Below are 55,805 nucleotides of genomic sequence, written 5' to 3'. Positions count from 1 at the left end.
GCCCCGTCCGCGAACCCGCCATGGCCGGCGCCGTCCACGCCGCCGACAACACACCCCAGCACCTCCACCTCGGCAGCGACCTGGGCGACCTCGGCCGCACCCCCGACAACCTCCCCGGCAACACCGCCGACAACCTCCCCGGCGGACGCGCCGACCACCTGCCAGGCGGCCACGCCGACAACCTGCCGACCAACAGCCTCGACAACGCGACGCCGGTCACCCGCACGGGGGACAACCTGCCGGGCGACCACCTGCCCGGTGGCCGTGCGGACGACTTCGGCCCGGGCGGCGGGGGCCGCGATCTCCCCGGCGGCCCCGGCGCGCTGCCCGACCGCACTCCGGACTTCCCCCATGGCGGTGGTCTGGACGATTTGGGCGGATTCGGCGACGAAACGCTCGACACGACGGGTGATCTCGGCGACGACGCAGCCACCCCTGGTCAGGCGGACGAAGGTGCCGGCAACGGCTCTCGTGACGGCGATCAGGAGCTGAGTGTCGAGGACCGCAAACGGATCCAGGAAGAGCACGTCTGGAAGGCGAACAACGATCCGGAGTGGTTCGCAAAGCACTACGACGAGATCGGACGACGCAGAAGCTCCGCACGGATCGTGGACGGGGCTGCCCTTCCCCAACTCGCCAAGAATGCCGACGGCAACTGGATCGCTAAGCACAACTTGCCGAACGGCCCGTCCGCCATCAAATTCAATCCCACCCATCTTGGCCCCGACACGGCCCCCGAGCTCAGTCGGCCGCATCTCGACGAGGCCGCCCGGAACCGCAGGCTCTCGGTGGACCTGCTCAATGCCGAGAAGGCATTCGACGACAGCCCGTCGGCTGCCAATGCCGAAGCTCTCGCGAACGCCAAGGCTGCCTATGATCAGCGCCTCCCGGGTATCCCGAACAACAGCAAGCTGTCCGAGGCACTCGGAGAAGCCGCCGCCCGGCACCATGTCATCCCGAGGGAGTTCCCGGGTGCAGAACGCGTAGAGCTCCCGAAAACGCCCAATGGTGCCAACATGTTCGACGACGTGTACAGACTCAACGACGACGGCCACTACGTCATCGTCGAGGAAAAGGCTCCGGCGGGCGACCTCGACTGGCGACACGGCAAGGCCGACCCCGATCCCGCGAACCCGACCGCGCATAACGGCGGAGCCGAAGGTATGAGGGTCAAACAAGGAACCAAACCGTACATCCGCACCATCCTGGCGGAGATGACGAATCGAGGCGGAAGGGACGCTGAGATCGCTGCTGACCTCCGCGCCGCGCTCCGTGACGGCAAGGTGCAGTACGTTCTGGTGAAGGCGGTTGACAACACTGGTCCCTCCTACGCCGGTGCCGTCATGGAGCATCTGAAGATCTAGTCCAAGGAGAGCAAGTGGTCACCCGCGTTCCCCGTCATGAGTTCCCCGCAGACAATGCGGCCGGGCTCATGGCGCCGATCATCAAGGGCACGAAGGACGTGCTCGATCACATCGAGACGTCGGAGGACGACCGGGCCGACGCGCTGACGAGCGCGCTCGCCCTGGCGAAATGGCACTGCCTGACGGACCCGACCGCGGACGAGTTCCCCACATGGGAAGCCTGGGTCACGGCCATGCAGGTCGGCTGCGGTCTGTTCGTCTCCGGAACCGCCTCGCAAGGGCCCGTCCCCTGCCGCATCGGCAGCAGGGGCGAAGTGAAGAACCTCCCGGCGACCGGGCCCCAGGACTACCTGCACGCGGGAAACTGGCTCACCTCCTTCTACCTGGCGGTGGTCTGCCGCGAGAACGAGCGGGTCAACCAGTTGGCCCAAGTACCTGTCCCCTTCCTTCGGGAGTCCGGCGCTGAATTCGACGAGTACATCTACGCCTGGGTGGAGACCCTGCAGAACATGTGGTTCGGTCGGCCCGCGGCATGGGACACACTGATCACCGCCGTCGACGGCACCGCTCCCGAGGCTGCGCACATCGCCGGCCCGGAACTGATGCTGAAAGTTCTGTATCCACCACTCGAACTGTTCCAGCGCTACCTGCGCCGAGAGACGGAGCAATTCAACGCGGCGCTCGTCGACGCCCTCACCTGGCACAAGGAGTACTGGACCGCCGACGAGGCCCGCTCTCGCAGTGGCGACGGTCTCGTGGCACTCGGTCCGCTCGCCCTCGCATGCATGGCCGTCGACGCCGACATGCCCGTCGAGATCGAGTCCGAGTACATTCCGCGAGCCCTCCTCAGGCGGTCCTGGGTCGGCGAGTACGACACCTGACCGACGAGGCCCGAGTTCACGCTCTGGCATTGCTTATGACCGCCTGCAAATTCCGAAGTGGGGGAGAGTGCCGGTGGTCATCACCGTTCCCCGCCACGACTACCGCACGGACGACGTGCCGGAGACTCTCGACGCCCTCGGAGCGACCGCCGGCTGGATCCTCGACGAGTTCGCCGACTCACCCGTCCTGCGTCCCCAGGCGCTGAGCACGGCCTTGTCCCTGGCCCAGCAGCACTGCGCCGTCGACCCGAGGGCCACGAAGTTCGAGACCTGGGAGGCGTGGGTCACGGCCATGCAGACCGGGTCGGCGCTCTTCGCGGCGGCGACCGCGCCCGAAGGCACCACGGTCACCTGCCGGATCAAGGAGCGGGAGCGCACCCTGCCCGCGACGGGTCCCGAGTCCCACCTGAACGCCGGGACCTGGGTCACCTCCTTCTACCTGGCCATGGTCTGCCGCGACAACGACCGCCTGCGCCGGCTGGCCGAGGTCCCGGTCTCGCTGCTGCGGGAGTCCGGCGCGGTGTTCGACGAGTACATCTACCCCTGGGTGGAGGCTCTGCAGAGCTTCTGGCTCGGCCGCCAGGACGTGGGTGAGAAGCTCGTCGCCGCCGTCGACGGAACCGCTCCGGAGGCGCTGCGGTACGCGGACGCGGACCTGATGTCACGGGTCCTCTATCCGCCGCTGATGCTGCTCTACCGGGTCATCCGCCGCGACCCCGCGGAGTTCAACAAGACGCTGGCCGGTGCGCTCAACGCGCACAAGGCGTACTGGAGCGCGGACGCCGAGCGTGCGACCAGCGCCGACGGGCTCGTCGCCCTCGGTCCGCTGGCGATGGCCTGCCTCGCCCACGACCAGGGTCTGACCGTGGAGGTCCAGTCCGAATACCTGCCCGAGGCACTGGTGAAGTACAGCTGGATCGGCGAGATCGAGTACTGACCTCGCCGGTCCGTCGCCTAGAACAGGCTCAGCAGTGCCTCCGCCGGGTCCATCACGCCGTTCTCGCCGTCCGGCAGCGGTAGTTCGAACCACACCGTCTTGCCGCGGTGGGTCCGGCGTGAGCCCCACGCCGCCGACAGCAGGCCGACGAGTTGCAGGCCGCGGCCGCCCTCGTCGGTGTCGCGGGCGCGGCGGCGGCGGGGCTGGACCAGGCCCGAGTCCCAGACCTCGCACACCAGGGTCCGGTCCAGCAGCAGGCGCAGCCTGATCTCACCCTCGCCGTAGCGCAGCGCGTTCGTCACCAGTTCGCTGACGAGCAGCTCCGTCGTGTCGACCAGCGGTTCCATGTCCCAGCTCAGCAACTGCCCGCGCGCGTACTCACGGGCCCGGCCCACGCTGCGCGGCTCGCGCGGCAGCGTCCAGTCGCCGACCGACTCGGCGGGCAGGCCCTGGACGCGGGCCATGAGCAGGGCCAGGTCGTCCTCGCCGTGGTGGGTGTCGAGGGTGTTGAGGACCTGGTCGCAGACGTCCTCCAGCGGGCGTGTGGGGTCGGTGAGCGCCCCCACGAACGCCTGGAGCCCCTCGTCCAGCGGATGGTCCCGGGACTCGACCAGTCCATCCGTGTAGAGCGCGAGCAGCGCGCCCTCGGGGAGTTCGACCTCGACCTCCTCGAAGGGTTCCCCGCCGACGCCCAGCGGCAGCCCGGGAGGGACGTCGAGCATCAGCGCCGACTCCCCGGGTTCGACCAGGACCGGCGGCAGATGGCCCGCGTTGGCGAAGGTGCACCGGCGGGTGACGGAGTCGTAGACCGCGTACACGCAGGTCGCCAGGTACACCTCGGAGAGGTCCGCCTCGCGGGGGCGCCGGGCGGCCCGGGTGGCCTGCTGGATGCCGCCGGGGGTGCCGAGGCCGCGGGCGATCTCGTCCAACTGGGAGAGCACCTCGGCCGGTTCGAGGTCGAGCTGGGCCAGGGTGCGCACGGCCGTGCGCAGTTCGCCCATGGCGACCGCGGCGCGCAGGCCCCGGCCCATGACATCGCCGACCACCAGCGCCGTGCGGTGCCCGGGCAGTTCGATGACGTCGAACCAGTCGCCGCCCACCTCGCTGGGGCGGCCCGTGGAGGCGTTCCCCGGCAGGTAGCGGCAGGCGATGTCGAGGCCGGAGGCGACCGGATCGCCGGGCGGCAGCAGGGACCGTTGCAGTATCAACGCCCGTTCGTGCTCGCGACGGTAGAGCCGGGCGTTGTCGATGCAGACGGCGGCCCGCGCGGCGAGTTCCACCGCGAGGTCGCGGTCCCGTTCGCCGAACGGCTCGCTGCCCTTGGTGCGCGAGAACTGCGCGAGTCCTACGACGGTGTCGTGGGCGACCATCGGCACGGCCAGCGTGGACTGGACGAGGCCGCCCTCCTCCGCGGGGACGGTCTGCGGGCGGGCCGTGCGCAGGGCGTCGGCGCAGGGCGAGTTGAACGGGTAGTGGTGGACGGCGCCGACGGGGACGGGGCTGCCCGTGCTCTCGAAGGGTGCGTCGGAGACCGCGCTGGCGAAGGCGACGCGGCGCAGTTCGGCGCTGCCGTCGGCGAGGCTCTGCGGAGTCTGGTCGCCGACCAGCAGCCCTTGGTAGAGGTCGACGGTGGCCAGGTCGCAGAAGCCGGGGACGACGACGTCGAGGAGTTCGCGGGCGGTGGTCTCCAGGTCGAGCGAGTTGCCGATGCGGGCGCCGGCCTCGTTGAGGAGGGCGAGATTGCGCCGGGCGGCGGCGGCCTCGCGGGCGGCGGCGCGGCGGGAGGTGATGTCGGTTCCCAGCCAGGCGATGCCGATGGGGCTGCCCGTTCCGCTGTGCACCCGGTAGAGGTTGACCGACCAGTGGCGGCGCTCTTCGGAGCCGGGGCGGAAGCCCGTGACGTGCATGTCCGTGATGCTGTCGCCGGTTTCGAGGACCCGGCGCAGGGTCGCGGCGACCCGCTCGGCCTCGCCGCGCGGCAGGTAGTCGTGGACCCCTCGGCCGCGGTGGGTGTCGGGGGTGCCGCCGAACACGGAGGCGAACCGCTGGTTGGCGCGCCGCACCTTCAGGTCGGCGTCGATCAGCAGGAAGCCGAACGGGGATTGGCCGAAAATCGCCTGCGAGGCGGCGAGGTCGGTCTCGATACGGCGCAGCACACGGACGTCGACGACGATGCAGACGGCGGCCTTCTCGCCGCCCTCGGTGCGGGTCGGCATCACATAGACCTCGGCGAGGCCGGTGCCGCCTCGTCCGCCGTCGGCCGTGTCCGGCAGCCGGAAGGGCACGACGCCGGTCCACTCGCGCCCGTCGAGGATCTCGGCCATCTTGCGCTGTCCGCGCTCGCGCAGGTCGGGGTCGATGAACGCCGCGATGGGATCCATGCCGACGGCCCGCCCGGCCGGGATGCCGAAGAGGCTCTCGGCCCGCAGGCTCCACTGGTCGACCAGTCCGTCGGGGCCGATGGAGAAGGAGGCGACCTTGATGTAGTCGTAGATCGAGCCGGGCGGACTGCTCTGCCACAGGGCGTCCGTGAGCGGCATCTCGACGGAGGCGCCCATGGCCTCCGTCCTCGCGCCGTCCGACGGGTCCTCGGACTCCGTGGCCTTCGCTGGTATCTCGCTCACGCGAACCGTCCCCTCCAGCTCACCGCGCCCGGTACCGGTCACCGGGGGCGGCTGCCCGCAGTATCCAGCACTACGGCGCCGCACAACACGGTGTTCACGATCACAGCACGGTCCAGGCGGTTTTCGGACCGTGCCGCGACAACACTCCCAGTCTTCTAACCAGGGGACACACCCTCGAATCACACCCGGGGGCAACGGCTTCCGGCCGGATTCCGTTCGTGGACACGAGTACGACCCGTGTAAGCGTCCCGGGGCCGTCCCTCAGCCCGGGACGGCGAGCTCGAACCACACCGTCTTGCCCGACCCCCCGGGCCTGGTACCCCAGCGGCGCGAGGACGACGCCACCAGCTGGAGCCCGCGCCCGCTCTCGTCCTCCAGGCGGGGCGCGCGTTCACGAGGCGGTTCGGGCAGTGGGTCGGAGACCTCGACGAGCAGGACGTCGGGCAGGTCGGCGGGACGCACCAGACGTACCCCGATGGGGCCCGTCGCGTGGCGCAGCGCGTTCGTCACCAGCTCGCTGACCAGCAGGGCCGTGATGTCGCTCACACTGTCGAGCGCCCAGCCGTGCAGCTGGCGGCGGACGACCGAACGCGCGGTGCGCACGGCTGTGGGGTCGGCGGGGAAGCTCCACTCGGCGCAGTCGCCATCGGTGTCGATCACGCCGATCACTTCCCAGGACAGTGAGCCCACCCATGTCCGGTTTCATGGGGTTAATGGGCACATACCCGATATCCCAAGGGCAGTACCCACAGGAACGGCGCAGTGTGGCACCAACGGCGTACGGGTCGGGGGCGAGCGTCAACGCCCGGCCCACGGCGGCGAATCACCCCGCCCGCGCTTCCGCACGCCCGCAGATCACGCCGGTCACGCCCCCGCGTCGGCGGCGTCCAGCTCCGCCGCCACCTCCCGGACGGCCGGCACGTCCTGCTCCAGCCAGTCGACGCTCCACAGGGTGGCGGGCGAGAGCCAGCGCAGTGCGTCGTGGTCCTGGAGGGCCTTCGGCTCGGCGGAGCCGGCCCGCAGCCGCGCGGTCCACACCTGCAGGACGTACGGCGTCCTCAGCGGCCACTGCCCCGGCACGCGCCGCACGGGCTCCGTCTCGACGCCGAGCTCCTCCCGCAACTCCCTTACCAGCGCGGCCTCGGGCGTCTCACCGGGCTCGACCTTGCCGCCGGGCAGCTCCCAGCGGCCGGCCAGCTCCGGGGGCGCGCTGCGGCGCGCGGCGAGCAGCCGGCCACCGTCCAGCAGGGCCGCGCCGACCACCACGATCCGTTCCGTCATGCGCCGGAGCCTACGGGAGCGCCCGGGCGGCGTCCCTCACGCCTCGGGGTCGCCGCCCTGCGCGATGCGCTCGACCCAATAGAGCTGCTTGTGCCCCCGGCTGTCGAGGCTGTCCGCGATCTTCTGGGCCTCGGACCGCGTCGCGTACCTGCCCACGCGGTAGCGATTGCCGTTGTCGTCCTGCCGTATGACCAGCCACGGAAGAGTCACCGTGCTGTCGTTCATCGCGCCCCTCCGCTTCCCGCCCTCGGCCCGCGCGCCCCGCCCGCTAAGGAAACCGCAATCCGCATATGCCCGAGCCTACGCCTAACCTTCACGCAGCGAATACGGCTTTTCACAAAGAGGTACGCAACAAGCCAGCACCACGGGGGCGCACGAGGCCGAACGCGCCGTCCGCACACCTCGGCGCATCCGGTCAGCGGCATACCGGGCATGCCGGGGGTCACCTGCGAGAACGTCCGGATTCCACCGGCGCGCGAAGGGGCTCCCGGCACGCCTGTGCCGGGAGCAACTGCCGCACGGTCGTGCGCTACCTCACCGGAAGGTGATAGGCGACCCGGTAGCGGTCGGCGGGGATCACGACGTCCGACGTCTCTACCGGCCGACCGGAGGCGTAGAACGTGCGCTGCACGACGAGGACGACATGTCCGGGGACCCCACCGAGGGTGAGCAGCTCCTCGGCCAGTCCGGGGCGGGCGCCGACCTCCTCGGTGACGTTGTCCACGACCACGTCGATGGCCGCCATGCGCTCGACGACCCCCATCCCTCCGAGGGGGCCCTCCTCGGGCAGCATCACCGGCGTACGCCCGGTCACGGCGAGCGGCTCCCAGGAGGTGGACAGCATCATCGGCTCGCCGCTGTCCCGGAAGAGGTACTTGGTGCACATCACGCGGTCGCCCGGCCGGATGCCGAGCCGCTCGGCGATGGCGGCGCTCGCCTCGGTCTGCGCGCTGCGGGACTCCCAGGTGCCGCGCGCGGCGGCGTCGGCCTGCTCCTGCCGGAAGGGCGTGGCGCCACCCGCCGGGCGGTACCCCGAGCGGGCGATGCTGCGGGGCACCGGCCGCTCCCGCACATAGGTCCCGGAACCGGAGCGACCCTCGACCAGGCCCTCCGCCATCAGCACCTTGCGGGCCTCCAGCGCGACCGTGTCCGAGACGCCGTACTCCTCGCGGATTCTCGCCTGTGAGGGCAGGCGGGTATGCGGTGGCAGCTGACCGTCGACGATCTTCTGTCGGAGATCACCCGCGACGCGCAGGTACGCCGGCTGCTCACCGAATGTCACTGGCCGCTCCCATCAGGTTGTACAGACAGCAACAGCGTGGCAACCGTGGGTTGTGCCAGGCAAGCGAAGGCCAGAGAATCACTCGATGTGATGACTTCTGGTGTCGACAGTCTTTACGCAGGCAGTTTCTCCCCCTTATGGAGCCGATCACACCCCTGGCGACGGGAATGGATCACGGATCGCCGGTGCGCTCAGACCTCCTTGTCCGGAGCCGCCTCCTCGGACGCGGCGGCAGGCGGAGTGGTGTCCAGGCCCAGAGCCTCGCGCGCGGTGACGGTGGCCTCGCCGTCGTAGAAGCCGTACCCCTCGTCGTAGTGCACGTAGAAGGTGTCCGCGTCCCCGGCGGCCGCGGCCTTCGCCCAGTCCTCCCGGGCCGACGCCAGTTCCTTCACCAGGGCGGCCATGGGCTCTTCGGCGCCGACGGGCCAGGTGCGCGCCTCCAGCGCGGCGCTCTGCTCGGCGAGCACGTCGCGCATGTCCCGCGCCCACTCCTGGTTCACCGCCAGGTCCTCGTCGGGGAACGCCTCGGGCTCCTCGCCCACGACGGCGTCGATCGCCAGCACCGTCTCCAGGTACGCGAGCTGGTCCGGGCCGAGGGTGGTGCCGTCGTTGCGCAGGGAGCCGGTCAGGGTGCCCTGCTCGTCGGTGTTGCCGAACAGACAGGTGATCTCGCGGTCGCCGAAGGCCCAGCTCTCCCGTGTCGGCGTCAGGTAGTACACGTCGACGTCGTCGGGCACGGCCCAGCTGTCCATGGCGTACGCGGGCTCCAGGGCGTAGCACCTGTCGTCGGCGACCTCCGTGACGTGGTCGTCGCCGGGGAAGGTGCCGCCGGGCAGGGTGACGGTGGCGAACACCTCGCCGTCGTGCTCCCCGGAGCAGGGCACCACCTCGACGTCGTACGTCTCCCCCTCCAGCGATCCGGTGGGCGCGTCGAAGCACTCGCCCTTGTCCGGCGAGACGATCGCGCTCTCCCGGGCGCCCTCCTTGAAGCCCTCCCAGAAGTCGGACGCGGCGCCCGTCGAGAAGGTCAGGGTCAGCAGGGCCAGGCCGACGGCCGACACCGTGGCCCCGGCGATCGCCATGCCCTTGCCGCGCTCGCCCCTGCGCTTGATCTGGCGGAGCGCGACCAGCCCGAGCACCAGCCCGACGGCCGGTAGGAAGCAGAGGATGCCCAGCACGAGGGAGGCGATCGCGGCCCCGTTGACCGGGGGCAGTGCGGGCGGCGGGTACGGCCCCCACGCCCCGTACGGCGGCTGCTGACCGTACGGCCACGGAGCGCCGTAGGGCCCCTGGACGCCGTACGGGCCCTGGTTCTGCGGGGCCGGGTACCGACCGTACGGACCGTGGGGATCCTGCGGCTGCTGGGGCCCGGGGGGCGGGGGTATGGCCACGGTACGGTGCTCCTGGTTCGGGCTGCTGAGCGGTGCGGCACTGCCGTACGGATCGCTGGGGCGACAGGTGCGACTGGCGCATGGTAAGCGGGGGAAGAGCGGGGGCGGAATGCGGATCACACGTGCCACGGCGCGGGCGGTGAACGGGCTGACGGCCCGCTGGGCCAGGGACGTCACGGACGGTACGGCCTTCTCGGCGGCCGGGGTGTGGCCGCTGATCGCCTTGCTCGCGGACGGCGCCGGGGGCGCGGCGAGGTCGGAGCTGGCGGACGCGGTGGGCATGCCCGCGGACCAGGCGGCGGGCGCCGCAAGGGAGTTGCTCGCCGCCCTCGCCTCGATGCGCGGCGTGGAGGCGGCCCTCGGCCTGTGGACGAGCCGCACGCTGGAGCTGAAGGAGGCCTGGGAGGCCGGGCTGCCCGTAGAGGCGCACGGGGTGCTCACCGGGGACGTGGCCGCCGACCGGGCGGCGCTGGACGCCTGGGCGGCGAAGCGCACCGGCGGACTCGTCGACCGAATGCCGGTGGCGCCGACGGACGGGACCCTGATGGTGTTGGCGAGCGCGCTCGGGCTGCGGGCGAACTGGCTGCGCCCCTTCCGGGACGGGCCGATGGCACCCGAAGGAGGACCTTGGCGGGACCGCGTGCTGCTGGGTCTGCGCCGCGAGAGCGTGCTGCTGGACCGGGTCGGCGTGGCGGACACCCCGCACGGCCAGGTCACCGAGCTGAAGGTGCTGGGCGACACCGGCGTCGACGTCCATCTGCTGCTCGGCGAGGAGGGGATGACGCCGGGCCAGGTGCTGGGAGCCGGGGTGGGCATCCTCGCCCGCCGGCACCCGGTCGGGCCGGGATCGCTGCTGCCGTACGGCGACGTGGGACCCGGACTGCGCGTCGAGAAGAAGCGGTGCGCCCGGCCCGAGCCGCCGACGCTCCGCGCGGAGACGGTGGCGTTCCGGACGGCCGACCGCCACGATCTGCTCGGCCTGCACGAGGTGTTCGGGCTGACCGCGGCGCGGGACACGCGTCCCGGCCACTTCCCCGGCGTCAGCGACTCCCCGCTGGCCGTCGGGTCCGCCGGGCAGACCGTCGTCGCCAGGTTCGGGGCGCTGGGGTTCCGGGCGGCCGCGGTGACGGCGATCAGCTGGGTGGCAGGGGGAGCCCCCGAGCTGCGGCACGTCACGACCACCGTCACGGCCCGCTTCGACCGCCCCTTCGGCTTCCTCGCCCTGCACCGGCACTCCCGGCTGGTGCTGACCGCGGGGTGGGTGACCGACCCGGAGCCGTACCCGGAGGAACCGGAGGAGGAGCCCGGCGGGGCGGAGTAGTCCGGGGACTTCTGACCGACGCGCCTCGTCCTCGCGGCAGGCGGGCGCTGCGCCCGGAACCGCGAGGACGAGAACGGTCGGAGGAGACGGGTCAGAAGTGGTCGGTCAGACGTGCTCGGTCAGACGTGATCGGTCAGACGTGCTCGGTCAGACGTGGAGGGTCAGGAGTGGTCGGTCAGACGTGGTCGGTCAGGAGTGAACCGGCGTCAGAACTGCAGCGCCCAGGCGTCGATCCGCCCGGTGTCGTACCGCGCGTTGTCGCTGACCCTGAGCTTCCACGTGCCGTTGGCGGCCTCGGAGGAGGCGTTGACGGTGTACGTGGCGTCGATGTTGTCCGCACTGCCGCCGGTGCCGTAGCCCTTGAGCGTGTACGCCGTGCCGTCGGGTGCGATCAGCTGCACCTGGAGGTCACCGATGTAGGTGTGGACGATGTGGACCTCGACGGACAGCGCGGCGGGCGCGTTGCCGGACACGCCGGTGACGGTCACCGGGGACTCGGCCGTCGCGTTGTCGGCGATGGCGAAGTCTGCGGTGTTCTCGAAGCGCGGGCCGGGCGGCGTCGGGTTGCCGCCGCCGACATACAGCAGGCGGTTGGGCGAGCCGGTACCGGGGCTGGTGACGACGTTGGGCGTGGCCGCGGACGTCAGCGCGTTGGACACCTGGGCGGGCGAGGCCGAGGGGTTGTCGGCCAGGTAGAGCGCCACGGCTCCGGCGACGTGCGGGGTCGCCATCGACGTACCGGAGATGGTGTTGGTGGCCGAGTCGCCGGTGTTCCAGGCGGACGTGATGGACGAGCCCGGGGCGAACAGGTCCAGGACGGTGCCGTAGTTGGAGTAGCTCGCCTTGGCGTCGGTGTTGGTGGTGGCGCCGACGGTGATCGCCTCGGTCACGCGCGCGGGTGACCTGGTCGAGGCGTTGGTGGTCTCGTTGCCGGCCGCGACGGCGAAGGTGACACCGGAGGCGATGGCGTTGCGTACGGCGGTGTCGAGGGCCGTGTCGGCGCCGCCGCCGAGGGACATGTTGGCGACGGCCGGCTTGACCGCGTTCTGAGCGACCCAGTCGATACCCGCGACGACCTGGGCGGTCGTGCCGGAACCGGAGTTGTTCAGCACGCGGACGCCGACGATCTTCGCCTTCTTGGCCACACCGTAGGCGTTGCCGGCGACCGTGCCGGCGACGTGGGTGCCGTGGCCGTGCCCGTCCTGGGCGGTGTTGTCGTTGTCGATGGCGTCGTAGCCGTAGGAGGCGCGGCCGCCGAAGTCGCCGTGCGTGATGCGGACGCCGGTGTCGATGACGTACGCCGTGACACCCTCGCCGGCCGAGTCCGGGTAGGTGTACGAGTTGTTCAGCGGGAGGTTGCGCTGGTCGATGCGGTCCAGGCCCCAGGAGGGCGGGCTGGGCTGGGTGCCGTCGATCGTGAAGGTGCGGTTCTGGACGACGGAGGCGACGGCCGGGTCGGCGGCGAGACGTTTCGCCTCGGTCTCGGAGGCCTCGATCGCGTAGCCGTTGAGGGCCTTCTTGTACGTGCGCTCGATGGTGGCGCCGTACTTCGCGGCCAGCGCGCGGCCCTCGGCGGAGCCCGAGCGGGCCCGGTCCGCCTTCAGGGTCACGATGTAGCTGTCGGCGACGGCGTTCGCCGCGCCCTCGTACTGGATGTGGCCTTCGGCCGCGCCGGCGGGCAGCGCGGTGACCAGGCTCGCGCCGAGCACGGCGCTCGTCAGCGCGCCGATCGCGGCCAGTCTTCGCCGGGTGGTGCGGTGGGGAGTACGCATCACTGCCATCTGAGGGGTCCTCCTCAATAGGTGGTGCGTCGGTGTGGGGGCAACGCGTCGGCGGGCAGGAGCATGACAAAATGCGGTGGCGCTCACCTGTGCGTCAGCCGAAAGATTGAGGCTTCCACAGGAATTGCACAAGGGCTGTGCGCGAATGTAACTTGCCTGCCATAAAGCTGACATGACGGACCGTCAAGGCTGTTGGGGAGCCGAATCCCGGCCGGGCGGCGGTCTGGGTGACGGTGACGGTCTTCGGCCTGGCAGGCTGCTCGTATGGCTGATCGAGACGCTGAGTCACCCGAGTTGTGGACCACCGTGGACGCGTTGTGGAGCTGGCTGGAATCGGATCAGCCGGTCACCGGCCGCGAAGGCCTGTTGCTGCGCATGCTGAAGCTCCAGGAGGAGGTCGGTGAGACGGCCCAGGCCGTGATCGGCGCGACCGGCCAGAACCCCCGCAAGGGCGTGAGCCACACCTGGGAGGACGTCCAGTCCGAACTGTGCGACGTGGTGATCACGGCCCTGGTGGCCCTGCGCTCCCTGACACCGGAGGCGGAACGGGTGTTCGCCCGGCATCTGGAGCGGGTGGCGGGGAGGTCGCTCGCGCGCCCACCCGGCGCATGAGCACCGGACCGTCCAAGGAGCCCCACGCAACGCCCTGCCCAGGCATTCCCCCGGTGCCGTGCGCGGGGCCCCGACGGCCGCTCACGCCTGCTTGCTCGCGTGTCAGTCCGTGTCTCCACATGCAGTCGTTGCAGCGGAGTGCCTGCGGGCTCATCCTGACCTGCGGCGGAGCCCCGTAAAGAGCTCTGACGTGGGACTTCTTCGTTTGCGTGCGTGGGCTCCCGATGGCATTTCGCGGGTGTCCTGCGGACCGGCTGCGGACTGCCGAGGGTACCGACGGTGAGAGAAATCCATGGCGAACTGGCCGAACCTGCAACGAGACTGCGCAGGTGAGCGACCGCTACCCCTGTCCCTGCTGCGGGCACCGCGTGCTCGACGCCATGCCCGGCTCGTACGAGATCTGCCCCGTCTGCTTCTGGGAGGACGACGGGGTCCAGTTCCGCTGGCCGAGCGTGCGCGGCGGAGCGAACCAGTTCTCCCTGATCGAGTCCCAACGCAACTACCTGGAATTCGGCGCCTGCGACCAGCACGGCCGGCCGTACGTCCGCCCGCCGGCCGAGGACGAGCCGCTCGACCCCGCCTGGCGCCCCATCGACCTGACGCGCGACTCCTTCGAGGACTGGGCAGCCGAGGACCGCGCCCCATGGCCCGACGACCGCTCGGTGCTCTGCTGGTGGCTCCCCACCTTCTGGCGTCGGGACCATCTGTGACCACCCACGTCCAGAGACTCATCCACCAGCTCGATGACTCGACCGGCCCGTCCTACGACGCCCGCGCGGCACTGATCGGCATCGGCTCCGACGCCATCCCCGCCCTCATCGACGCTCTGCCCTCCCTCGGCGGCTTCGGACAGCTGACCGCCATCGAGGTCTTCGAAGAGGTGGCGGACCCACGCTGCGGCCCGGCTCTGATCGCCCTCTTGGGCAGTGACGACTCCACCGTCCGGGAATGGGCGGCGATGGCACTGGCGAGCCTGGACATCGACGGCTCGGTCGAGCCTCTGCGCCACGCCTACCGCGCCTGCCTGGAACGGGTGACACCACCGGACTGGAGCGAGCCCGTCGGCATCCGTTGGGCCCTGACCGAACTCGGCGCCCGCACCCCCGTCGTCCCGCCGCTCACCGCGCGCCTGCGAGCCACCGCTGCGGACGACGCCCCGGGCTGGCCCTCAATCCACTTCACCGAGGTCATCAACGACCTGGCCGACCACGCCCAGGTGATCCTCTACTCCCCGTTCTGGCGTGTGGACACCGGCCGCACTTACGGCATCTCCGGCACCGGCCTGGACTGGGAACCCGACTGGAGCGCGCCTTGGGAGCACCTGGTCGAGGAGTCCCGCACCTGGTCCCTGCTGGAAGCCTCCGAAGCCCCCACCGGCGACGACATCTTCGTCGACCCCATCTGGATCGACCGTACCGACCTGTACCCGTAGAGGTGACCGATGCCGTTCCAGCACCCCGAGGAGATCGGCTACGGCTACGTGATCGAGCGATACGCGGCAAGGAAGGACTCGGGCCACGCGCGCTACCTCGTCCTGAGAAGTGGTCGATTCCTGCGGCCCGAGTGGCCTCACGGCGAACGTTTCGCCCATCACCTCATCGACGACGCCGCCACGATCACCGATGCCGAGTTGGAAGCCCTCCTCGGCTACGAGTGGCGCTCGCGCCTCACCGCCGCATGGCTGATCGGCGTCGACCGCCGCCAACGGTTCCGCGAACGCATCGGCGACCTGCTCCTGGCCAGCGAGGTCTGCTTCTCCGGCAGCGCCTACTGCTTCGCCCTGGCCCGCTTCGGCACCCACGCCGACGCCGAGATCCTCACCGCCTACCTCGACCATTACCTCCCCCGCACCGACCTCCGCTACGACCAGCCCGCAGCCCTCGGCGCCCTCCTCCGCCTCGACGCCCACCTCGGCACCCACCACGCGGACCGCTTCACCCAGCCTGACGGTCTCTGGGACCAGTGGGTCAATGCCCTGGCCCACCTCCACGGCCACCCCGCATACACCCCCGTCGAGCGGCGCCGCTCGACAGACCTCCAGTGCGAGTTCGCCAACGGCTGGCGACACCTGTAGGTCGCGGCGCAATCACCGGATCCAGGCTCCTAGCTCCCACCAGGCGGGGGCGTGAACAAGCCAAACGCACACCAGAAAGCCTGTTCTGCCCGACGATAAAAATGCGGAAGAGCGCCGACACGCGGAGACAGGGGGAACCATGCGCATCGACGTGCGGGTAGGGGCCGAGGCAGACGAGCTGCGTTCACTGCACCAGTGGCTGGGAGCCGACAGAGAGATCCGCAGGTCGTCCTCCTTGACACTCCATGAGCAGCCTCCCGAGCCAGGGCACATGGGCGGTTTGCTGGACGTCATCCAACTGGTGACTGACAACGGATGGAGCGCTGCCTCCTTCGTCGTGGCACTGGCCGCCTGGAAGCGAACCAGGCCTCAGGACCCGCGGATCGAGATCAGGCGGGGTGACACCGTGATCGTTCTTACCCAGGGCAGCGATGCCGAGGTCGAACGTGTCATTCGTGCCCTTGAGACCTCGACCGAGGATGAGGCACCTGGGACATGAGCGTGTTGCCCGACCCCGGCGCGACCCGAGCTGTGCTGATCGGCACCAGCCACTACGACCACCTGGAGTCGCTGCCGGCTGTGGCCAACAACCTGACCGCTCTGGCCGAGGCGCTGACCGGACCCACCTCTTGGAGCCTGCCGCAGGAGCATTGCACGATCCTCTCCAACCCCACGACCGCAGAGATGACCATGGCCGCAGTGCGAGCCACAGCCGAGCAAGCGCGCGACACCGTGCTGATCTACTTCGCCGGTCATGGGCTGGTCGACCCCGAAGGGGACCTCTATCTGGCCATGCCGCAGTCCAAGCAGCAACGCGTGGAGACCGGACTGCCCTATCGGTGGATACGGCAGGCTCTCCTGAACGGCCGGGCCGATCGATGTGTCGTTGTCCTCGACTGCTGCTACAGCGGTCTGGCCCTCGGGACGATGGGCGGCCCATCAGATCTGGCCGATCAAGCGGCCGTGGAGGGAACATTCCTGCTGGCCGCTGCTGCAGAAACACGCCAAGCACTCGCCCCGCCGGACGAGACCTTCACCGCGTTCACCGGCGAGCTCCTCGACACGCTTCAGACGGGCATCCCCAATGGGCCTGAGCTGATCGACTTTGGAGCGCTGTACCGGCACTTGCGCATCAGGCTGGCGGCTAAGGGGCGCCCCGACCCACAGGCGAGAGACAGGAATACCGGGGCCCGACTCGCTCTCGGCCGCAACCTGGCCTGCCTGCCGACAACGGCGACCACCCCTTCTGTCGACGGGGAGCCAGCCACAGGGCGCTCCTGGCCGAGTCCCTCGGGAATCCGCACTGTCAGGGGTTTCTTCAAATCGTTGGCCGATGTTCGTGTGACGAGCGGTCTCACCCATCAGATGGTCAGTCAACGTTCCGGTGGGCGCATCTCGCCCGGTACCGTCAGCAGGCTCTTGAACCGCGAGAGCCTGCCCAAGACCTGGCCCACCACAGCGGCGTATCTGTCCGCCTGTGGCGTGCCGGATCAGCAGGTCGCTGTGTGGCATGCCGTCTGGACGCGGTTGCTAACGGATACGACGACCGACGCCGCGCCGCGCACCGCCCCGCAACAACCGCGCCAGCACCAGAAGCCCACCACGTTGCAGCGGTTGACCAGGAGAGTGTCTCGGCGAAACGGTCGCAGTCGAGATCACCGTTCAGGGAGTAGCTGAGGCAGTCGGAGACGCCTGCTGCGGAGCCGGAACAGGTGCCTCACTGTCATCACCGAAGACCGTGTTCCAGGCAGCAATAGCCAGCAACGCCGCCGCAATCACAAGGCTCGTCGCAGGCTTCTTCACCTGCTTGGCGGCCGACGGTCGCACCCAGTGTCCTGCCCGGTAGTAGGGCTTGTCGCTCTTCCGCGCCACCGCGCGCTCCCCCCGACAACGCTGCCTTCCGTTCTCTCAAGAGTTTCGCAGCGTCCGTCCTGATAAGAGGGCAAACGGCTACTTCCGGCTGATTCTGCTCCCTGTAGAACCGACCACGTACGGGTGCGGTGACCCGCTTCCAGCGCAGCTCTGACCCCCCTCTTTAGCAGGATCGTCGACAGCCGCAGCGCCGCCTGCTGGCGAGCAAGATGAGGCGCGGTACTACCTGGCAACCAGTTCCACCTCACGGAGATGCCTGCTGAGGCACTGCTTAGCAGCGATGATCTCACCGTCCGCGGCTAGGTCTGCGCACGCCTGTGTGCACCACGCGTAGGGGTTCGCGAGGGAGGAGTAGACGCGAGTACCCTGCTCGTGTCGCACCCAGATACACCGCTCGTCGATCGCAGGTACCCCAGCTCGGCTGGGGCCGATCTTCTCCAAGAGCACGTAAGAAGCCCGAGCAGTGCCAGCAGCTCTTGGTCGCGCTTTCACAAGGTCCCGCCGTACATATCGCTCATCAGGAACAGAGGGTCCCGATAGGCGAGCTGTACTGCCTCAGGGAGTGACATGCACACTGGCGGTACCCGAGCGAGTGCCCTGGGGACGTGTCACACCACAGGACGGGTGATGGGTTGCCGTTCGGCTTGCCCTGCACAGCGGCCGAAGGCAGTGTCGTTGGTAACGGAATCAGCGTCGATATTGGCACGCCGCGGTTGCCCATCAAGACTGCACATACCGAAGAACCAGCGTTCCTATGGGGGTGTACCGATGAGCGACCTGCTGGACGCGGTGGACACGGCTCACAACAACATCGAGCGCCTCACCGATCCGGGTGCACTACGCGACGCCACCGAGCAAGTGATCACTGTCGCGCGCCAGTGCGGCGCCCAAGCGGTCCTTGCCGCCAGCCCCGTTGCCGAGCGCCTTGTCGGCGCGCTCCTGTCTTCGTGCAGCGACTTGGTCAGCTTGTCCTCCCAGGCAGCGGTAGCCTCACAGAACGTACTGATCGTGGACGTCAACCTTGCCAGCGGCACCACGGTGGCGCAGGCCGCCCGCCACGCCCGCAGCCGCGGAGCACGACGTGTCCACGCAGTCGTCCTCCATCAACTGACCGCGGTTGCAGCCCAGGCCGAAGACTGCGGCGTAGATGCGTTGGACGTCCTCGGAGAACGACCGCCGAGCCGCGCTTCTTCTACGACAGATTCGGGTCTGTAGTAGATACAGCGGGCAAAGCCGTAAGGGCCGCAGCTGCGGCCGCCGATCGCTTAGAGTCCAGCGCCTTTCCACGTGCGAGGGCATCCGCCTTGCTCAGGCCAAGCGCCTCGCCGACTTCCTTACCGTTGCGGTACACAACCTGCTGGATCTTGTGATCACGGCACACGTATCCCAGAGCACCCTCGATCATGAGGCGATGCCGGGGCGCCGCCTTGCGATTTCCGGCAGGGCTAACATCCGCGATGCAGATCACCACGGCGTTGGGATTCAAGGCCGAGAGCTTGCTACTGAGCATGCGCCCCAGGTCTTCAACCTGGTCGATGACCTCCAGCGCCGCCGTTCGAAACTCACAAGCCTCCTGAATCTGGGGCTCGCCCTGTGATCCCCCCAGGACAACACAGGTAACTACTGGACCTCGCCCTGCCGCTGAAAAGCCCACACTGATCCCAAGTGCCTCCATGCACAGCACTATAGAGTGACGGGCATGTCGGGAACGGTCATCGCCCAGGTCGGCAACCACCAGATCGGGAACCGAATCAGTGAGCGCTACAAGGTGCTGGAACACCTCGGGGGCGGGGCTGGTGGCCAGGTCTATCGGGTTGAGGACGAGCATCTGCGCACAGAGGTGGCGCTCAAGCTCTTCGAACCGCAGTCAGGTCAGCCAGCCACATGGGACGAAGCCCAAGCACTCAAGGAGCTTCAGAGCCAGTACCTCCTCCCTGTGTACAACGCTGACATCGCCAGCGGAACCGACATCCGCTACATCACGATGCCCGTCATGGACGGCGATCTTGAATCAGCTTCAGCGCCATTCGGTATCGACATCGCTAAGGCGGTGCGCTGGGGCCAGCAGCTCGGACACGGACTTGAGCGCGTCCACGCCGCCGGCCTACTGCATCGCGACGTCAAACCAGGCAACGTATTCGTCGACACCGGCAACAACGTCCTGCTGGGAGATCTTGGTTTTGCCGCGCGGATGGATGCCGACGGCTATACCGTCGCAAACGGAACATACGCCACCGTAGCCCCAGAGGTACTGAGGACAGGCAAGTGCTCAGTGGCCTCTGACGTCTACTCGCTGGCTGCCACCATGTTCTACCTCCTGTCCGGGCAGTACCCGAACGGGCCGATAACCCTGCGACGAAACGCCCGCAGAGAGCGAATTCTCCACGGCCAGTTCGACAAACTGCGCGATGTTGCCCCGTACGTCTCCCAGGGCCTCGGCAATGTCGTTGAACGAGGACTCTCCCTCGATCCAGTTGCTCGTCCCAACAGCGCGCAAGCTCTCGCAAACCAACTCGCTCAATGTTCACGCCCTCACAGATCTTGGCGCCGCGTCACACCCCACGACGGTCACGATCAGTGCTTTGAAGGAGGCGCCACCAATACGGCGAAGGCAGTCTCGGTCTGCGCGGTGCAGGACGCACGCAGCCGCTACAGCGTCGAGGTGCGCCACGAGACAGGCCGGCGATCACGCCAGCACGAGAAGAGCGGAGTCCAACGAGACAGTCTTCCTGCCGCATTGCGCACTGTGCTTCGCAACGTCTAGCTTGCCGCTCGCCTGCTGGCTGTGGCCGCGCGCACGGCCCCGGACTACGTGCCTCGCGTACCAGACGACGATCGCCTGCCGTACGAGCTTCTGTTTCCGAGCCGCCCCGCATAGCGAAGCCAGTGCTTGACGTCAGTACCGGGCGATGACCTGTCGCAGGTCCGTGCCCAGAAGGTCCTCCAGCGCCTGAATGCTGGCTGGTGGTAGTGGCAGCTCGCATTCTGGATCCGTGGCCACAAGGCTGTACCTGGCGAAACCCGCAGCCTCGACATAGTCGAGGGCGTTCAAGTCCGTCTGGGCAGAGCAACAGGGCAACGTCACGGCTAGTGAGTCGAAATAGCCGTCCGGAAGGGCTGCCGTATCCATCGCGTTGCCCCACCAGTCTTCGATGTCGGAGCCGCACACGGGGCACCGAACACCGCACCAGTTCTCCCCGGGGTCGATGAAGGCTGTGCCGGGGATGTCCCACACGTCATAACCGCCCAGCGCTTCAGGAACCAGTTGCTGTAGCTGGGCCTGCGCAGCCTCGCTCGCGGCCGACGCAGGCGAAAAGTGCGGGTCCTTGGGTATGAGGTGGAGCAGCGTGATGCTCACGCTGCCGACCAGCCGTCCAGCGAGACCTCCGAGCCGTCATTCAGGTAATGGTGGAGGGCGCTGGCCGTGGTGTCGACGAAGGCTTCGGGGATGGCGTCGGCGTCGACCCAGCGGACCTGGGAGTGCTTGCGGGGTTCGCGGTTCTCGGGTTCGCCGGTCCATTCGTGGGCGGCGAAGACGACCGTGAGGAAGCCGTTGGGGGCTTCGACGCCCCAGGCGCCGTGGATGATGTGGGCGATCTTGAGGGACTCGGGCTTCACCGTGAGGCCCGTCTCCTCGTACAGCTCGCGGACCGCGGTTTCGGTGATGGGCTCGCCTGGCTCGCTCTTGCCGACGGGGAGGTCCCACATTCCCTGGGCGAACTTGGCATTCTCGCTGCGCTGGAGAAGGACGACGCGGTTGGTGGCCTTGTCGTGGACGATGACGGCGGCGACCAGCAGGGTCATGGATTCGAGCGCCGGCTTCAGGGCCTTCGGCTGATCGTCGGTCTGCTGGGCCACGGTGTTCCCTTCGTCGGGCGGGTTGTTGGGCATGTTAGGCGAGGGCTTCGCGGGCGCGGCGGGCGAGATCGGCGGCGCCGGGGACACGGCGGCGCTGGTAGACCGCGAGGGTGGAGCGGATCGAGGTGATCGCCTTGCGGGTGCGGTCGGAGGTCATGCCCTCCATGAGGACCAGGGCCTGGGTCCAGGCAGCGACGGCCTCGTCGGCACGGGCCTGGGCGGCGAGGCTGTCGCCGAGGTCGGCATGGGTGAGGGCGTGGACGCGCTTGTACTTCGCGGGGTCCCAGCGGGTGAGGGCGTCTCGGTGCTGCTGTTCGGTGCCGATGTGGTCGGCAAGGTCGGTCAGGGTGCGGGCGGTGTGGCTGGCCACGGTGCCGGCGGCCGGGCCGCTCACACGGGAGTAGCTGGGCTGGGGACCGTCGTCCCGCAGGAGGGCGTCCTCGGCGGCGAGCAGGGCGCACGCGGCCTGGGGGTTCTCGTTCATGGCGGCGTAGGCGCGGGCGTGGGTGATGTGGAGGAGAGCCTCGGTCTGGCCGTCGACGTGGCCGAGACCCGTGCGGAGGGCTCCTTCGACGAGGTCGACGCCGTGGTGGGGCTGTTTGAGGCTGAGGGCCTGGTGGGCGAGGGCGCGCATCATCCAGGCTGCGTGGCCGTGGGGGTCGGCTTCGCAGGCGAGCTTGTAGCCGACGTGGTAGTAGCGCTGGGCAGCGCCTTCCTGGCCGAGGTCGTGGTGCTTCCACCCTGCGAGGTAGGCGAGTTCGGCGACGGCGCCGAAGGCGGCCCGGCGTAAGGCTTCGCTGGGGAAGCGTCCGCGCAGCATGGGGGCGGCGGTGTCGGCGAGGTACGCGGTGACGGTGGTCAGGCCGTGCCCGCCTCCGAGGCGCTCGTCAGCGGCGCTGAAAGCCGCGGTGATCTGGCGTACGACGTCCACGTCCTCCGTGCCGACCAGGGACGTGCCGGTACGGGCGCGAAGCATGCGGGCGGTGGCCTCGTGGTCGTAGCCGAGCGGCATGGCGACGCCGGCGGTGGTGAAGGCTGCGATGGCGAGGAAGCGGCGGCGCTCGACGTCGGCCCGGCCCAGGTCGGTGACCGCGAGGACAGGGTCGGTTTCCGCCAGCTCTTCTTCATCACCAGCCTGGAGGGCAATCTCGCTTTGAGTGACCGTGCGCCCCGCTCGGCGGGACAACGCCTCGGCCAGGTACTGACCTACCCGGCCCGACGGAGCACGGGTGCCGTTCACCCAGTGCGAGATGGCCGACTTGTTGGTCTGGATGATCTCGCCGTTCTCGGCGGCGATGCGCCGCACGTCTCGGGCGAGGGCCTCGTAGGTGCAGCCGGCCGCGTCGATGGCATCGCGCAGACGGGAGTTGGGTTCTCTCTGCGCCGCCACGATCGCCTCCGTTCTGGAGCTGTAAACCGCGTATACCGCTTCAACTGCCTTCCACCGTACCCACTGAGCGTGACCACCGGTTCACTTGTCAGCAGCCGCCCGGAACGGCGCGACCGTGATCCAGGCTCCCCCTTGGTCCGGGCGGCACCCCGAAGTTCCGTACGCCCACACCGGGCTCGGGCATTCCTGTGCCCGAACCCGGCCAACCAGAGACGGAGAACACGGTGACCACCATCGACACCACGGCCATCACGGTCGAGCTGCCCGAGGCGTTCGACCCGCGCTGGAGCCGCCTGCCCGGCATCCAGGTCGACGGCCGGCGCATCACGATCGACCCGGCCCAGTACTTCTTCCGCTTCGAGTCGAACACCTGGCTCGTCGCCGACTGGGAGCTGGTCAAGTCCCAGCTCCTGGACGTGGACGAGACGACCGAGAGCGCGGTCGAGCAGCTCGCGCTCGACTTCATCAAGCAGCACAGCGAATCCACCTCCGACGCGGTCCGCGTCGTGGCCACCGCGTACGAGGTGTACACGTACCTCTTCCGCGAGGAGCACCTGGCCGGCGTCGGCCTGCCGCAGATCACCGCCGACCACCTGCGGATGCTCCGCGAGGCCGCCACGCTCATGGCGCTCAACAAGGTCGAGCTCGACGGGCACATCTCCAACGTCGGCCCGTGCTGGTTCTTCCCCGCCGCCACCTCCGTCGTCTTCGACCTGGACGACGAGATGGGCGGGATGCTCGACGAGGTCTACCACGGCGGCTGGTTCAACGAGCACCGCCGGATCGAGTCCATCAAAGCCCACGCCGCGCTCGGTGGCCGGCTCGTGCACGGCTGCCAGTCCGTGCCGGACCAGTCCGGCGGCGTGGTCGCGCCCTACGGTGCCTCGATGGCGAACTTCCGTGACGATCTCGCCGCGTTCAAGGCGGGCTGGATCGAGCAGGTCTACGCCCACCGCGTGAACCCCGCCGCGTAACCACCACCCGATCAGGCTCCGGGACGGGCCGGCTTCCCTCGCCCGCCCCGGACGCCACCATCCCCCGGAGCCCTCACGTGACCGCGAACCCCAGCGCCGAACTCCTCGACAACCTGCTCACCGCGACCGGCCAGACCACCGCTGTACGGGAGGAGGTACGCGTGTGGCCCATGTCCGGTGTCGAGCGTGTGACTTTCCCTGACGGCGCCACGGCCGTCTTCAAGTACGCCAAGAAGCCCTTCGACAGCGAGGACCAGGCCCTCCGCCTGGCCCACACCCTCGGCGTACCCGTCCCCCAGTTCCACGCCTCCGCCGTCCTGGACGGCTGGCTCGGCATGCTCATGGAGGACCTCGGACCCTCCGTCCGCGAAGCCGACGACCTCGACGGCGTCGCCGCGGCCGTGATCCTGCACGGCACCCGTGCGGCTCCGCCCTTGCCCGTCCTCGACCAGGACCGGCTGCGGACGCTCCCGGCCAGGTCGCTGGAGCACCTCGAACGGCTACGCAAGGCCGACCGGTGGCAGGACGCGGATGACGTCGAGGACGCGCTCGACCGTATCGCCCAGGCCGCCGAGGCCCGCTCGGCCGGAGCGACGCTGGAACCGTTCGGCTGGGTGCACTCCGAGTTCCACCCCACCAGTCTCCACATCGGCGAGCGCGGCTGGCGGCTGCTCGACTTCGCCCGCGCCTTCACCGGCCCCGGCCTACTCGACCTCGCCAGCTGGCACGGCACCATCGAGCCCCCGCACCCCGTGCGCCTGCGCGTCTTCCTGGAGCAGTACGTCACCGCCGGCGGCACTCCCGACGCCCTCGCTTCACGCGGCGGGCTCACCGCCGAGAACTGGGCCCTGGGCTGGCACCGCATGTGGGCCGTCGAGTGGTTCATGGAACAGGCCATCCGCTGGATCGACGACCCGGCCACCGACCCCGCCTACATCAAGGCCGTCCGCCGCCACCTCACCGACGTCCTCCACCTCCTGGAGATCTAACGTGCTCGCCCAGGCATCCCCCTGGCACACCCACGCCCTCCAGCGCACCGCCGCCGGACTCGCCGAACCTCTGGCCGTACCCGCCCGGATGGAATGGACCACGAGACCCGGCCAAGGTCCCGGGGCCGAGGTCCTCGGCCCCGACCTGCGCGGCAAGCGACTCCTGGAACTCGGCTGCGGCCCCGGCCACAACGCCGCCCACCTCGCCACCCGCCACGGCGCCCGCGTCACCGGTGTCGACCTGGTCGGCCTCCAGGTCCGCCGCGCCCGTTCCCATTACGGACGGCTGAACAACCTCACCTTCGTCGCCAGCCACGCCCTGCACTACCTGCACGCCTCCGACGAGCAGTTCGACGCGATCTACTCCGTCTTCGGAGCCATCGGCCTCGTCGCCCCCGAGCTCTTGCTCCCGGCCATCGCCCAACGCCTCACGCCCGGCCGGGTGCTCGCCTTCTCCGTCCCCCACCCGCAGCGCGGCGGCCGAAGCCCCTCCGGCGACGACCGGCCCCGCCGCGACCACGTCACCCTCCCCAACCGCATCCGGCTCCCCATCGCCCGCTGGGAGTTCGACACCGACCGGTGGGAGAAGCACCTCAGCAGGGCGGGCTTCTGGCTCACCTCAGCCCAGGAGTTCCACGACCCCCGCATGGGCCACTGGCCCTCCACCCTGCTGATCCGCGCCCGCAAGCTCTGACCAGCCACTCGCCCCCGGCTTCCCTGGAGGAACCGATGCGCCCGCCCTACCCTGCTCCTCGACATCGACGGCGTCCTCATACCCTTCCCCGACGCGGACTGCTCGACCCCGGCCACCCACGCCCGCCACGACGTCGTCCCCACCGGCCGGAGCGCCGACACCCCGGTCGCCGTCTGGCTCCACCCCGACCACGGCCGCCTGCTCATGGACGTGATCCGCACTGGCCTGGTCACGCCGGTCTGGTGCACCAGCTGGCGCCAGGACGCCACCACCCACATCGGCCCGCTCCTCGGCCTTCCGCCCCTGTCGTACGTCGGTCTCCCGCATCCCCAGATCACCACCAGCCACCCCAACGGCTACCTGTGGAAGCGTGACCACGTCGACGCCTGGCTGGGCGACGCCTTCGCCGTATGGATCGACGACGACTTCACCGGCCTCGACCATGAATGGGCGGTGGAGCGCACTGCGAAGGGAACGGCGACCCTCCTCATTCAGCCCGACCCGCGCCTCGGTCTGCAGCCCGAGCACTTGACCGAGGTCACAAGGTGGGTCGCGCAGTTATCCGCAGCGCCGTCCGACGACTGATGCCCTCGCTGCCACGAGCAGCGAGGGCATCAGAGTGTTGCTCGAGCGTGAGCCGTCTGCGGTCTGCGGCACGTACCGGCGCTGCCGATGTCGGAGTCGGCTGGAACACTGCGGCCGTGATCAACGAGATGACCCCAGACCTTCCTGATGCTCCCGTCGGCTCCCTGCCACCCAGAGCACAGGAAGAGCTCGCTGGCACCGCCTGGGAAGAGCTGCCGCACGTCTGTACGGGCCTGCACGGTGTGCCTGACACACCGGACGTCCTCAATGCTGTGCTCGCCGCCGACCCGGCCCACCGAGTACGGGCGGTGGGCGATCTGTATCGGCTGCTCCTCAATCAGGAACGGGTCTTTCCGGCAACCGCTCCGGCGGCCTTGGTCCTCGCCTGTCTTCTCGACGATCCGCGCAGCCTCGCCGAAGACCGGTGGGAGCGCAGGGCCGGTGTGCGGTCGCTTCGCGCTGAACTGCTGAACTGGCTGGCTTCGTTCGCCGACATCGCCCGCCTGGACGTCGAGGACGGCGTCGGCACGGCGCGAGATCTGACGGCCGCCCGTGCGGCACGGCAAATACTCCACGACCGCATCGCGGATTTCTGTGACGACGACGATCCACCGGTGAGGGAGGCCGCGCTCGCGGCCACTGCCCTGCTCCTGGCCGACGCCGCCCTCACCTCGTCCGTACCCCGGTACGCGCCCGCCGTTCGCGAGGTCCTGTCCGTGAGCGCGGACTCCTACTACCGGTGGATCGCCCGGGAACGGCTGGCTGCCTGGGGTGAGGATGTCACCGGTCTCGTCACTGCGGAGGAGGAGCGCCGCGCGGCCCTGGACCTGGCAGGCGAGTTGGCGGAGGACCCGTTCGGCCAGGAACAGGAGCAGGCGATCCGCTGGCTGGAAGAGCAACCCGAGGACACTGCAGCTCCGGAGCAGCTCGGCCGCCGACGTGAGGACCGGGCCGCGCCCATACCGGCAGCCCCGCACGAGCCGCCACCCGAGCCGCCCGTGGCCCTGGGGAGCGAGGCTGGATACCGCGGCCCGTGGCGGATCGCCCGGGAGGAGGAGCGCGCCGAGTGGACGTTCACGCCGTACGTAGGAGTCGGCCCCCTGCACTTCGGGATGACCGTGGAAGAGATCACCCGCGTCCTCGGCGAAGAACCGGCCGAATCGTCCAATTCCCACCACGGCGAAGACCAGAAGCGCAACTATGCCGACTTCGCTGAGAGTGGGATCAGGGCCCTCTTCCACGACGGCCGCCTGGGGTGCGTCGCCGCAGACGCCCTCACGGGCCCCCAGGTGAGACTGGACGCAGCCCCGCTGACCGGCTGCGCACCTTCCCACGTGGAGGACTGGCTCGTCCACCGCACAACACAGCCCGGCAGCCTGGCGTACAGCGTCGCCAGCGATCCGGTCTTCGCCGACCTCGGCCTCGCGATCCGCTCCCAGCGGGCCGGCGACGTTGTCTTGACCCGCCCCCTCTTCCTGGTCCACGACTGGCTCGACCTATGGCACTCCCTGCCCAGCGAAGAGTGGAACTGCTCCTGAACCGTGGTTCACCGGCTGGCCCCACCCCAGTGCGAGGGTTACCAGCGCGACACACCTCTCCACTGGAGCGGATGGCGAATCAACGCGAGCAGCATCGTGGCTGGCAAGCAGGCTGCCGAAAAAAATCAACCGGACGCCCCGCCACAACGCGTGGACGGCACATCAGGCCGTGGCGTCAGCGGTGTCGACTGCGCTCTTCGGTCCTCGTGACCACTGGGTGCGACTCGAGAATGCGGCCTGGCAGACCTGGCCGAGGTGCCACTGATGGTGCTTTGCCTGCGAGAGGCTTACGCCCGCCGGTTCGTTCGAGCGGTGATGCGCCAGTTGAGGACCTCGGCGGGGTGCTCGGCGCTGCCGAGCTCTCGTTGGGTGCCCACCTCGGTCAGGAGACGGAAGCTGTGGCCGGCGGTCTCGGCGTCGTCTTCCGGGCGGCCGTCCGTGACCGGATGATCCCTCACAACCCGCGTGCAGAGGCGAAGCTGCCCTCAGTGCCCGGAAGAAGGTCGTGCACTGGCCGTCGAGCAGGTACGGACGCTGTCCGAGGAGATTCCCGCCCGCTACAAGGGCCTCGTGCTGCTCGGCGCGGCCACCGGGCTCCGCCCCGGCGAGCTCTTCGGCCTCCAGTTCCGGCACGTGGACCTGCTGCGCGCGACCGTCTCGGTCGAGCAGCAGATCCAGCAGACGGCGAAGCATGGCGTATACGTCGGCCCGCCGAAGACCGCGCGCTCACTCCGCACGGTCCCGCTCCCCCGCGTGCCGGACTCATCCAGCGCGCTGCGGACTCCTTGCGGACCGCAAAGGCCGCCCAACCCGCTCCGTCGCAGGTCAGACGGCCTTTCGCGACAGGTATCAGACGTTGAAGCGGAACTCCACCACGTCGCCGTCCTGCATGACGTAGTCCTTGCCCTCCATGCGGGCCTTGCCCTTGGCGCGGGCCTCGGCGACCGAGCCTGTCTCGATCAGGTCGCCGAAGGAGATGACCTCCGCCTTGATGAAGCCCTTCTGGAAGTCGGTGTGGATGACTCCGGCGGCCTCGGGGGCGGTGGCGCCCTTCTTGATGGTCCAGGCGCGGGACTCCTTGGGGCCGGCCGTGAGGTAGGTCTGCAGGCCGAGGGTGTTGAAGCCGACGTGGGCGAGGGTGGCGAGGCCCGGCTCGTCCTGGCCGACGGACTGGAGGAGCTCCAGGGCCTCGTCCTCCTCCAGCTCGGCGAGGTCCGCCTCCAGCTTGGCGTTGAGGAAGATCGCCTCGGCGGGGGCGACCAGGGCCCGCTGCTCGTTCTTGAAGTCCTCGTCGGTCAGCTCGTCCTCGTCGACGTTGAAGACGTAGAGGAAGGGCTTGGTCGTGAGGAGGTGCAGGTCGTGGAGGAGTTCGTTGCGCTCGGTGCCCTGGACGATGCCGTGCGCGAAGAGGGTGTCGCCCTTCTCCAGGATCTCCTTGGCCTCCTCGACGGCCTTGACCTTGGGAGCCACGTCCTTCTTGATCCGGGACTCCTTCTGGAGGCGCGGCAGGACCTTCTCGATGGTCTGGAGGTCGGCGAGGATCAGCTCGGTGTTGATCGTCTCGATGTCGTCCTTGGGCGAGACCTTGCCGTCGACGTGGACGACGTTCTCGTCCTTGAAGGCGCGGATGACCTGGCAGATCGCGTCGGACTCGCGGATGTTCGCCAGGAACTTGTTGCCCAGGCCCTCACCCTCGGACGCGCCCCGCACGATGCCCGCGATGTCGACGAAGTCGACCGTGGCCGGCAGCACCCGCTCCGAGGAGAAGATCTCGGCGAGCTTGGTCAGCCGCGGGTCGGGGACACCGACCACACCGACGTTCGGCTCGATCGTGGCGAACGGGTAGTTGGCCGCCAGCACGTCGTTCTTGGTCAGGGCGTTGAACAGGGTCGACTTGCCGACATTCGGCAGACCGACGATTCCGATCGTGAGCGACACGTTGCGACTTCCCGTACGTGAGAGGGGCGGGGGGCCGGTGGGCCGGGGGCAGGCGCCAGGGGACTGGCTGGCCGATCCACCAGTTTACGGGGTACCGGATACCGGCCGGGCGCCCTGTCGAACGCTTGGCCAAGCTCTGCCCAACGGCGTGTCGGACGGCCTATTTGGCACATTAATCGACCTAAGTTGGCCTAGTGGAGCAACACAGGGCGCGTTCTACTCAGCACGGACCGCGACGCGGCGCGGCGCCGCCGACACCCCTGCCGTCGCAGGCTCGGCGCGGCGGTGGGAACGGCGGCGCGGGCGGGGGCGGCGGCGATCCCTCGCCGCGGCCCGCCAAGCCCGCCGCGGCGAGGAACAGGAGCCGCCCCGCCGGTACGGCGCGGCCCGCGGCGGCGTTACGACGCCCCGCCCCGCCCGTCGTCCAGGCGGTACGGCGGATGCCCAACCCCCGGTTCACGGGGCTCGGCTGCGGGCTGTTCTGCGGGGCGGTGATGCTGGCGCTCGGCTCGCTCGACGCGCTGCTGTTCGGCTCGTCGCTCGTCGTGTACGGGGTGCTGTTCCTGCCGGTGTGCGTGCTGGCCGCGGTGTGGGTGCGCGGGGTGGACCTGGTGACCGTCCCGGTCGTGGTGCCGATCGCCTTCACGCTGGGCCTGGTCCCCGTCGCCGAGAGCGGGGACGGGGTGAGTGACCGCGTCGTGGGCCTGTTCACGGCGCTGGCCACACAGGCGGGGTGGTTGTACGGGGGGACGCTCGTCGCGGGCTCGATCGTGAGCGTCCGCAAGTTCCGGCACCTGCGCCGACGCGCGGCACGCAACCGTTCGTGAGCCGGGCTCGGCGGGACCCGGGGGTCGTCCCCAGGTCCCCGGCCGGCCCGCCCAGGGCCTACCCCGCGTCCGCCGCCCGCATCGCCGCCCCGACGATCCCCGCGTTGTTCTGCAGCTCGGCGGGGACGATCTCGGCCTCGATGCCCTCGATGTAGGGCAGGAACTTGTGCGCCTTGCGGCTCACGCCGCCGCCGATGACGAAGAGCTCGGGCGAGAAGAGCATCTCGACGTGCGCGAGGTACTGCTGCACCCGGTGCGCCCAGTGCTCCCACGACATGTCGTGGTCCTCCTTGACCTTGCTGGAGGCCCGTTTCTCGGCGTCGTGCCCGTGCAGTTCCAGATGGCCCAGCTCGCTGTTGGGGACGAGGACGCCGCCGGTGAAGAGCGCGCTGCCGATGCCCGTGCCGAAGGTCAGCATGATGACGGTGCCCTTGCGGTCGCGGCCCGCGCCGAAGGCCATCTCGGCGATGCCCGCCGCGTCGGCGTCGTTCACCACGGTGACCGGGACGCCGCCGAGGCGTTCGCCCAGCAGCGCGCGGGCGTCCGTGTCGATCCAGCTCCGGTCGACGTTCGCCGCCGTTCGGATGGTCGCGCCGCCCGTGACCACGCCCGGGAATGTCGCGCCGATCGGGCCGGTCCACCCGAAGTGCTCGACGACCTCCTTGACGCCGTCGGCCACCGAGTCGGGCGTCGAGGGATGGGGGGTCAGCACCTTGAAACGCTCGTCCGTGAGGGCGCCCCTGTCGAGGTCGACAGGAGCGCCCTTGATCCCGGATCCGCCGATGTCCACACCGAAGATCTGCATGTCACCACGTTACGACGGACCACTGACGGTCACGACGTCGCCAGCGAGGAGAGGGCGGCCCTCCCCCCGCACCCCGGCGCTCCCCACCGCTCACCGCTCGTCGCCGGCACCCCTCGCGTCCGTGCGCTGCGCGATCAGCTCGGCCGCCTCCTCGCGCAGGTCACGGCGCAGCTCCTTGGGCAGCGAGAAGGTGATGGACTCCTCGGCGGCCTTGACGATCTCGACGTCCTCGAAGCCGCGCGCCGTGAGCCACTCCAGCACCTGCTCGACGAGCACCTCGGGGACGGAGGCCCCGGAGGTGACACCGACCGTGGTGACGCCCTCCAGCCAGGCCTCGTCGATCTCGTCGGCGAAGTCCACGAGGTAGGCCGCGCGCGAGCCGGCGAGCTTGGCGACCTCGACGAGCCGCTTGGAGTTGGAGGAGTTGCGGGAGCCGACGACGATGACCAGTTCCGCCTCGGCGCCCATCTGCTTCACCGCGAGCTGACGGTTCTGGGTGGCGTAGCAGATGTCGTCGCTGGGCGGCGAGATCAGCTGCGGGAACTTGTCCTTCAGGGCGTCGACGGTCTCCATCGTCTCGTCGACGGAGAGCGTGGTCTGGGACAGCCAGACCACCTTGGAGGGGTCGCGGACCTCGACCTTCGCCACGTCGCCGGGGCCGTCGACGAGCTGGATGTGCTCGGGGGCCTCACCGGAGGTGCCGATGACCTCCTCGTGCCCCTCGTGACCGATCAGCAGGATGTCGTAGTCCTCGTTCGCGAACCGGACCGCTTCCTTGTGGACCTTGGTGACCAGGGGGCAGGTGGCGTCGATGGTGGCCAGCTTGCCCCGCTCGGCCTCCTCGTGGACGACGGGGGCGACGCCGTGCGCGGAGAACATCACGATGTTCCCCGGGGGGACCTCCTCCGTCTGCTCGACGAAGATGGCGCCCTTCTTCTCCAGGGTCTGGACGACGTACTTGTTGTGGACGATCTCGTGCCGGACATAGATCGGAGCGCCGTACTGCTCCAGGGCTTTCTCGACGGCGATCACGGCGCGGTCCACACCCGCGCAGTAGCCACGGGGGGCGGCGAGCAGGACACGGCGGCCAGGCGAAGCAGTCATGGGACCCATCGTAAGGCCGCGTTCGGGGGGTCAAAGATCGCGCCCTTGTGACGTTCCTGGGGAGACTGGCCTTGAGCCGTGAGGGGTGGGGAAGAGCACCACGTACGCGACGGTCGGAGGCTTGTGATGTCCGAAACCGGCACGGCGCCGCCCCGGGTGGACGAGGACCACGGTCTGCGGCGCACGCTGGGCTTTCGGGATCTGGTCGTCTACGGGTTGCTGTTCATCGCCCCGATGGCCCCGGTCGGTGTCTTCGGCACCCTGGACGCCAGGTCGCACGGGGCGGTCGCCCTGGTGTACCTCGTCGCCACGGTGGCGATGGCGTTCACCGCGTTCAGCTACGCGCAGATGGTCCGCGTGGTGCCCCGGGCGGGATCCGTCTTCGCGTACGCGCGCGTGGGCCTCGGCAAGGAGGCGGGCTTCGTCGCCGGCTGGATGGCGATGCTGGACTACCTGCTGATCCCGGCGGTCGCCTATCTCTTCTCCGGGATCGCGATGGAGGCGCTGGTCCCGGAGGTCTCCCGCTGGGTGTGGACCGCGCTGGCGGTGGTGGTGACGACGCTGCTGAACCTGTGGGGGGTGCGCCCCGCGGCCAGGGTGGGCTTCGTGGTGCTCGCGCTGGAGATCGTGGTCCTGCTGGTCTTCGTGGTGTCGGCGAGCGTGGTCCTCGCGCGCGAGGGGGCCGAGCGCGGGTGGCTGTCGCCCCTGTCGGGGGACGGGACGCAGGGGGCGTTCGCGGTGTCGGCGGTGATCGGGGCCGTGTCGGTCGCCGTGCTGTCGTACCTGGGCTTCGACGCGATCGCCTCGTTCGCGGAGGAGGTGACCGGCGGCTCGCGGCAGGTGGCGCGGGCGGTGCTGTTCTGCCTGGGTCTCGCGGGCGCGCTGTTCGTCGCGCAGACGTACCTGGTGGCCCTGCTGGAGCCGGTGTCGTCCGCGCGGCTGGCCGCCGAGCCCGCCCGGCAGGGCACGGCGTTCTACGACGCGGTGGACACGTCCGTGGGGGCCTGGCTGCACGACCTGGTGGCCGCGAGCAAGGCGCTCGGCGCGGCCTTCGCGGCGCTGGCCGGGCAGGCCGCGGCCGGGCGGCTGCTGTTCGCGATGGCACGGGAGCGGCGGCTGCCGCGGGCCCTGGCCCGGACGGACTCGGGAGTCCCGCGCGCGGCCCTGCTGTGCGCCGCGGTGATCACGATGGTCGCGGCGGTGTGGGCGGCCCGGCGGGCCGACGGCCTCGACCATCTGGTGTCGGTGGTCGACGTCGGCGCCCTGACGGCCTTCACCCTGCTGCACGCGAGCGTGGTGGGGTGGTTCGCGGTACGGCGGCGTGGCGGGCCGGTGAGCTGGTGGCGGCATGTGCTGCTGCCGGTGCTGGGGGCGGCGATCACGCTCGCGGTGATCGTGGAGGCGTCGCCCGAGGCGCAGGTGGTGGGGGCGGTGTGGCTGGTGATCGGCGTCGTGGTGCTGGTGGCGCAGGCTCTGCGCAAGGGGCCTTCCGGCGGCTGAGCACGGGCCGGGTCTGTCGGTGCCGCCCACTACGCTCGCGGCATGGCAGTCAACACGACCCCGGAAGCCCCCTTGCCCGTCGGTGAGGTGTCGCGGCTGATCGGGAGCTGGATCGACCGGCTCGGCGCGGTCTGGGTGGAGGGGCAGATCACCCAGCTGTCGCGACGGCCGGGCGCGGGCGTGGTGTTCCTGACGTTGCGCGACCCGTCGTACGACATCTCGGTGGGCGTCACCTGCTACCGGCAGGTGTTCGACGCGGTCGCCGATGTCGTGAGCGAGGGCGCCCGGGTCGTCGTTCTGGCGAAGCCGGAGTGGTACGCGCCGCGGGGGCAGCTGTCCCTGCGGGCCGCCGAGATAAGGCCCGTGGGCGTCGGCGAGCTGCTGGCGCGCCTCGAGCAGCTGAAGAAGAAACTCGCGGGCGAGGGGCTGTTCGCGCCGGGGCGCAAGCGGCCGCTGCCGTTCCTGCCGCAGCTGATCGGGCTGGTGTGCGGGCGGGCCTCGGCCGCCGAGCGGGACGTGCTGGAGAACGCCCGGCACCGCTGGCCGGCCGTGCGCTTCGAGGTGCGCAACGTCGCGGTGCAGGGCGTGCACGCGGTGCCGCAGGTCGTGCAGGCCGTCAAGGAGCTCGACGCGATCGAGGACGTCGACGTGATCGTCGTGGCGCGGGGCGGCGGGAGCGTGGAGGATCTGCTGCCGTTCTCCGACGAGCAGCTGGTGCGGGCGGTGGCGGCCTGCCGTACGCCCGTGGTGTCGGCCATCGGCCACGAACCCGACAACCCGCTCCTGGACCACGTCGCGGACCTGCGCGCCTCCACGCCCACCGATGCGGCGAAGAAGGTCGTACCGGACGTGGGCGAGGAGTTCGAGCGGGTGCGGCAGCTGCGGGACCGGGCGCGGCGGTGCGTGGCGGCGTTCGTCGAGCGGGAGGAGCGGGGACTCGCGCACGCGCTGGCGCGGCCCTCGATGGAGGATCCGCACCGGATGATCGACGAGCGGGCCGAGCAGGTGGCGGCGCTGGTCGAGCGCGGACGGCGATGTCTCGGGCATCACCTGGACCGGGCCGAGTCGGAGCTGACGCACACGCACGCGCGCGTGGTGGCCCTCTCGCCGGCGGCGACCCTGCGGCGGGGGTACGCGGTGCTGCAGAAGGCCGACGGCCATGTGGTCCGCGCGCCGGACGAGGTGACGGCCGACGAGCCCCTGCGGGCGCGGGTGGCCGAGGGTGAGTTCTCCGTACGTGTCGATGCTTAGGGTGGGCGGATGAGCGGCAAGGTGGACGAGGCGCTGGGCTACGAGCAGGCGCGCGACGAGCTGATCGAGGTCGTACGGCGGCTGGAGGCGGGCGGTACGACGCTGGAGGAGTCCCTCGCCCTGTGGGAGCGCGGCGAGGAGCTGGCCAAGGTGTGCCGGCGGTGGCTGGAGGGCGCGCGGGCCCGGCTGGACGCGGCGCTGGCCGAGGAGGCGGCGGAGTCCGGGAGCGAGCAGGAGTGAGCGGCGCGGCACGGGCCTGACCTGCGGCGGATGGGTGTGAAGCCGCTCACCACAGGCCTGATTTTGTTGAACTTTGAACTTCTTCTGACGTACCGTCGGTCCCGTCAGCGACTCTGTGTACGGTACACGGATTCGACGCAGCACCGAGAAAGTTCACGCATGTCTCTCGTTCTTGACCCCGCCGCCCAGGACCTGCTCTTCCGCGAGGCCCGCACCGCGAACGCCTTCACCGACGAGCCGGTGACCGACGAGCAGGTGCAGGCGATCTACGACCTGGTCAAGTACGGCCCGACCGCCTTCAACCAGTCGCCCCTGCGCATCACCCTGGTCCGCTCCCCCGAGGCCCGTGAGCGCCTGGTCCAGCATCTGTCCGAAGGCAACCGGGCCAAGACGGCCGCCGCGCCACTGGTGGCGATCCTCGCCGCGGACAACGAGTTCCACGAGGAGCTGCCGCAGCTCTTCCCGCACGCCCCGCAGGTCAAGGACGCGTTCTTCGCCGAGCGCCCGGTCCGTGAGCGCGCGGCCGGTCTGAACGCCGCCCTCCAGGCCGCCTACTTCATCGTCGGCGTGCGCGCCGCCGGCCTGGCCGCGGGCCCGATGACCGGTCTGGACGCCGAGGGCGTGCGCAAGGAGTTCCTGGACGACGACCACACCCCGCTGATGGTCGTGAACATCGGCCGTCCGGGCCCGGACGCGTGGCGCGCGCGTTCGCCGCGGCTGGCGTACGAGGACGTCGTCACCACGGTGTGACCCACCCCCCGCCACGCGAAGGGCCCCCGGCATCGGATGCCGGGGGCCCTTCGCATCGTCGCGGACCACGCGACCAGGGGTCATGGCGGATCAGGACGTCTTCAGCGCCTTCACCATGGTCGTCAGCTGCTCGAACGAGCCGGTGCCGGCCACCACCGTCGTCGCGCCCTTGGAGTCGTCGTCCTCGGCCAGGACCAGCGCGTCGTAGCGGCCGCCGGTCCAGCGCACCCATGTCCGGCCGCCGATCTCCTCGGTGACCTTCGTCTCCTGCGCGCCCTGGGTGGCGTCCTCGATGAACGGGATCCGCTTGTCCATGGACTGCTTCAGCGTGACGTACTCCCCGTCGGGGGCGTGGAAGCCGAGGTGCCAGGCGTCCTGCTTCTGGCCGTCGAAGCGGACCGACGTCGGCTTCCAGGTCTGCGGGAGGCCCTGCGGCGCGGCCACCGGATACGCGGCGGCGCGGCGGGCCGTGAGCAGCTCGACCCGGTAGTCGACCCGTTTGACGTCCGGTTCCTGGTCGCTGTCGTGCGGGACGAAGAGGTACATGACCAACCCCGCCAGCACGATCAGGCCCAGGGAGAAAACCATGTCCCGGACCGTCTTCTGCTTGCCGTTCGCGCCTGCCACGCCCCCTATCGTCGCAGGTGCCCCGTCCGCTCATCCGTGGGGGGCCCTGCTCATTCTGTCGATCTGACGATAGAGTCGTCGCCGAACCCTCATCCGGCCGTCGTCGTATCAGAAAGGTGCGTTCCGATGACCGAGCATCACTTGCCGTCCGAACTCGATGTGCCCTCCGAGGCCCCCGACCGCAACCTCGCCCTCGAACTGGTCCGGGTGACCGAAGCCGCGGCGATGGCCGCGGGTCGCTGGGTGGGCCGCGGGGACAAGAACGGCGCCGACGGTGCCGCGGTGCGCGCCATGCGCGCCCTCGTCTCCACCGTCTCCATGAACGGCGTGGTCGTCATCGGGGAGGGTGAGAAGGACGAGGCGCCGATGCTCTACAACGGGGAGCGGGTCGGCGACGGGACCGGGCCCGAGTGCGACATCGCCGTCGATCCGATCGACGGCACGACCCTGACCGCCAAGGGCATGACGAACGCCATCGCGGTGCTCGCGGCGGCGGAGCGGGGGTCGATGTTCGACCCGTCGGCCGTCTTCTACATGGACAAGCTGGTCACCGGGCCCGAGGCGGCGGACTTCGTCGACATCGACGCGCCGGTGTCGGTGAACATCCGGCGGGTCGCCAAGGCGAAGCGCTCCGCCCCCGAGGACGTGACCGTCGTCATCCTCGACCGGCCGCGGCACGAGCGGCTCATCGAGGAGGTCCGCGAGACGGGTGCGCGGATCAAGCTGATCTCCGACGGTGACGTGGCCGGGTCGATCCTGGCGCTGCGCGAGGGCACGGGCGTGGACCTGCTGCTCGGTGTCGGCGGGACGCCGGAGGGGATCATCTCGGCCTGCGCCGTGAAGTGCCTCGGCGGGACCATCCAGGGCAAGCTGTGGCCCAAGGACGACGAGGAGCGGCAGCGGGCGATCGACGCGGGGCACGATCTGGACCGGGTGCTGACGACCGAGGACCTGGTGACCGGGGAGAACGTGTTCTTCGTGGCGACCGGGATCACGGACGGGGAGCTGCTGCGGGGGGTTCGTTACCGGTCGGAGACGGCTACGACGGACTCGATCGTGATGCGGTCCAAGTCGGGGACGGTGCGGAGGATCGACTCCGAGCACAGGTTGAGCAAGCTGCGGGCGTACAGCGCGATCGATTTCGAGCGGGCGAAGTAGGGCGCGGCGGGTCTGGGCGTCGGGGTGGTGGCCGGGGGCCCGTCGAGTGCGGGTGCGTCGTGGTTTGTCGCGCAGTTCCCCGCGCCCCTGAAGACGCCCGGCCGACCGGGGGCGAAAGGTCTTCGGGCGGGTGCGGGTGCGTGGTGGCTTGTCGCGCCCTTCCCCGCGCCCCTGAAGGCGCCCGCCGCCTGGGGCTGAAGCTCTCCGGCGAGTGCGGGTGCGTCGTGGCTTGTCGCGCAGTTCCCCGCGCCCCTGAAGACGCCCGGCCGACCGGGGGCGAAAGGTCTTCGGGCGGGTGCGGGTGCGTGGTGGCTTGTCGCGCCCTTCCCCGCGCCCCTGAAGGCGCCCGGCCGACCGGGGCGAAAGGTCTCCGGGCGGCTGCGGGTGGGGAGTGGCTTGTCGCGCCGTTCCCCGCGCCCCTGAAGGCGCCCCGCCGACCGGGGCGAAAGGTCTCCGGGCGAGTGCGGGTGCGTCGTGGTTTGTCGCGCCGTTCCCCGCGCCCCTGGAAGGCGCCCGCCGCCGGGGGCGAAAGGTCTCCGGGCGGGTGCCTCGTGGCTTGTCGCGGCCCCGTAGAGGGTCCGCCGGGGGAGCGTCGGTTGGTGGCTGTGACGGAGGCGCCCCCTGTGCGGAGGGGGCGCCTTTCGGGGTCAGCCGGCGGCAGCTATGCGGCTGTCGGTGCGGGCCGCCTTCTTCAGTTCCAGTTCGCGGCGGCGGCGCCGGGCCAGGACCACGCGGCGCTCGGCGGCGGTGAGGCCGCCCCAGACGCCGTAGGGCTCGGGCTGGAGGAGGGCGTGTTCGCGGCACTCGACCATGACGGGGCAGCGGGCGCAGACGCGCTTGGCCGCCTCCTCGCGGGAGAGCCGGGCGGCGGTGGGCTCCTTGGAGGGCGCGAAGAACAGGCCGGCCTCGTCGCGCCGGCACACTGCCTCCGTGTGCCATGGGGCGTCTTGGTCCCTGTCTCGCGCTGGCACCCGCTGGGCCGGAACGGCAGCTACCTGCAGGGACGAATGCGGCGGTTGCAGCACGGTCTACTCCTGACGACGGCTTCGCGAGCGAGAGACGATGCAGCAAGGTCTACCCGCTGTACGCGCGCCTATGCAGGGAGTCCCCGACGACCGGAATCAGGGGATACGGATGCGCTGCCCGGCAGACGACCGACCCTAGTGGTCGAGGTGCTTGCGCAGGTGTTTGTCGACCTTGCGGTGCACCCGGTCGAGGATGTCCGCCACCAGCTTCCCGCGCTTGGGGCGCGCCTCGATGTTGCCGAGCACGGCCCAGCCCTCCACGAAGACGACGGGGGCGTCGGGGTCCGTGGCGTCCTGGTTGTCGACCTCGAAGTTGCCGAGGACACCGCCGCCGGAGCCGCGCAGCGAGACATTCTCCGGTACGCGGACCTCGACGTTCCCGAAGACGGACCAGGCCTTGATCACGACCTGCTGGTACTCGAAGACCGCCTCGCTGAGGTCGATCTCGACACTGCCGAAGACCGAGTACGCGTGGATGCGGCGGCCCGCCCGCCAACGCCCCTTGCGCACCGCGGCGCTGAACACCGCGACCACGTTCTCGTCCGGCTCCGCCGGTATCGCGCCGGCCGAGGGCCGCTGGGGAGCGGAGACGTATGTGGGGGCCGGGCGGGCGTGGTGGTGCGCGCCGGGCAGGTCCCGCACGTACGGCTCCAGCTCACCGACGGTCTTCGCGGTGTAGACACCCTCCACCCGCTCGGCGTGCTCCTCGGCCGTGAGGCGGCCCTCGGCCAGGGCCTCGCGCAGGATGTCCGCGAAACGGTCGCGGTCGGCGTCGGAGGCACGGAGTTCGGAGCCGGGCGCGGTGTGCTTCTGAAGGTCCACAGCAGCAGCGTACCCAAACACGATAGATCGCGACACCCCAGCGGGCGGGCCGGGCACGGCGGTTCGAACTGAGCCTTACCTCACAAGCTCGCCGTCGATGCCACGTCCTACGCTGGTGGACGCTGCCAAGGGATGCCAGCGCTGTCTGCCGTGAGTGAGGAATGGGCGCGATGCCTGAGTTCGAGTACACCGATCTGCTCCCCATGGGGGAGGACACCACCCCGTACCGGCTGGTGACCTCCGAGGGTGTCTCCACCTTCGAGGCCGACGGGCGGACGTTCCTCAAGGTCGAGCCGGAGGCGCTGCGCAGGCTCGCCGAGGAGGCCATCCACGACATCCAGCACTACCTGCGCCCGGCCCACCTGGCCCAGCTGCGCCGGATCATCGACGACCCGGAGGCGTCCGGCAACGACAAGTTCGTCGCCCTGGACCTGCTGAAGAACGCCAACATCGCGGCCGCGGGCGTGCTGCCCATGTGCCAGGACACCGGCACCGCGATCGTCATGGGCAAGCGCGGACAGAACGTGCTCACCGAGGGCGGCGACGAGGCGGCCCTGTCCCGGGGCGTGTACGACGCCTACAAGAACCTCAACCTCCGCTACTCCCAGATGGCCCCGCTGACCATGTGGGAGGAGAAGAACACCGGCTCCAACCTCCCCGCGCAGATCGAGCTGTACGCGACCGACGGCGGCGCCTACAAGTTCCTCGTGATGGCCAAGGGCGGCGGCAGCGCCAACAAGTCGTTCCTCTACCAGGAGACGAAGGCCGTCCTGAACGAGACCTCCATGATGAAGTTCCTGGAGGAGAAGATCCGTTCGCTGGGCACGGCCGCCTGCCCGCCGTACCACCTGGCCATCGTGGTGGGCGGCACGAGCGCCGAGTACGCGCTGAAGACCGCGAAGTACGCCTCCGCGCACTACCTGGACGAGATCCCCGCCGAGGGCTCCCCGCTCGGGCACGGCTTCCGCGACAAGGAGCTGGAGGAGAAGGTCTTCGAGCTGACGCAGAAGATCGGCATCGGCGCCCAGTTCGGCGGCAAGTACTTCTGCCACGACGTCCGGGTCGTCCGCCTCCCCCGGCACGGCGCGTCCTGCCCGGTCGCCATCGCCGTCTCCTGCTCGGCCGACCGGCAGGCGCTCGCGAAGATCACCGCCGAGGGCGTCTTCCTGGAGCAGCTGGAGACCGACCCGGCGCGCTTCCTCCCCGACACCACGGACGAGCACCTCGACGAGGCCGGCGACGTCGTCAGGATCGACCTCAACCAGCCGATGGAGGACATCCTCGCCGAGCTGACCAAGTACCCGGTCAAGACGCGCCTCTCCCTCACCGGCCCCCTGGTCGTGGCCCGCGACATCGCGCACGCCAAGATCAAGGAGCGGCTGGACGCGGGCGAGGAGATGCCGCAGTACCTCAAGGACCACCCGGTGTACTACGCCGGCCCCGCGAAGACCCCCGAGGGCTACGCCTCCGGCTCCTTCGGCCCGACGACGGCCGGCCGCATGGACTCCTACGTCGAGCAGTTCCAGGCCGCGGGCGGCTCCAAGGTGATGCTGGCCAAGGGCAACCGCAGCCAGCAGGTCACCGACGCCTGCGGTACCCACGGCGGCTTCTACCTCGGCTCCATCGGCGGCCCCGCCGCCCGCCTCGCCCAGGACTGCATCAAGAAGGTCGAGGTCGTCGAGTACGAGGAGCTCGGCATGGAGGCCGTCTGGAAGATCGAGGTCGAGGACTTCCCGGCGTTCGTCGTGGTCGACGACAAGGGCAACGACTTCTTCAAGGATCCCGCCCCCGCCCCGACGTTCACGTCGATTCCGGTACGGGGCCCCGGGCTCGCCTGACCCGCCGCCCGCACCGCACGCTCCCCGCGAGGCCCCGCGCACCGATCCGGTGCGCGGGGCCTCGTCCGTGGCGCCGCGCGCGAGGCGACCGCCGCCATGAGGAGGATCACGCGATCCTGGGAGGGGAATACGCCCCCTCGGACCACGCGCTTCCCTCCTGGAGGTACGACAACGATGACGAAGACGACGAACACCGAAGACGGCGACCAGAAGTACCGCGTCGAGCACGACTCGATGGGCGAGGTGCGGGTCCCGGCCGACGCCAAGTGGCGGGCCCAGACGCAGCGGGCCGTGGAGAACTTCCCGGTCTCCGGGCAGCGGCTGGAGCGCGCGCACATCGAGGCGCTGGCGCGGATCAAGGCCGCCGCCGCGGCCGTCAACGCCAAGCTCGGCGTCCTCGACAAGGACATCGCCGAGGCCGTCCAGGAGGCGGCGCGGGAGGTCGCGGAGGGACGCTGGGACGCGCATTTCCCCGTCGACGTGTTCCAGACGGGCTCGGGCACCTCGTCCAACATGAACACCAACGAGGTCATCGCGACCCTCGCGAGCGAGCGCCTCGGCCGGGACGTCCACCCCAACGACCACGTCAACGCGTCCCAGTCGTCCAACGACGTCTTCCCTTCCTCCCTGCACATCGCCGCCACCGCCGCCGTGCTGCGCGACCTGATCCCGGCGCTGCGGCACCTGGCGGAGTCCCTGGAGCGCAAGGCCGAGGAGTTCGCCGACGTGGTGAAGTCGGGGCGGACCCATCTGATGGACGCCACGCCCGTGACGCTGGGCCAGGAGTTCGGCGGCTACGCGGCCCAGGTGCGCTACGGCATCGAGCGGCTGGAGGCCTCCCTCCCCCGGCTCGCCGAACTGCCGCTCGGCGGCACGGCGGTCGGCACCGGCATCAACACCCCGCCCGGTTTCCCGGCGGCCGTGATCGCGGAGGTGGCCCGCGCGACCGGCCTGCCGCTCACCGAGGCGCGCAACCACTTCGAGGCGCAGGGCGCCCGGGACGGGATCGTCGAGACCAGCGGGCAGCTGCGCACCGTCGCCGTCGGACTGACGAAGATCGCCAACGATCTGCGCTGGATGGCGTCCGGACCGCGCACCGGGCTCGCCGAGATCAACCTGCCCGATCTCCAGCCCGGTTCGTCGATCATGCCGGGCAAGGTCAACCCGGTCGTCCCGGAGGCCGTGCTCATGGTCTGCGCCCAGGTCGTCGGCAACGACACCACGGTCGCGACAGCGGGCGCTTCCGGCAACTTCGAGCTGAACGTGATGCTCCCGGTCATCGCGAAGAACGTGCTGGAGTCCGTCCGGCTGCTCGCGGCCGTCTCCCGGCTGCTCGCGGACCGGACCGTCGACGGCATCACCGCCAACCGGGAACGCGCCCGTGAGTACGCCGAGTCGTCGCCCTCCGTGGTGACCCCGCTGAACAAGTACATCGGCTACGAGGAGGCCGCCAAGGTCGCCAAGACATCGCTGGCCGAGCGCAAGACGATCCGTCAGGTCGTCCTGGAGGGCGGCTACGTGGAGCGCGGCGACCTCACCGTGCAGCAGCTCGACGAGGCGCTGGACGTCCTGCGGATGACGCGTCCGTGACCGGCGCGCCGGTCCGTGTGACCGGTGGGTGAACCGTGACCCGCGCCGCGGCGTCGTATGCCGGTGACACCTAATATCTGTGCATGACGGACGACGGAGCGGTGAGACGCGTGGAAGCGGAGGCGGCCACGGCCTTCTGGGCCCCGGGCAGTCACATCCTGTGGCGCTACCGGGAGAACGCGGGCGACCGCTTCCACATCGCACGCCCCGTCACCGTCGTGCGCGACGACGCCGACCTGCTCGCCGTGTGGATGGCGCCGGGCACGGAGTGCGTCAAGCCGGTGCTGGCCGACGGGACGCCGGTCCACCTGGAGCCCCTTCGGACGCGCTACACGAGGCCACGGACCGTGCAGCGCGGCCACTGGTTCGGCACCGGTGTGCTGAAGCTGGCCCGGCCCCGCGAGCCCTGGTCGGTGTGGCTGTTCTGGGACCCGGGCTGGCGGTTCAAGAACTGGTACGTCAACCTGGAGGAGCCGCTGGCGCGTTGGAGCGGCGGCGTGGACTCCGAGGACCACTTCCTCGACATCACCGTGGAGCCGGACCGCAGTTGGCAGTGGCGGGACGAGGACGAGTTCGCCCAGGCCCAGCGGGACGGTCTGATGGACGCCGCGCAGGCCGAACGGGTCCGGGACGCGGGCCGCAATGCGGTGGAGGTGATCCGCGCCTGGGGGCCGCCGTTCGCCGACGGATGGCAGCACTGGCGGCCGGATCCGGCCTGGGCCGTACCCTCACTTCCGGAGGACTGGGATCGTATGCCTGCGCGTGTGTCCTCATGAGACCCTTGCTGCGCCCCCGGGCGGTAAACGTAGGATCGTCCTCCGCAAGGGGCGCGCGAGGGCAACTCGTGGGACGCGCCGAGAGCTTGACCGGATGTCACCGAGGGGCGGCAGGACGTGAGCGAGGGACACGAGGGCAACACCCGGGCGGGCCACGGCCGGTCCGCCGGTGGCACAGGAACAGCCTCTGACCACGCGGGAATTCCGTTCCTGGGGCATGTATTCCGGGTATCGGGACTTCGGCGGGACGAACTGCACGCGCGATGCAAGGCGCGCACGGCCCCGGACGGACGGATTCGACACGCGTGACGGAGCAGCCGACCTCTTTCGAGCGCCCCCAGGCGGGCGTGGACCCCGTGGATCCCCGCGGGGCGCTCCTGCGTACCCCGGCGGCCCCGCTGACGCCCGGTGCCGCCGCTTTACCCGCTCAGGCCCGGGGCACCGGAGAGACGCCCTCGGGCACCTCGGTGACGCCCGGCGGCGCCGCGGGTCCTGAGCACTCCCAGCCGGCCGCGGCCGAGCCCGACACCCATCGCCCGCGCCCCGCGCCGGAGGCCATCCCGGCGCAGCCCGGCACCGACCCGGAGCGTTCGGGCCCCGGCGGCCAGGAGCGCCGCACCGGCCAGTCCTCCCCGCTCGGCAGGCCGACGCCGATGCGCCGGGACGGCGACCGGCTGCGCTTCGTGGGTGCCGCGACCCGGCGGATCGCCCGTGGCATCGACCTCGACGAGATCGTCATGGGGCTGTGCCGGGCCACCGTGCCAACGTTTTCCGACGCGATCCTCGTCTATCTGCGCGACCCGCTGCCGGTCGGCGACGAGCGGCCCACGGGCCCCGTCGTGCTGCGGCTGCGGCGCACCGACCGGATCCCGGAGGAGCGGGACACCGAGAACGGTTTCCTGCCGGTGCTCCAGCCGGAGCCCTCGGAGCTGTCGACGCTGACCGCCGAGCTGTGCGAGGTCCGGCCGGGCGGCGCGCTCGCCGAGGTCCTGCGCGGGGTGCGTCCGGTGTTCGCCGACGCGCCTGCCGCCCGCGCCGCGCTGCCCGAGCTGCTCGGCGAGAACGGCGAGGCGGTCATCCCCGCCGGCCAGCGGGCCATCCTCGCCCCGCTGCGCGGCCGTCGGCGGGTGATCGGCGCCGCGGTCTTCCTGCGTCGCCCGGAGCGGCTGGCCTTCGAGGCGGACGACCTGCTCATCGCCGCCCAGCTCGCCACGCACAGCGCGCTCGGCATCGACAAGGCCGTGCTGTACGGCCGTGAGGCGTACATCGCCGACGAGTTGCAGCGCACGATGCTGCCGGAGACCCTGCCGCAACCGACGGGTGTCCGGCTGGCCTCGCGCTACCTCCCGGCCGCCGAGACGGCACGGGTCGGCGGCGACTGGTACGACGCCATCCCGCTGCCCGGCAGCCGGGTCGCGCTCGTCGTCGGTGACGTGATGGGACACTCCATGACGTCCGCCGCGATCATGGGCCAGCTGCGCACGACGGCGCAGACGCTCGCCGGGCTGGACCTGCCGCCGCAGGAGGTGCTGCACCACCTCGACGAGCAGGCCCAGCGGCTGGGCACCGACCGCATGGCGACCTGCCTGTACGCGGTCTACGACCCGGTGTCGCACCGGATCACCATCGCCAACGCCGGGCATCCGCCGCCGGTGCTGCTGCACCTGGGCGGGCGGGCCGAGGTGCTGCGCGTCCCGGCGGGCGCGCCGATCGGCGTGGGCGGCGTCGACTTCGAGGCCGTGGAGCTGGACGCCCCGGCCGGGGCGACGCTGCTGCTGTACACGGACGGGCTGGTGGAGTCCCGGTTGCGGGACGTGTGGACAGGCATAGAGCAGCTGCGCGAGAAGCTGGCCGCGACCGCTCAGCTCACCGGGCCGGACCATCCGCCGCCGCTGGAAGCGCTGTGCGACGAGGTGCTGGACATGCTCGGGCCGGGCGACCGGGACGACGACATCGCGCTGCTCGCCGCCCGGTTCGACGGGATCGCGCCGAGCGACGTCGCGTACTGGTACCTGGACCCGGAGGAGATGGCGCCGGGCAAGGCCCGCAGGCTGGCGCGCAGCGCGCTGTCGCGGTGGGGCATGGAGGAGCTGACGGACTCCGTCGAGCTGCTCATCAGCGAGGTCGTGACGAACGCCGTGCGGTACGCGTCGCGGCCGGTGACGTTGCGGCTGCTGCGGACGGACGTGCTGCGCTGCGAGGTCGGCGACGACGTGCCGCAGTTGCCCCGGCTGCGGCAGGCCCGCGCCACCGACGAGGGCGGGCGCGGGCTGTATCTGGTGAACCGGCTGGCCCGGCGGTGGGGGGCGACCCGGCTCAGCACCGGGAAGGTCGTCTGGTTCGAGCTGAATCGCGGGTGAGGCGCGCCTCACCCAGACGCGTCGAGGGCGCCCGGCGGATCGCCGGGCGCCCTCTTCTGCGCCCTATCGCTCGTCGTCCGGGAGGAACGGGTTCTCCGGGCCGGTGGGTTCGGTCGGTACGGACGGCGGGGGCTGCGTCGTCGGAGTCTGCGACGGCGGCGACTGACTGGGTGTCTGGCTCGGCGACTGACTCGGCGCCTGGGTCGGGGACTCGGACGTCGGGGGTGCCGACGTCGGCGGCTCGGACGTGGGCGCCTCGGTGGTCGGCTCGTCGCTCGGGGTCGGGGTGTACGTCGGCTTCACGGCGGCGCCCTGGTCGGTGTCCAGGTCGAACCTGCTGACCTGGTCCATCACGCCGAAGGTGTACGCCGCCCAGATCTGTGCCGGGAAGCCGCCGCCGTTGACGCGGCCCTTGCCCGGCAGGGTGCCGGTGGCGCCCGCCATGTTCACCTGCTTGCCGGTCTTGGCGTCCTGGCCGAACAGGCCGACCGAGGTCACCAGGTTCGGGGTGTAGCCGGTGAACCAGGCGGACCTGCCGTAGTCGGAGGTACCGGTCTTGCCGGCCACCTGCTGCCCGTCCCGCTCCGGGTTGTCGCGCACCGAGGCGCGGGCCGTGCCGTCGTCGACCACGCCGGTGAGCACCGAGGTGACCGTGTCGGCGGCCTCGCGGCTGATGACCTGGTCCCCGACCGGGTCCGGCAGGTCCACGACGATGTCCTTGTGCTCCACCGAGGCCAGCACCGTGGGCGTGACCTTCTTGCCGTGGTTGTCGAGGGTGGCGTAGATCCCCGCCATCTCCATCGGGCTCGCGCCCATGGAGCCGAGCGTCTGGGCCGGCACCGCCTGCATGCCGTCGGTGTCCATGCCGAGTTCGCCGGCGACCTTCATGACCTCGTCCATGCCGACGTCGACGCCCATCTGCGCGAAGACGGCGTTGACGGACTTGTTCATCGCGGTCTGCACGGTGACGTCGCCGTAGTCGACGTCGTCCTCGTTCGGCGGGGCGAAGCCGACCTTGGTCCCGTTGTCCGTGACCGGGTGCCTGCTGTCACCGTCGTAGACGGTGTTCGCGTTGATCGGCTCGCCGTCCTGGGTCTCGGCGGCCTCCTCCACGGCGGCGGCCAGGATGACCGGCTTGAAGGTGGAGGCCGGCTGGTAGTCGCGGCGGGTCGCGTTGTTCGTGTAGTGCTTGACGTAGTCGACGCCGCCGTACATCGCGACGACCTTGCCGGTCTTGGGGTCGACGGACACGGCGCCGGGCTGGATGTTCCCGTCGACCTTGCGCTTCTTCGGGTCGAGTTTGCTCGCGAGCTGGTCCTCGGCGGCCTTCTCCAGCCGGGCCTGCTTCTTCTTGTCGACGTTCAGCGTCAGGTTCCAGCCGCCGCGCTTGACCATGGCGAGGGCCTGGTCCTGGTCCTGGGCGGTCCCCTGGGCCACCAGGCGCCGGGCCAGTTCGGCGTTGGCCGCGTCGACCCAGTAGCCGGTCTGGCCCTCCATCCCGGGATTGCCCTGGGGGTCCTTGGGCACCGGGAACTTCATCTCCTGGCGTTCGGAGGCGCTCAGCCAGCGCTCCTCGACCATGTTGTCCAGGACGTAGTTCCAGCGGTTCTTCACCAGGCGCTTGCTGGTGTCCGAGGCGACGGCCCAGTCGTACTGGCTCGGTGCCTGGAGCAGCGCGGCGAGGTAGGCGCCCTGCTCGACGGTGAGGTCGTCGGCGTCGACGCGGTAGTAGGCCTGCGCGGCGGCCTGGATGCCGTAGGCGTTGCGCCCGTAGTAGCTGGTGTTGATGTAGCCCGCGAGGATGTCGTCCTTGGACATCTGGCGGTCCACCTTGAGCGAGATCACCAGCTCCTTCAGCTTGCGGGTGACCGTCTGCTCCTGGCTGAGGTAGTAGTTCTTGACGTACTGCTGGGTGATCGTCGAGCCGCCCTGCGCGCCCTTGCCGCTGAGGGTGTTGACCAGGCCTCGGGTCGTGCCCTTCAGGTCGACGCCGTTGTCCTGGTAGAACGACTTGTTCTCGGCGGCCACGAAGGTCCGCTGGACGGCCTTGGGCACCCGCGCCAGGTCGACGACCTCGCGGTTGACCTCGCCGTCGCGGACCAGGACCGTGCCGTCGCTGTACTTGTAGACGTTGCTCTGCAGCTTCGCCGCCGCGTTGCCCTCGGGGACGGACACCAGCAGGTACAGCAGGACGAAGCCGCCGATGCCGAGCAGGCACAGGCCGAGGAAGGTGCCCAGTATCTTCCGCCAGGTGAACAGCCTGCGTATGCCGCTCTTCCCGGCAGCGCGCGACGAACGGCGGTTCCTCGGCGCCGCGCGGTGGCCACCTCGCTGCCGCGCTCGTCTGTCTTCCGCTCGTCCCATGGGTCCGTTCGCTCCGCTCCGCTCTCGGGTGTCACTTCGGTTCCGTGGCTCAGGTCAGCTCAGAAAGCTAACACCGCTCTCTATGACAAAGTCCGACTCTTTCGGCCTTTTACGGACGTGACAATCAGCACGCCTTCCTACGGAACCGACGCCCGACGAGGGGTAAGGGTTGCCGTGGCGGGGTAAAGTGATATCACTTAGCTAGGAAAGAGCTAAGCAATGAGAAGCTGGACGACGAGATACGGGGGACCCCTATGTCCACGCACGACACGCCGGCCGTCGCCGACGTCCCGGAGATGCCCGCACCACGCGTCCGGGAGTTCCCGGCGCACAGCATCGGCGGCGGACTCGCCCTGCTTCTGGGCCTGATCGGCCTGCTGGGCGGCGTCGCCATGATCGTCAGCGCCACGGCCGTCACGGGGACCGGCCTCAAGGCCACACTGATCGTCCTCGGCATCCTGGTCACCCTGTCCGCGTTCATCGCGATGTGCGGCCTGAACATGGTGGCGCCGGGCGAGGCCCGCGTCGTCCAGCTCTTCGGGCGCTACCGGGGCACGATCCGGCAGGACGGCCTGCGCTGGGTGAACCCGCTGACCTCACGCACCAAGATCTCCACCCGGGTGCGCAACCACGAGACCGCGGTCCTGAAGGTCAACGACGCCTACGGCAACCCGATCGAGCTCGCGGCCGTCGTGGTGTGGCGGGTCGAGGACACCGCGCAGGCCACCTTCGAGGTCGACGACTACATCGAGTTCGTCTCCACGCAGACCGAGGCGGCCGTGCGGCACATCGCCATCGAGTACCCCTACGACTCCCACGAGGAGGACGGCCTCTCGCTGCGCGAGAACGCCGAGGAGATCACCGAGAAGCTCGCCGTCGAACTGCACGCGCGGGTGGAGGCGGCCGGCGTGCAGATCATCGAGTCCCGCTTCACGCACCTCGCCTACGCGCCCGAGATCGCCTCGGCGATGCTCCAGCGCCAGCAGGCCGGCGCGGTCGTCGCCGCCCGCCGGCAGATCGTGGACGGCGCGGTCGGCATGGTCGAGATGGCACTGGCCAGGCTGACCGAGCGGGACATCGTGGAGCTGGACTCCGAGCGGAAGGCGGCGATGGTGTCCAACCTCATGGTGGTGCTGTGCGGGGACCGGGCCGCCCAGCCGGTCGTCAACACCGGGACGCTCTACCAGTGACGGATCCCTCCGAGGCCTCCTCGAAGCGGCGGCCGCCGCAGCAGCGCAAGCAGGTGCTGCTGCGGCTGGACCCGTCGGTCTACGAGTCACTCGCCCGCTGGGCGTCGGACGAGCTGCGGTCGGCCAACGCGCAGATCGAGTTCCTGCTCCGCAAGGCCCTCAAGGACGCGGGCCGGCTGCCCGGCGACGCGGGCCCCCTGCCCCGCCGGGGCCGGCCACCCAGCGACCCTCCACCGCAGTAGCGGAACCGTGACAATCGCCTCCCACCTGCGCCGACGCACCCCTCTCCACGATCTACACACCGTGCGTATACACACGACGTATACCCGGTATGTAGAGTGCTCGGCATGTCCATCGGTCACACCCTCCTCGGGCTCCTGGAGTCCGGCCCCCGCCACGGTTACGACCTGAAGCGGGCCTTCGACGAGAAGTTCGGTCAGGACCGGCCCCTGCACTACGGCCAGGTCTACTCGACGATGTCCCGGCTGCTGAAGAACGGCCTCGTCGAGGTCGACGGCATCGAGCCGGGCGGCGGGCCGGAGCGCAAGCGCTACGCCATCACCGACGCCGGCATCACCGACGTGGTGCGATGGCTCGCGACACCGGAGAAGCCGGAGCCGTACCTCCAGTCGACCCTGTACACCAAGGTCGTCCTCGCCCTGCTCACCCGGCGCGACGCCGCCGACATCCTCGACACCCAGCGCTCCGAGCACCTGCGCCTGATGCGGATCCTCACCGACCGCAAGCGCAAGGGCGACCTCGCGGACCAGCTGATCTGCGATCACGCGCTGTTCCATCTGGAGGCCGACCTGCGGTGGCTCGAACTGACCGCCGCCCGCCTCGACAGGCTCGCGGAGGTGGTGACGAAGTGACTCCCACCGGTGCCCTGCTCGTCGCCGAGGGCCTGCGCAAGACGTACGGCCCCACCACCGCCCTGGACGGCGCGGACTTCTCCATCCACCCCGGCGAGGTCGTCGCCGTGATGGGCCCCTCCGGCTCCGGCAAGTCCACCCTCCTGCACTGCCTCGCCGGCATCGTCCCGCCCGAGGAGGGCTCGATCCGCTACGACGGCCGGGAGATGGCCACGATGAACGACGCCCAGCGCAGCGCGCTGCGGCGCTCGGAGTTCGGGTTCGTCTTCCAGTTCGGCCAGCTCGTGCCCGAGCTCACCTGCGTCGAGAACGTCGCCCTGCCGCTGCGCCTGAACGGCGCCTCCCGCAAGGCCGCCGAGCGCACCGCCCTGTCCTGGATGGAGCGCCTCGAGGTCGACGGCATAGGCGGCAAGCGGCCCGGCGAGGTCTCCGGCGGCCAGGGCCAGCGCGTCGCCGTGGCCCGCTCCCTGGTCACCGGCCCGCGGGTGCTCTTCGCCGACGAGCCGACCGGCGCGCTGGACTCCCTCAACGGCGAGCGCGTGATGGAGCTGCTGACGGACGCGGCCCGCTCCACCAACGCCGCCGTCGTCCTCGTCACGCACGAGGCACGGGTCGCCGCCTACTCGGACCGCGAGATCGTCGTGCGGGACGGCAGGTCCCGGGACATGGAGCGGGTCGTATGAAGGCCCGTCAGCCGATGCGGGACCTGGCCATGGGCTTCGGGTTCGCGTTCACCGGCCGGGGCGGCTGGGTGCGCGCGGTGCTGACCGCGGTCGGCGTCGGACTCGGGGTGGCGCTGCTGCTGCTGACGGCAGCGATCCCGAGCGCGCTGGACGCCCGGCACGAGCGCGAACAGGCCCGCACCGACTACACGTTCGACCCGACGGAGCGGCCGAAGTCGGACTCCACCCTGCTGGTCGCCGTCGTCGGTACCACCTTCCGCGACGTGAACGTCCGCGGCCGGGCGCTGGAGCCCGAGGGCCCGAAGGCGCCGCTGCCGCCCGGCGTCGACGCGATGCCCGGGGTCGGCGAGATGGTCGTCTCGCCCCGGCTGAAGGAGCTGCTGGAGTCGCCCGACGGCGAGCTGCTGCGTGAGCGGCTGCCGGAGCGGATCGTGGGCACGATCGGTGAGCCCGGCCTGGTCGGCTCCGCCGAACTCGCCTTCTACCGCGGCGCCGAAGGGCTCTCCGCCCACCTGGGCCAGGGTCCGGTCCACCGGATCGAACGGTTCGGGGAGCCGATCGCGGGCACCTCCGACCCCTGGGACCCGGTACTGCTGCTGCTGGTCCTCGTGGTCTTCGTGGTCCTGCTGATGCCGGTCGGCGTCTTCGTCGCCGCGGCCGTGCGGTTCGGTGGCGAGGGACGCGACCGGCGGCTCGCGGCGCTGCGGCTGGTGGGCTCCGACAGCGGGATGACCCGCCGGGTGGCGGCCGGCGAGGCACTGGCCGGTTCGCTGCTGGGCCTGGTCTTCGGCACCGGCTTCTTCCTGGCCGGACGCCAGCTCGCCGGACAGGCCGAGGTGTTCGACGTCAGCGTCTTCCCGAGCTACCTCAACCCCTCCCCCGCCCTCGCCGCGCTGGTCGCGGTCCTGGTCCCGGCGGCGGCCGTGCTGGTCACCCTCCTCGCGCTGCGCGGCGTGGTCATCGAACCGCTCGGCGTGGTGCGCACGGCCAAGCCGAGCCGCCGCAGGCTCTGGTGGCGGCTGCTGCTGCCGCTGGCCGGCCTCGGCATGCTCGTCCCGATGATCGGCCAGGGCAGCGACCAGGGGAACTTCAACCAGTACCTGGTCGTCGGCGGCGTGATGCTGCTGCTCATCGGCGTCACCGCGCTGCTGCCGTGGATCGTCGAGACGGTCGTCGCGCGGCTCGGTGCGGGTTCGGTCTCCTGGCAGCTGGCCGTCCGCCGCCTCCAGTTGAGCAGCGGCACGGCGGCGCGCACCGTCAACGGCATCGCCGTGGCGGTGGCCGGGGCGATCGCCCTGCAGATGCTGTTCGCCGGGGTGGAGAGCGACTTCACCCGGCAGACCGACTACGACCTCAGCAGGGCGCAGATGCAGGTGCGGCTGTCGGAAGGCGTTCCCCTGGCCGCGGCCGCCGAGGAGTTCCGGCGCACCGACGGCGTGCGCAAGGTCTACGCCTTCTCGGAGGGCTACCTCGGCGAACGGCGCACGGACCCCGAGCAGGGCGCCCAGGTGACGGTCGGCGGCTGCGCCGAGCTCCGGGTCCTGGCGAAGCTGCCCTCGTGCCGGGACGGAGACGTGTTCGCGCTGAACGGCGCCGAGTGGGACACCGACATCGCCGGGCTGGCGAAGCCGGGCCGGACGCTCTACTTCGACCCGACCTACGAAGGCAGCCCCAAGGGCGCGGAGGCGGCGTGGAAGGTGCCGGCCGTGCGCGAGGTGACCGCCCTGCCGGGCCTCACGGGCGAGCCACGGGGCGGGTTCCTGGCCACGCCCGGCGCCCTGCCGCGGGCGGCCCTGGGAACGACGACCAGCGAGGTGTACCTCAAGATCGACGACACCAGGCCGGAGGTGCGCGACCTGGTCCGCAACACCTCGGCGGCGCTCGACCCGCTCGCGGACCCCATGGTGTGGGCCTCCACCGAGCGCGCCGACCGCTACGACTCCATCCGCACCGGCCTGTTCGTCGGCGCGGCCTGCGTCCTGGCCCTGATCGGCGCGAGCCTGCTCGTCTCCCAGCTGGAGCAGTTGCGCGAACGCAGGAAGCTGCTGTCGGCCCTGGTGGCCTTCGGCACCCGGCGTCGCACGCTGAGCCTGTCCGTGCTGTGGCAGACGGCGATCCCGATCGTGCTGGGACTGACCCTGGCCTCGGTGGTGGGGCTCACCCTGGGCGCCGTCCTGCTGAAGATGACGGCCACGGCGCTGAGCGTGGACTGGTCGAGCGTGCTGGCCATGATCGGCATCGGCGCGGGAGTCGTCCTCGTCGTCACGCTGCTCAGCCTGCCGCCGCTGCTGCGGATGATGCGGCCGGAGGGCCTGCGCACCGAGTGAGCTACTCGGCGCCGTGCAGCACGCGCACGGGGAGCGGCCGCATTGCCTCGCGCAGTGCGGCCGCCAGCTCCTCGTACTCCGCGCCGCGCGCCGCGCCCGTCCGCATCGCCAGCGCGATCCGGCGGGTCGGCGCGGGGTCGGAGAAGTACCCGGTGAGCAGCTGATTGCTGCGGCTCGTCTCCACCTTGACGGCGGTACGCGGCAGCAGGGTGCAGCCGAGACCGCCGGCGACGAGCTGGACGAGGGTGGACAGCCCGGCGGCCGTCGTGGTGACCGGCGCGTTCTCGCGGCCGGCCTCCCGGCAGATGTCGAGGGCCTGGTCGCGCAGGCAGTGCCCCTCGTCGAGAAGGAGCAGGTTGAGCTCCTTGAGCGCCTCCCGGGGAATGCCCTCGCGTCCGCCGAGCCAGTGGTCCAGCGGCGTCACGAGGACGAAGTCCTCGTCGAACAACGGCAGTTCCCCGACGCCCGGGACCCCGAGGGGCACGGCGAGCAGCAGCAGGTCGAGCCGGCCCGAGGTGAGCCCGTCCAGCAGGCTCGCGGTCTGCTCCTCGTGCACCTGGAGGTCGAGGTGCGGGTAGCGGTCGTGGACGAGCCGCAGGACGGTCGGCAGCAGATACGGGGCGACGGTGGGGATGACGCCGAGCCGCAGCGCCCCGGTGAAGGGCGCCCGCACGGCCTCGGCCTCCTCCATCAGGGCCCCCACCTCGGCGAGCACGGCCTTGGTGCGGACGGCGAGCCGCTCGCCGGCCGGTGAGAGCAGCACCTTGCGCGTCGTACGCTCGAGAAGCGTGACGCCGAGGACCTCCTCCAGTGTGGCCACGGCCCCGGAGAGGGCGGGCTGGCTCATGCCGATCGCGGCGGCGGCGTCGCGGAAGTGCAGATGCTCGGCGACGGCCGCGAACGCGCGCAACTGGGCGAGGCTGGGCTGACGCCGCCTGCCGGCGTTACCAACGGTCACTGATAGCTACCTCCGATCAACTCGACCGAGTGTAGCTATTTCTCGTATCAATGCGCGTCGTGCCACGATCAAGCACATCCAACCCATGGGAAAGACTCGCCAAAAGCGGGTCTTTCTTCGCTGTGCTGCAAGGAGAGCTAGTGCTCACTGTCGGTGACAAGTTCCCCGAGTTCGAACTGACCGCCTGCGTCTCGCTGGAGAAGGGCAACGAGTTCGAGAAGATCAACCACAAGACCTACGAGGGCAAGTGGAAGGTGATCTTCGCTTGGCCCAAGGACTTCACCTTCGTGTGCCCGACCGAGATCGCCGCCTTCGGCAAGCTGAATGACGAGTTCGCCGACCGCGACGCGCAGGTCCTCGGCTTCTCCGGCGACTCCGAGTTCGTCCACCACGCCTGGCGCAAGGACCACGACGACCTGCGGGACCTGCCGTTCCCGATGATGGCCGACTCCAGGCACGAGCTGATGCGGGATCTGGGCATCGAGGACGAGGAGGGCTTCGCCAAGCGCGCGGTCTTCATCGTCGACCAGAACAACGAGATCCAGTTCACCATGGTGACCGCGGGCTCCGTCGGCCGTAACCCCAAGGAGGTCCTGCGGGTCCTCGACGCGCTCCAGACGGACGAGCTGTGCCCGTGCAACTGGAGCAAGGGCGAGGACACGCTGGACCCGGTCGCCCTGCTCTCCGGGGAGTGATCGGCGCATGTCCCTCGACTCCCTGAAGTCCCGTCTTCCGGACTACGCCAAGGACCTGAAGCTCAACCTGGGTTCGGTCATCGGCAACTCCGAGCTCCCGGCCCAGCAGTTGTGGGGCACGGTGCTGGCCACCGCCATCACCGCGCGCTCCCCGATCGTGCTGCGTGAGCTGGAGCCGGAGGCCAAGGCGGCGCTGTCGCCGCAGGCGTACACGGCGGCCAAGTCCGCCGCGGCGATCATGGCGATGAACAACGTCTTCTACCGCACCCGGCACCTGCTGTCCGACCACGAGTACGGCACCCTGCGCGCGGGGCTGCGGATGAACGTCATCGGCAACCCCGGTGTGGACAAGGTCGACTTCGAGCTGTGGTCCTTCGCCGTCTCCGCCATCAACGGCTGCGGCATGTGCCTCGACTCCCACGAGCAGGTCCTGCGCAAGGCCGGCGTCGACCGCGAGGTCATCCAGGAGTCCTTCAAGATCGCTTCCGTCGTCCAGGCGGTCGCGGTCACCCTGGAGGCAGAGGCGGCACTCGCCGAGTAGCCCTGCCGAGCGCGAACGCCGGGGCCTACTGGCCGGCTCGGGCGGCCGGGGCAGCGCCTGACACGGTGTCGCCCTGCAGGCGCCGAGACTTCCGCCGGACCCGCTCCTGAGAGTCC

The 55,805-nt window shown here is 70.3% G+C and carries 51 protein-coding genes and 3 pseudogenes; 34 read left to right on the top strand and 20 right to left on the bottom strand.

Annotated features, from left to right (window positions below; all coding sequences use genetic code 11):
• The 3 genes and pseudogenes from ACZ7LV_RS34105 to ACZ7LV_RS34095 form a co-directional block, all read left to right on the top strand.
• Positions 1–1,364, top strand: a pseudogene (locus ACZ7LV_RS34105) (hypothetical protein); the annotation flags it as partial.
• Positions 1,365–1,378: 14 nt separating this feature from the next.
• A complete protein-coding gene (locus ACZ7LV_RS34100) occupies positions 1,379–2,245 on the top strand; it encodes an immunity 49 family protein (protein ID WP_471945191.1) in 867 nt (288 codons plus the stop codon).
• A 73-nt stretch (positions 2,246–2,318) separates the two neighbouring features.
• A complete protein-coding gene (locus ACZ7LV_RS34095; RefSeq protein WP_471945189.1) occupies positions 2,319–3,182 on the top strand; it encodes an immunity 49 family protein in 864 nt (287 codons plus the stop codon).
• 17 nt (positions 3,183–3,199) lie between these two features.
• Here ACZ7LV_RS34095 and ACZ7LV_RS34090 read toward each other — a convergent pair whose 3' ends face one another.
• The 6 genes from ACZ7LV_RS34090 to ACZ7LV_RS34065 form a co-directional block, all read right to left on the bottom strand.
• Positions 3,200–5,806: a SpoIIE family protein phosphatase gene (locus ACZ7LV_RS34090; RefSeq protein WP_471945187.1), complete on the bottom strand. Its 2,607-nt coding sequence runs from the start codon at positions 5,804–5,806 to the stop codon at positions 3,200–3,202.
• A 261-nt stretch (positions 5,807–6,067) separates the two neighbouring features.
• Positions 6,068–6,496: an ATP-binding protein gene (locus ACZ7LV_RS34085; protein ID WP_471945185.1), complete on the bottom strand. Its 429-nt coding sequence runs from the start codon at positions 6,494–6,496 to the stop codon at positions 6,068–6,070.
• Positions 6,497–6,670: 174 nt separating this feature from the next.
• A complete protein-coding gene (locus ACZ7LV_RS34080; RefSeq protein ID WP_471945183.1) occupies positions 6,671–7,087 on the bottom strand; it encodes a (deoxy)nucleoside triphosphate pyrophosphohydrolase in 417 nt (138 codons plus the stop codon).
• Positions 7,088–7,123: 36 nt separating this feature from the next.
• Positions 7,124–7,312 (bottom strand): SPOR domain-containing protein, encoded by a 189-nt coding sequence (locus tag ACZ7LV_RS34075; protein WP_471945181.1) that lies wholly within the window; start codon positions 7,310–7,312, stop codon positions 7,124–7,126.
• 304 nt (positions 7,313–7,616) lie between these two features.
• Complete coding sequence (locus tag ACZ7LV_RS34070; RefSeq protein WP_471945179.1) at positions 7,617–8,369, bottom strand: GntR family transcriptional regulator; 753 nt, start codon at positions 8,367–8,369, stop codon at positions 7,617–7,619.
• Between the two features lie 191 nt (positions 8,370–8,560).
• Positions 8,561–9,760, bottom strand: coding sequence for a DUF4190 domain-containing protein (locus ACZ7LV_RS34065; protein ID WP_471945177.1), 1,200 nt, complete (start codon positions 9,758–9,760; stop codon positions 8,561–8,563).
• Positions 9,761–9,869: 109 nt separating this feature from the next.
• Here ACZ7LV_RS34065 and ACZ7LV_RS34060 point away from each other — a divergent pair, with 109 nt between their 5' ends.
• Entirely contained in the window at positions 9,870–11,081 is a 1,212-nt protein-coding gene (locus ACZ7LV_RS34060; RefSeq protein WP_471945175.1) for a serpin family protein, read from the top strand.
• Positions 11,082–11,287: 206 nt separating this feature from the next.
• Here ACZ7LV_RS34060 and ACZ7LV_RS34055 read toward each other — a convergent pair whose 3' ends face one another.
• On the bottom strand, positions 11,288–12,862 hold the full coding sequence (locus tag ACZ7LV_RS34055; protein WP_471945173.1) for a S8 family peptidase: 1,575 nt from the start codon (positions 12,860–12,862) through the stop codon (positions 11,288–11,290).
• 264 nt (positions 12,863–13,126) lie between these two features.
• On the opposite strand from ACZ7LV_RS34055, the gene ACZ7LV_RS34050 reads away from it, so the two are divergent.
• The 7 genes from ACZ7LV_RS34050 (at position 13,127) to ACZ7LV_RS34020 (ending at position 18,635) form a co-directional block, all read left to right on the top strand.
• Positions 13,127–13,474 (top strand): MazG-like family protein, encoded by a 348-nt coding sequence (locus ACZ7LV_RS34050; RefSeq protein ID WP_471945172.1) that lies wholly within the window; start codon positions 13,127–13,129, stop codon positions 13,472–13,474.
• A 329-nt stretch (positions 13,475–13,803) separates the two neighbouring features.
• Positions 13,804–14,184, top strand: coding sequence for a CPCC family cysteine-rich protein (locus tag ACZ7LV_RS34045; protein WP_471945171.1), 381 nt, complete (start codon positions 13,804–13,806; stop codon positions 14,182–14,184).
• Positions 14,181–14,906, top strand: coding sequence for a HEAT repeat domain-containing protein (locus tag ACZ7LV_RS34040; RefSeq protein ID WP_471945170.1), 726 nt, complete (start codon positions 14,181–14,183; stop codon positions 14,904–14,906). The genes ACZ7LV_RS34045 and ACZ7LV_RS34040 overlap by 4 nt, the downstream gene beginning before the upstream one ends.
• A gap of 9 nt (positions 14,907–14,915) precedes the next feature.
• Complete coding sequence (locus tag ACZ7LV_RS34035) at positions 14,916–15,548, top strand: DUF6000 family protein (RefSeq protein WP_471945168.1); 633 nt, start codon at positions 14,916–14,918, stop codon at positions 15,546–15,548.
• Positions 15,549–15,687: 139 nt separating this feature from the next.
• Complete coding sequence (locus tag ACZ7LV_RS34030; RefSeq protein WP_471945167.1) at positions 15,688–16,047, top strand: effector-associated constant component EACC1; 360 nt, start codon at positions 15,688–15,690, stop codon at positions 16,045–16,047.
• Positions 16,044–17,225 carry a caspase, EACC1-associated type gene (locus tag ACZ7LV_RS34025; protein WP_471945165.1) on the top strand — a complete coding sequence of 394 codons (1,182 nt, stop codon included), beginning with the start codon at positions 16,044–16,046 and terminating at the stop codon, positions 17,223–17,225. The genes ACZ7LV_RS34030 and ACZ7LV_RS34025 overlap by 4 nt, the downstream gene beginning before the upstream one ends.
• Before the next feature lie 963 nt (positions 17,226–18,188).
• Positions 18,189–18,635 (top strand): phosphoribosyltransferase, encoded by a 447-nt coding sequence (locus ACZ7LV_RS34020; RefSeq protein ID WP_468732443.1) that lies wholly within the window; start codon positions 18,189–18,191, stop codon positions 18,633–18,635.
• Here the strand turns inward: ACZ7LV_RS34020 and ACZ7LV_RS34015 are convergent.
• On the bottom strand, positions 18,613–19,095 hold the full coding sequence (locus ACZ7LV_RS34015; protein WP_471945163.1) for a hypothetical protein: 483 nt from the start codon (positions 19,093–19,095) through the stop codon (positions 18,613–18,615). The genes ACZ7LV_RS34020 and ACZ7LV_RS34015 overlap by 23 nt on opposite strands.
• 24 nt (positions 19,096–19,119) lie before the next feature.
• Between ACZ7LV_RS34015 and ACZ7LV_RS34010 the strand changes: the two genes are divergently transcribed.
• Positions 19,120–20,184: a serine/threonine-protein kinase gene (locus tag ACZ7LV_RS34010; protein WP_471945162.1), complete on the top strand. Its 1,065-nt coding sequence runs from the start codon at positions 19,120–19,122 to the stop codon at positions 20,182–20,184.
• Positions 20,185–20,316: 132 nt separating this feature from the next.
• On the opposite strand, the gene ACZ7LV_RS34005 is transcribed toward ACZ7LV_RS34010, so the two are convergent.
• Genes ACZ7LV_RS34005 through ACZ7LV_RS33995 form a run of 3 tightly spaced genes read right to left on the bottom strand, consistent with a single transcriptional unit; the run spans position 20,317 to position 22,668 of the window.
• Entirely contained in the window at positions 20,317–20,778 is a 462-nt protein-coding gene (locus ACZ7LV_RS34005) for a hypothetical protein (protein ID WP_471945161.1), read from the bottom strand.
• Complete coding sequence (locus ACZ7LV_RS34000) at positions 20,775–21,311, bottom strand: NUDIX domain-containing protein (RefSeq protein ID WP_471945159.1); 537 nt, start codon at positions 21,309–21,311, stop codon at positions 20,775–20,777. Before ACZ7LV_RS34000 ends, ACZ7LV_RS34005 begins: the two co-directional genes overlap by 4 nt.
• A gap of 1 nt (position 21,312) precedes the next feature.
• Complete coding sequence (locus ACZ7LV_RS33995) at positions 21,313–22,668, bottom strand: helix-turn-helix domain-containing protein (protein ID WP_471945157.1); 1,356 nt, start codon at positions 22,666–22,668, stop codon at positions 21,313–21,315.
• 224 nt (positions 22,669–22,892) lie between these two features.
• Between ACZ7LV_RS33995 and ACZ7LV_RS33990 the strand changes: the two genes are divergently transcribed.
• The 5 genes and pseudogenes from ACZ7LV_RS33990 (at position 22,893) to ACZ7LV_RS33970 (ending at position 27,448) form a co-directional block, all read left to right on the top strand.
• Entirely contained in the window at positions 22,893–23,642 is a 750-nt protein-coding gene (locus ACZ7LV_RS33990) for a hypothetical protein (protein ID WP_471945155.1), read from the top strand.
• Between the two features lie 77 nt (positions 23,643–23,719).
• Complete coding sequence (locus ACZ7LV_RS33985) at positions 23,720–24,631, top strand: phosphotransferase family protein (protein WP_471945153.1); 912 nt, start codon at positions 23,720–23,722, stop codon at positions 24,629–24,631.
• 1 nt (position 24,632) lies between these two features.
• Positions 24,633–25,325: a class I SAM-dependent methyltransferase gene (locus ACZ7LV_RS33980; RefSeq protein ID WP_471945151.1), complete on the top strand. Its 693-nt coding sequence runs from the start codon at positions 24,633–24,635 to the stop codon at positions 25,323–25,325.
• Between the two features lie 35 nt (positions 25,326–25,360).
• Positions 25,361–25,910, top strand: a pseudogene (locus ACZ7LV_RS33975) (HAD domain-containing protein).
• Between the two features lie 242 nt (positions 25,911–26,152).
• Positions 26,153–27,448 (top strand): hypothetical protein, encoded by a 1,296-nt coding sequence (locus tag ACZ7LV_RS33970; protein ID WP_471945149.1) that lies wholly within the window; start codon positions 26,153–26,155, stop codon positions 27,446–27,448.
• A gap of 175 nt (positions 27,449–27,623) precedes the next feature.
• On the opposite strand, the pseudogene ACZ7LV_RS33965 reads toward ACZ7LV_RS33970, so the two are convergent.
• Positions 27,624–27,864 (bottom strand): annotated as a pseudogene (locus tag ACZ7LV_RS33965) (relaxase/mobilization nuclease domain-containing protein); the annotation flags it as partial.
• A gap of 433 nt (positions 27,865–28,297) precedes the next feature.
• Positions 28,298–29,386, bottom strand: a complete 1,089-nt coding sequence (gene ychF / locus ACZ7LV_RS33960; protein WP_471945147.1) for a redox-regulated ATPase YchF — start codon at positions 29,384–29,386, stop codon at positions 28,298–28,300.
• Positions 29,387–29,826: 440 nt separating this feature from the next.
• Here ychF and ACZ7LV_RS33955 point away from each other — a divergent pair, with 440 nt between their 5' ends.
• Positions 29,827–30,213 (top strand): DUF6542 domain-containing protein, encoded by a 387-nt coding sequence (locus ACZ7LV_RS33955; protein WP_471945146.1) that lies wholly within the window; start codon positions 29,827–29,829, stop codon positions 30,211–30,213.
• 58 nt (positions 30,214–30,271) lie between these two features.
• On the opposite strand, the gene ppgK is transcribed toward ACZ7LV_RS33955, so the two are convergent.
• Both ppgK and ACZ7LV_RS33945 read right to left on the bottom strand, forming a co-directional pair.
• The gene (gene ppgK, locus ACZ7LV_RS33950) at positions 30,272–31,018 is read right to left on the bottom strand and encodes a polyphosphate--glucose phosphotransferase (RefSeq protein WP_471945144.1); all 747 of its coding nucleotides are present in this window, start codon (positions 31,016–31,018) and stop codon (positions 30,272–30,274) included.
• A gap of 90 nt (positions 31,019–31,108) precedes the next feature.
• Entirely contained in the window at positions 31,109–32,131 is a 1,023-nt protein-coding gene (locus tag ACZ7LV_RS33945; RefSeq protein WP_471945142.1) for a 4-hydroxy-3-methylbut-2-enyl diphosphate reductase, read from the bottom strand.
• A gap of 117 nt (positions 32,132–32,248) precedes the next feature.
• Here ACZ7LV_RS33945 and ACZ7LV_RS33940 point away from each other — a divergent pair, with 117 nt between their 5' ends.
• The 4 genes from ACZ7LV_RS33940 to ACZ7LV_RS33925 all read left to right on the top strand — a co-directional run bounded on the left by ACZ7LV_RS33940 (position 32,249) and on the right by ACZ7LV_RS33925 (position 35,863).
• Positions 32,249–33,622 carry an APC family permease gene (locus ACZ7LV_RS33940; protein ID WP_471945141.1) on the top strand — a complete coding sequence of 458 codons (1,374 nt, stop codon included), beginning with the start codon at positions 32,249–32,251 and terminating at the stop codon, positions 33,620–33,622.
• Positions 33,623–33,664: 42 nt separating this feature from the next.
• Complete coding sequence (gene xseA, locus ACZ7LV_RS33935; RefSeq protein WP_471945139.1) at positions 33,665–34,873, top strand: exodeoxyribonuclease VII large subunit; 1,209 nt, start codon at positions 33,665–33,667, stop codon at positions 34,871–34,873.
• A gap of 9 nt (positions 34,874–34,882) precedes the next feature.
• On the top strand, positions 34,883–35,113 hold the full coding sequence (locus tag ACZ7LV_RS33930) for an exodeoxyribonuclease VII small subunit (protein WP_471945137.1): 231 nt from the start codon (positions 34,883–34,885) through the stop codon (positions 35,111–35,113).
• 159 nt (positions 35,114–35,272) lie between these two features.
• A complete protein-coding gene (locus tag ACZ7LV_RS33925; RefSeq protein ID WP_471945135.1) occupies positions 35,273–35,863 on the top strand; it encodes a malonic semialdehyde reductase in 591 nt (196 codons plus the stop codon).
• A gap of 90 nt (positions 35,864–35,953) precedes the next feature.
• On the opposite strand, the gene ACZ7LV_RS33920 is transcribed toward ACZ7LV_RS33925, so the two are convergent.
• Positions 35,954–36,490 carry a DUF4245 domain-containing protein gene (locus ACZ7LV_RS33920; RefSeq protein ID WP_471945133.1) on the bottom strand — a complete coding sequence of 179 codons (537 nt, stop codon included), beginning with the start codon at positions 36,488–36,490 and terminating at the stop codon, positions 35,954–35,956.
• 126 nt (positions 36,491–36,616) lie between these two features.
• Between ACZ7LV_RS33920 and glpX the strand changes: the two genes are divergently transcribed.
• Positions 36,617–37,648 (top strand): class II fructose-bisphosphatase, encoded by a 1,032-nt coding sequence (gene glpX / locus ACZ7LV_RS33915; protein ID WP_365450980.1) that lies wholly within the window; start codon positions 36,617–36,619, stop codon positions 37,646–37,648.
• A 647-nt stretch (positions 37,649–38,295) separates the two neighbouring features.
• Here the strand turns inward: glpX and ACZ7LV_RS33910 are convergent.
• The gene (locus ACZ7LV_RS33910) at positions 38,296–38,673 is read right to left on the bottom strand and encodes a WhiB family transcriptional regulator (RefSeq protein ID WP_401672781.1); all 378 of its coding nucleotides are present in this window, start codon (positions 38,671–38,673) and stop codon (positions 38,296–38,298) included.
• Positions 38,674–38,808: 135 nt separating this feature from the next.
• Complete coding sequence (locus ACZ7LV_RS33905) at positions 38,809–39,495, bottom strand: DUF1707 SHOCT-like domain-containing protein (protein WP_471945131.1); 687 nt, start codon at positions 39,493–39,495, stop codon at positions 38,809–38,811.
• Between the two features lie 170 nt (positions 39,496–39,665).
• On the opposite strand from ACZ7LV_RS33905, the gene ACZ7LV_RS33900 reads away from it, so the two are divergent.
• From ACZ7LV_RS33900 to ACZ7LV_RS33885, 4 genes are all read left to right on the top strand, one after another.
• Positions 39,666–41,333 (top strand): fumarate hydratase, encoded by a 1,668-nt coding sequence (locus ACZ7LV_RS33900; protein WP_471945129.1) that lies wholly within the window; start codon positions 39,666–39,668, stop codon positions 41,331–41,333.
• Positions 41,334–41,507: 174 nt separating this feature from the next.
• Positions 41,508–42,923, top strand: coding sequence for a class II fumarate hydratase (locus ACZ7LV_RS33895; RefSeq protein WP_471945127.1), 1,416 nt, complete (start codon positions 41,508–41,510; stop codon positions 42,921–42,923).
• A gap of 83 nt (positions 42,924–43,006) precedes the next feature.
• Positions 43,007–43,699, top strand: a complete 693-nt coding sequence (gene fomD / locus ACZ7LV_RS33890; protein WP_471945125.1) for a cytidylyl-2-hydroxypropylphosphonate hydrolase — start codon at positions 43,007–43,009, stop codon at positions 43,697–43,699.
• Positions 43,700–44,004: 305 nt separating this feature from the next.
• The gene (locus ACZ7LV_RS33885) at positions 44,005–46,059 is read left to right on the top strand and encodes a SpoIIE family protein phosphatase (protein ID WP_471945123.1); all 2,055 of its coding nucleotides are present in this window, start codon (positions 44,005–44,007) and stop codon (positions 46,057–46,059) included.
• A gap of 63 nt (positions 46,060–46,122) precedes the next feature.
• Here ACZ7LV_RS33885 and ACZ7LV_RS33880 read toward each other — a convergent pair whose 3' ends face one another.
• On the bottom strand, positions 46,123–48,423 hold the full coding sequence (locus tag ACZ7LV_RS33880; RefSeq protein ID WP_471945122.1) for a transglycosylase domain-containing protein: 2,301 nt from the start codon (positions 48,421–48,423) through the stop codon (positions 46,123–46,125).
• Between the two features lie 254 nt (positions 48,424–48,677).
• Between ACZ7LV_RS33880 and ACZ7LV_RS33875 the strand changes: the two genes are divergently transcribed.
• The 5 genes from ACZ7LV_RS33875 to ACZ7LV_RS33855 all read left to right on the top strand — a co-directional run bounded on the left by ACZ7LV_RS33875 (position 48,678) and on the right by ACZ7LV_RS33855 (position 53,495).
• Positions 48,678–49,613 carry an SPFH domain-containing protein gene (locus ACZ7LV_RS33875; RefSeq protein WP_401672764.1) on the top strand — a complete coding sequence of 312 codons (936 nt, stop codon included), beginning with the start codon at positions 48,678–48,680 and terminating at the stop codon, positions 49,611–49,613.
• Positions 49,610–49,855, top strand: a complete 246-nt coding sequence (locus tag ACZ7LV_RS33870) for a type II toxin-antitoxin system antitoxin (protein ID WP_471945120.1) — start codon at positions 49,610–49,612, stop codon at positions 49,853–49,855. The genes ACZ7LV_RS33875 and ACZ7LV_RS33870 overlap by 4 nt, the downstream gene beginning before the upstream one ends.
• Before the next feature lie 105 nt (positions 49,856–49,960).
• The gene (locus tag ACZ7LV_RS33865; RefSeq protein WP_471945118.1) at positions 49,961–50,485 is read left to right on the top strand and encodes a PadR family transcriptional regulator; all 525 of its coding nucleotides are present in this window, start codon (positions 49,961–49,963) and stop codon (positions 50,483–50,485) included.
• Positions 50,482–51,168, top strand: coding sequence for an ABC transporter ATP-binding protein (locus tag ACZ7LV_RS33860; protein WP_401672757.1), 687 nt, complete (start codon positions 50,482–50,484; stop codon positions 51,166–51,168). Before ACZ7LV_RS33865 ends, ACZ7LV_RS33860 begins: the two co-directional genes overlap by 4 nt.
• Entirely contained in the window at positions 51,165–53,495 is a 2,331-nt protein-coding gene (locus ACZ7LV_RS33855) for an ABC transporter permease (RefSeq protein WP_471945116.1), read from the top strand. The genes ACZ7LV_RS33860 and ACZ7LV_RS33855 overlap by 4 nt, the downstream gene beginning before the upstream one ends.
• Position 53,496: 1 nt before the next feature.
• On the opposite strand, the gene ACZ7LV_RS33850 is transcribed toward ACZ7LV_RS33855, so the two are convergent.
• On the bottom strand, positions 53,497–54,453 hold the full coding sequence (locus ACZ7LV_RS33850) for a LysR substrate-binding domain-containing protein (protein ID WP_471945114.1): 957 nt from the start codon (positions 54,451–54,453) through the stop codon (positions 53,497–53,499).
• A 140-nt stretch (positions 54,454–54,593) separates the two neighbouring features.
• Between ACZ7LV_RS33850 and ACZ7LV_RS33845 the strand changes: the two genes are divergently transcribed.
• Positions 54,594–55,148 (top strand): peroxiredoxin, encoded by a 555-nt coding sequence (locus ACZ7LV_RS33845; RefSeq protein ID WP_471945113.1) that lies wholly within the window; start codon positions 54,594–54,596, stop codon positions 55,146–55,148.
• 7 nt (positions 55,149–55,155) lie between these two features.
• Positions 55,156–55,689 (top strand): alkyl hydroperoxide reductase, encoded by a 534-nt coding sequence (locus ACZ7LV_RS33840; RefSeq protein ID WP_471945111.1) that lies wholly within the window; start codon positions 55,156–55,158, stop codon positions 55,687–55,689.
• Positions 55,690–55,805 lie beyond the last annotated feature (116 nt).

It is taken from the genome of Streptomyces sp. NPDC107562 (assembly GCF_055657325.1).
The sequence above is the reverse complement of the archived record's forward strand: the minus strand, read 5'-3'. Positions and strand labels throughout refer to the sequence as shown.

Bases quoted from the DNA above. Each gene is read 5' to 3' on its own strand.
- ACZ7LV_RS34080 (WP_471945183.1), bottom strand. From the start codon at position 7,087: ATGACGGAACGGATCGTGGTGGTCGGCGCGGCCCTGCTGGACGGTGGC.
- ACZ7LV_RS34075 (WP_471945181.1), bottom strand. From the start codon at position 7,312: ATGAACGACAGCACGGTGACTCTTCCGTGGCTGGTCATACGGCAGGAC.
- ACZ7LV_RS34060 (WP_471945175.1), top strand. From the start codon at position 9,870: ATGCGGATCACACGTGCCACGGCGCGGGCGGTGAACGGGCTGACGGCC.
- ACZ7LV_RS34055 (WP_471945173.1), bottom strand. From the start codon at position 12,862: ATGGCAGTGATGCGTACTCCCCACCGCACCACCCGGCGAAGACTGGCC.
- ACZ7LV_RS34050 (WP_471945172.1), top strand. From the start codon at position 13,127: ATGGCTGATCGAGACGCTGAGTCACCCGAGTTGTGGACCACCGTGGAC.
- ACZ7LV_RS34035 (WP_471945168.1), top strand. From the start codon at position 14,916: ATGCCGTTCCAGCACCCCGAGGAGATCGGCTACGGCTACGTGATCGAG.
- ACZ7LV_RS34030 (WP_471945167.1), top strand. From the start codon at position 15,688: ATGCGCATCGACGTGCGGGTAGGGGCCGAGGCAGACGAGCTGCGTTCA.
- ACZ7LV_RS34025 (WP_471945165.1), top strand. From the start codon at position 16,044: ATGAGCGTGTTGCCCGACCCCGGCGCGACCCGAGCTGTGCTGATCGGC.
- ACZ7LV_RS34020 (WP_468732443.1), top strand. From the start codon at position 18,189: ATGAGCGACCTGCTGGACGCGGTGGACACGGCTCACAACAACATCGAG.
- ACZ7LV_RS34015 (WP_471945163.1), bottom strand. From the start codon at position 19,095: ATGGAGGCACTTGGGATCAGTGTGGGCTTTTCAGCGGCAGGGCGAGGT.
- ACZ7LV_RS34010 (WP_471945162.1), top strand. From the start codon at position 19,120: ATGTCGGGAACGGTCATCGCCCAGGTCGGCAACCACCAGATCGGGAAC.
- ACZ7LV_RS34000 (WP_471945159.1), bottom strand. From the start codon at position 21,311: ATGCCCAACAACCCGCCCGACGAAGGGAACACCGTGGCCCAGCAGACC.
- ACZ7LV_RS33955 (WP_471945146.1), top strand. From the start codon at position 29,827: ATGCCCAACCCCCGGTTCACGGGGCTCGGCTGCGGGCTGTTCTGCGGG.
- ppgK (WP_471945144.1), bottom strand. From the start codon at position 31,018: ATGCAGATCTTCGGTGTGGACATCGGCGGATCCGGGATCAAGGGCGCT.
- ACZ7LV_RS33945 (WP_471945142.1), bottom strand. From the start codon at position 32,131: ATGGGTCCCATGACTGCTTCGCCTGGCCGCCGTGTCCTGCTCGCCGCC.
- ACZ7LV_RS33940 (WP_471945141.1), top strand. From the start codon at position 32,249: ATGTCCGAAACCGGCACGGCGCCGCCCCGGGTGGACGAGGACCACGGT.
- xseA (WP_471945139.1), top strand. From the start codon at position 33,665: ATGGCAGTCAACACGACCCCGGAAGCCCCCTTGCCCGTCGGTGAGGTG.
- ACZ7LV_RS33930 (WP_471945137.1), top strand. From the start codon at position 34,883: ATGAGCGGCAAGGTGGACGAGGCGCTGGGCTACGAGCAGGCGCGCGAC.
- ACZ7LV_RS33925 (WP_471945135.1), top strand. From the start codon at position 35,273: ATGTCTCTCGTTCTTGACCCCGCCGCCCAGGACCTGCTCTTCCGCGAG.
- glpX (WP_365450980.1), top strand. From the start codon at position 36,617: ATGACCGAGCATCACTTGCCGTCCGAACTCGATGTGCCCTCCGAGGCC.
- ACZ7LV_RS33900 (WP_471945129.1), top strand. From the start codon at position 39,666: ATGCCTGAGTTCGAGTACACCGATCTGCTCCCCATGGGGGAGGACACC.
- ACZ7LV_RS33895 (WP_471945127.1), top strand. From the start codon at position 41,508: ATGACGAAGACGACGAACACCGAAGACGGCGACCAGAAGTACCGCGTC.
- fomD (WP_471945125.1), top strand. From the start codon at position 43,007: ATGACGGACGACGGAGCGGTGAGACGCGTGGAAGCGGAGGCGGCCACG.
- ACZ7LV_RS33880 (WP_471945122.1), bottom strand. From the start codon at position 48,423: ATGGGACGAGCGGAAGACAGACGAGCGCGGCAGCGAGGTGGCCACCGC.
- ACZ7LV_RS33875 (WP_401672764.1), top strand. From the start codon at position 48,678: ATGTCCACGCACGACACGCCGGCCGTCGCCGACGTCCCGGAGATGCCC.
- ACZ7LV_RS33865 (WP_471945118.1), top strand. From the start codon at position 49,961: ATGTCCATCGGTCACACCCTCCTCGGGCTCCTGGAGTCCGGCCCCCGC.
- ACZ7LV_RS33855 (WP_471945116.1), top strand. From the start codon at position 51,165: ATGAAGGCCCGTCAGCCGATGCGGGACCTGGCCATGGGCTTCGGGTTC.
- ACZ7LV_RS33840 (WP_471945111.1), top strand. From the start codon at position 55,156: ATGTCCCTCGACTCCCTGAAGTCCCGTCTTCCGGACTACGCCAAGGAC.